This is a genomic window from Ruminococcus sp. HUN007, assembly GCF_000712055.1.
Lineage (GTDB): Bacteria > Bacillota > Clostridia > Oscillospirales > Ruminococcaceae > HUN007.
On the sequence record NZ_JOOA01000001.1, the window covers coordinates 692,057 to 749,727 of the forward strand.

Consider the following 57,671-nt stretch of genomic DNA (forward strand, 5'->3'; position numbering starts at 1 on the left):
GGTCATGCAGAAGGCGACAGACATATTATCGCGGCCGCAAACTGCATCAAAGAAGGATTTTCAGGTAAAGGCATATGCTTCCGTACCGGCGGCGACGAATTTGTTGTTATTGCAGACTACGCAGAAGATAAAGCCATAGATGAAATGATCGAAACAATGACTTCATCTGCTGAAGATTACAACGAAAAGGAAAAACCACCGATTCCGCTTGCAATTGCCTACGGATATGCTCCATACGATCCGGAAAAAGATGACTTTGATGATGTCGAAAAAATCGCCGACCAGCGTATGTACGAAAACAAAAAGACAATGAAAGCTGAAAGGGAAATATAAAAAAATACTGATACAGTAAATATTTACGGCTTATTTATGATATAGGGGGAAATATATGCAGTGACACCTCATCCGGGGTGTCACTATTTTTTTCATTGTTTTTTATTTGTCCTGTTCAGGGTATTGACAAGCATCCTGTATAGATGTATAATTGTATACAATAACACAATCATACAGAAATACATCAGGAGGAAAAGGTTATGAACCACACTATGCCGAACATCAGTCTCAGCAAACGCACGAATCTGCTTGACTTTGACACTTACGAATATGAAATGCAGGAAGTTGACCGTCCTGAACTCTTCCGTGAAATGTTCCCTTATTCGGAAGTTCCGAAAGTTGCTTTCAACTACCGTCATGTACCTATGAACATGCCGGAGGAAATATATATCACTGATACTTCATTCCGTGACGGTCAGCAGTCCCGTGCGCCTTATACCTCTGCGCAGATCGTAGATCTTTATAAAATGCTGCATCGTCTCGGCGGTAAAAAACGGTATCATAAGACAGACTGAGTTTTTCGTTTATTCAAAGAGCGACCGTGATGCACTCGAACAGTGCATGGCTCTCGGATATGAATTCCCTGAGATCACGACATGGATAAGAGCAAGCAAAAAGGATTTTGAGCTTGTTAAAAACATCGGCATAAAGGAAACAGGCGTCCTTGTCTCCTGCTCTGACTATCATATCTTCAATAAGATGGGACTCGACAGAAGAAAGGCCCTCGACAAATATCTCGGCGTCGTAAAGGAATGCATCGAAGCCGGACTGAAGCCAAGATGCCATTTTGAAGATATCACACGTGCAGATTTCTACGGATTTGTAGTTCCGTTTGCGATCGAACTCCGCAAGCTTTCCGAAGAAAGCGGAGTGCCGGTAAAAATACGTGCCTGTGACACAATGGGATACGGTATTCCGTATCCGGGTGCGGCACTTCCGCGAAGTGTATCCGGCATCATCTACGGATTACAGCACTACGCAGGTTTTTCAAGCGATATGCTCGAATGGCACGGACACAACGATTTCTACAAGGGTGTAGCCAATGCATCTGCTGCATGGCTCTACGGTGCCGGTGCCGTAAACTGCTCTCTGCTCGGCATTGGTGAACGAACAGGAAATGTTCCGCTCGAAGCAATGGTGTTTGAATATGCTTCACTCAAAGGAACACTGAACGGAATGGACACTTCAGTTATCACCGAGATCGCTGACTACATCGTAAACGAAACACATTACGATCTGCCGTCCATGACTCCTTTTGTGGGAAGAAACTTCAACATCACCCGTGCCGGCATACACGCTGACGGACTTATGAAGGACGAGGAGATCTACAACATCTTCGACACAACTGCACTTCTTAACAGACCGCCGCTCGTATCAGTAAGCGCATCTTCAGGACTTGCAGGTATCGCCTGCTGGATCAACAACTATTACAGGCTCTCAGGAGAAAAACGCATCGACAAGAAAAATCCTGCTGTAGCAAAAATGAAGGAATGGATCGACAGAGAATATGAAGGCGGACGTGTAACTGTGATCAGCGACGATGAGCTTGTATCACTCGTAAATCAGTATCTGCCTGAACTGAAGGAGAGATAATTATGCTGCTGGAAACAGATGACCGTTCACTGCGTATAAGGGTTTTCAACGCAATAGAAAACGCCATCCTTGACGGCGAGTACAAAGACGGCGACAGTCTCAACGAACTGAAACTTTCAAAGGAACTCGGAGTCAGCAGAACTCCGGTACGTGAAGCGCTTATGCAGCTTGAACTTGAAGGACTTGTAAGAAATGTTCCGAACAAGGGTGCTGTTGTTATCGGCGTGACAGAACAGGACATTCACGACATCTATGAGATACGCATTCGTATTGAGGGACTTGCCGCCCGCCTCTGCGCTGAAAATATCACAGATGATGAGCTGCGCGCCCTTGAACAGATAGTTGATCTTCAGGAGTTTTATCTTCTTAAGAATGACACTGAACAGATATGGAAGCTCGACGGTGACTTTCACAAGATAATCTACGATGCATCACGCAGCCGTCCGCTGCGATTCACGCTCTCAAACTTCCACAACTACATAAAAAAAGCCCGCGACATTTCCGTGCAGACGGAAGGCAGGGCTGAAAAAACAGTTGCGGAACACCGCGCAATACTTGACGCCATAAAAGATCATAACGGCGGTCTGGCAGAAAAACTGACTGCAGAACATATCTCAAATGCCGAGGATAATCTGTTTGAAAACGCAATGAAAGAATCAGAAAACAGCAGCTTAACAGAAGAATAATCAAAAACAGGTACATCGACCCGTAATGAGAAGATGTACCTGTTTTTTGAGTTATATTAAGAATACACTGATTAAATCAGAAATACGGCTTCGCCGTATTTCCGGGAAGAAGATTACGGGGCCCGCCCTGTGCACCGCACTGATTTATGAACACATCAGTTTTTAAATATAAGCATTTTCATAATATGCAGATGATCAAGAATGTTTATACAGCCGTCGCGGTTGACATCAGCAGTTTCCGGTTCCGGAAAGCTTATGCTTTTGCGCATTAAAAGATATTTACCAAGCAGAACAAGATCTTCGGAACTCACATTTCCGTCTGCGTTTATATCACCATATACCGGAAGTGTCGCCTTATATTCCTTCACAATGTTTTCTGCTAATCCTGCAGCTTTGCTTACAAAATCCGCATCGATAAAGTCTTCATCTGTATAGGTTCCGTGAGATGCCTTCGTAAAGACTGTAAAAATATACGGAACATCACCGGAAACGTAAGAACATTCATGATACACATACTGAAACTGTCCGTATTTGGCTGCGACATCATTTTTACCATCTGAAAGAACTGATCTGGAAACAATATCTGTCGAACCGCACAGGGCATCCCAGGCGGTTTTCCATGCCTCACCGTCCTTTGCGTGAAGCGCCATTTCTTTCATGGAATCATACATATAAAGAGCAGTAATATCCGGCCATCTCGGTGAAGGAGTTCCGAGTCTGACATCGTATCCCCAATCTTCCATCATGCTGTTGAATCCTTCTGTTCCGAAATAGTAAACAAGAACATCATACGCAACATTATCTGAATATCTGAGCATGTAGTCGAGAAGATCGCGAATGGTGTATTCCGTACCATCCTCGCCGTGCCTGATAATACCTGTCCCCTTGTGCCACCAGTCCGAAGTGTAGACAAAAGTATCGTCAAGCGATCTCTTTCCGGCCGACAGTTCCTGACAGACAAACACTGCATACGGAAGTTTTATCAGACTTGCACTGAACAGAGGTTTGTCTGCATTATATGAATACAGCTCCTCCCCGTCCAGTGTACGAATGTGCACTTCGCAGAAATTCTCATAATTTCTCACAAATTCATCCATATCAGAAACGGCATCCGCCGAAACCCTGTCCGGCACTGAAAAGATACCTGAAACAAAGAGAATTAACGCCAATAAAAACGAAACACCTGAATTAAAACGCCTTTTTATTTTCATATCAGCACACCGTTACAGTGATCAATTTCATGCTGGATTATCTGTGCGGCAAGTCCTGAAAAATTCTTCACACGAGGCTCGAATTTCTCATTCTGCCAGCGTACCTTTATAGTTTTGTAACGCTCCACCGGCCGCGGACCGCCGAGAAGTGAAAGACATCCTTCCTCGGTTTTGTACGGCTTTTCTCCCCTGATTATTTCCGGATTGAACATTACAGTATATTTTCCACCGTCATCAAAAACGATTATACGCTTTAAAACGCCGATCATATTCGCCGCCATTCCTATGCATGCTTCCCTGTTTGCCGTGATCGTATCAACAAGATCCACTGCAGTCTGAAGATCGTCCGCTGTCGCCGGTTCAGATTTTGCCGCAAGAAATACCGGATCGTGTACTATGTCTTTTATCATCTTAAATAACAACTCCTGATTCTGTTTTCATTCTTCCTTTATATCATAAATATGGGCAGATGTCAATAGAAACGATAATTCCCCGGATCACTTCAGATTCGGGGAATTATATTTTTCTTTCTTTTGTTCTTTTTCATTTATTCTCTTCTTTAATGCATCTTCATGCTTCGAAATTACCTGTTTAAGATGTAACCTCCCCTTGGTGCCGCCTTTATGAAACGTGATTTATTCATCCAGATCCTGTTCAGTCTGAATACTGTTACAGCGATGGATACAGCAAATACAAGTACGGAGATCACTGCAGCGTAAGCAACCGGAAAAACAGCAGCGAGCAGATCAACTAAACTATCTGTCAGTAATCCGCTGAAAACAACAGCCAGAATAACAGGTATCAGAAAATCTCTGACTCTTGAAGCACTAAACGATGCTGCAGCTCCGATCATTGAAAATCCTGCGGAACCGATAAGCAATATCGCTGCAAGTGATTCCCTTCCAAAGTTTTGGCCTGCTAAAGAAACAAACAATATGAATACTGCGATACTGACTGTATAAGATAATATCGCAGGGACCACTGTATGAAGTTCCTTTGCAAAACTCAAAGAGTAATTGTATTTGCAGCTGCTTAAATGAATCTTTATTATAAATGCCATTGGAATTATTATTGCGGTGAACGCATTCATCATAGGAATTTTAATCGACAGTACGTCAAACTTTCTGTACGATACTGAATGCAGAATCATAAAAACAGGTACAAGAAATAAAGCCATATATCCAAACACTACTAAACAAGTAAACGGTTTATTGATCTGCATAAAAGTATATTTCAGCGCTTTGAGAGTATTTTTCATTCTGCCCCTCCCTTAGTTATACCAGTGTTTTTTTCTGTAGTTTTTTAAATCAGTAAAATGTGCGAAAGGTATCATTATTACAGCGAGTATCAGTAGAACTATATGCACTGACGTAAGTTTTCCGTCTGTTATACCGACAATACAGGTACATATCAATGCATACACTCCCATAAAACCACAGAAAAGCATACTTTTCGCTATCTGGTTTTTTATCATACAGATCAGCCTGCCGACGGCCACCCCTGAAAGTGATACAAGAAAAACAGTAACGCATACTCCAAAGCAGCTGCTGACCAGATGAAAGACTGCATTTATCAGAAATACTAAAACTGAAAACAATGCATTACCGAATATACAATGAAACATCTGACCACTCTTCATCCTGCTGTAAGTGTCAAATCCACCGCATACCGAACGGAAGTATTTACCGCCGGCAGATTCTTTATAAAATTCCTGAAACAGAACCATAAAGCTCCCCAGTATACTTGTAAACCCCATAAACATAGTAAAAGTCGTTCTGCTTATGCCACTGATAACCTCACCGTCATCCGGACCAATCATTTCTCCGGATGCAGCAGCAGTTATTCTAATAAATGTATAAACCATCAGAAAAACAGAAGTTAATATGCTCCACATAATAAGTGTCTGTTTTACAGGATCAGTGCCATTGTATATCTTCATAGCATCAGAAATGCTTATTTTTGAATTATTCTTTGTCATACGCTTCCGCCTTTCTCAGTATTCCAACGCTTAACTGCTGTAAAGTCGGAATTTCGATCGCTGCGTCAAGTTCACGAAGTGCATCTGCGTCTTCTGCGAAAGCAATACCTTCGAAAATTGTTTTGTTTCCTGAGAATGAGATCATAAGATGTTTGGCCTTTTCTGCATTCTCCGCATCGCCGTGTACAAGAACGTACTTCTGCTTAAGGTCTTCAACGAATCCTTCCTCAACTACTTTTCCTTTGGACATGAACACCGCATAGTCTGTGGCGAATTCCATATCTGCAATGTTGTGTGTCGAGAAAATTATCGAACGCTCGCCGTCGCGTTCACTGAGATATTCCCTGAACAGTTCACAGAGAAGATCGCGTGCAAGCGGATCCAGTGAAGATGCAGGTTCGTCGAGTACAAGAAGATCAGTATCCCTTGCAAGTACTCCGGCCAGATAGGTTCTCATCTTGTTACCGTCTGAAAGCTTAACGATCTTCTGCTGTTTCTTCGCATCAGGATCATCGAGATTAAATCTTTTGCAAAGGTCTTTGAATTTCTTCCTGTCAAAATTATCGAATGCAGTTTCCATTGAGGCAGCGACATTTCTCAGGCTCCAGTAAACCGGTAAAAAGTCTGTTGAAGAACAGTAACCTATCCTGTTTCTGAGCTTTTCGTCATCAATATCTGTCATATTTTCAAAGTAAACTGCCTCGCCGCTGTCTTTGAAATTCACTCCGCAGAGAATATCGATAAGTGTAGTCTTTCCGGCACCGTTTGCGCCGATAAGCGCTGTTGCAAATCCGCACGGAATGCTTGCATTCACCTCACCCAGCGTGAAGTTTTTGTAATGTCTTGTTATTCCCTTTATCTCTACTGCGTTTTTCATAAGTAAATCTATTCCTTTCTTTTAGTAACAATCGAAATAGACTCCTCTAAGAACTGTACGTGCGGTTTTAGCCGGTAGACCGAGGGAATTTCACCCTCAGCCCCCTTCAGAACCGTACGTGAAACTCTCGCTTCATACGGCTCCCCACTTCTGAAAACTTACTCATGTGTTTCTTTGCCGAATTTCGCTCCAGTCGTTATTGTGTCTCCAGTACACAACGGCAAATATCATTTCAGTAATCAGAAGCCTTCCACCCTTTGCTCCAATTGTTTTCACAAGCTTCTTCGCTACTACGGCTTCTTCTGCCCCTGTTTATATCATCTCTACTTTCAGCCTCGCAACCTTTCGGTACTTGTGCTTTTCGATTAACATACATAAACAGGTTCCCCAGTTTTGCGATGAGAGCCCATGCCAGATTCCTGCCGTCTATACACCGACCACTCCGTAGCCAATAAACAGGTTTCCGCTACGGTTATCAGAACCCATGCAGGAAAGATTCCTTTTAGCGATAAAGCAGCCTAACGATGCTTAATAAAGACGGTTCAGTTGTTCAGCTCTCTGGCAAATGTCTCGCCGTATTTATTACGACTTTTCTGTGACGCTCAGTACCATGCCTTTTGGACACAGCACCTCACAGATGACTTGGTACCTTCTCCTGTAAGACGATACCGATGGTACTAATCCCATCATCTCTCACCCAACTTGTCTGGGCACACCCCGCATACAGCTCCCCTCGTCCACTTCGAACTTTGTCATTTAAATGTATATTACTTTTCCAGCTGCCCATATGTTCACATGTACTCTTGGTCTCGTAATATTTGTATTCCAGTATTCGATGAATTTTTCTAATTTAAAGCTTTTCCGTTGACTCCTTCGGTTTAACCACTTATACGTTACCCACATTGCGTGACAGTATAGTGCTTTTACCTCTTTGTACGCTCCGCTTATGCAGTAGTAATTATTTGTACCTCTGAGTTTACTATTAAGGACGTCCGTGAATACCATAATATTTGTATTTCGGTTTTCCTTTATCCATTTCTTAAGCTTTGCTTTGAAAACTTTCTTCTTTTTCTTACTGATTTTGTGTCCAACTGTATATTTGCCGTTTCGCGTTTTACCATTTACATGGGTGAATCCAAGAAAGTCAAATGTATCAGTCGTATTACTGTTTCTTCCGAACGGAAGAATTCTTGACTTGTCTTCCGCTAATTCAAGTCCGAATTTGGCGAGCCTGTCTTTTAGGAGTTCATATACTATTCTTGCTTCCTCTTCATATTCAAACATGCATACGAAGTCATCTGCAAATCTTACTATATATGCCTCTCCTTTGAGCCTTTTCCTGACCCCTTCTTCAAACCATATATCAAGTACATAGTGTAGGTACACATTTGCCAAAACTGGTGAAATCAGGCTGCCCTGTGGAGTGCCGACACTTGATTCTTCAAATATGTTTCCTTTCATGATGCCTGATTTAAGAAATCTTACAATGTACCGCAGAAAATTTTTATCTGCAATATCATGTTCAAGGAACTTCATTAACCAGTCATGATTTACATTGTCAAAGAAGCCTTTTATGTCACAGTCAAGTATGTAATTTACTTTGTTGAACATTATCAGGTCATTGACTTTCTTTATCGCATCATGCATATTTCTGTTTGGTCTGAATCCGTAAGAGATGTCAAGAAATCTTGGTTCGTATACTTCATTCAGTATATCCGCCATTACTCCCTGTACAAGTTTGTCTTCGTAGCTTGGTATCCCAAGTGGTCGTGTTTTCCCATTGGATTTCGGAATTTCCACTCTCCTGACAGGCTGTGGTCTGTATGAAAACTTCTTCATTCTGTCAAGCAGATTTCTTATATTTTCATCAAGATTCACCTCATACTGTTCCTTGGTAACCCTGTCTACTCCGACTGCCTTCTTCGCTTTCTGCTTCCTATGTTCCGCTTTCAGCGTTTCATAGTTCACATGATTGATTAACGTTTCAAGTCTGGAATGTTTAACTGACAATGTTCTTATATCTTGTTGTTTCGTTACCATGCTTTGTTTTACCTCCAGTGTATTTGCATGTTTCCCTTCAAGAAACGTGTCCGAGTTTCAGCCCTTTGCTCCATATGTTTTGCATACTTTTCAGCTACTACGACCTCATCGGACTTCTTACAGCTCTTTTTGCATCCTCATGTTGCTGGCACTTGTTTGCAATACCTTGTTATCAGGAAACTGTAAGATCTCCCGGGTACAGTTATTAACACCTTGATTCCTCGCCCATCTTTAAAACGCCGACGGTGCCTCCACATTCTCGCTTATCGAATGTTTTGTACTGGTTGCTGCCACTATGAGAGCATCACCCACCGCTTTATCGAGACTAACGACGCTAAATCGACTCAGCTTTCGCTATAGGGCTCTGAATCTTTCCTGCCTACGCTTAGCAATCCACCTCACGATGAACCACCCAAGGCTGGATACCGACTCCTTGCTAGGGTTTATCGGGATAGGAGTTTCACCTATCTAAGTCAACACTGCCGAACCGGCGCACCATAGTCATTCTCCTTTTTTAATCATCCATGTTCCATAACGTCCCCAGAATATCCAAGACCTCGGGAAGTCCCATGCCTGCTATTTTTGCCGAGTGTATCGCATCCATAAGGTTTTCCTCGACCTGCCGCATATGCTGTTCCTTCAGCATGTTCTCATCCTGTGCGTTCACATAATATCCCTTCCCCTTCGAAGCAGTGACCAGCCCTTCCACCGACAGTTCCTCATATGCCTTCATCGTGGTTATCACACTGATCTTAAGATCCTGTGCAAGTCCCCTGATTGATGGCAGCGGATCGCCGGACTTCAGCTTGCCGGTAAGTATCTGTTCCTTCAGCTGTGCGGCTATCTGCTTGTAGATAGGCTCGTTTGAATTCTGATATATCTTCAATATGTCATCCCCCTTTCAGCTTCGAACTGTTTATATGTTATATATACAGTATAGAACAGTTATATCTGTTTGTCAAGGGGGGATTTTAAATTTTTCGTTTAAAACATTTCCGGTTTTCTAAAATATTGCTCACAAGGCAAAAAGAACCGGCGTTAACAGTATAAAACCATTAACGCCGGCTGTTAATATTCTTGTTCCAGTTTCAAAACCTCTGACTTGACACACTCTCATAAGAAAACTCACTATCCTGCTATACAGAAGAAGCTGATAATCGTTTATTACTAAAAATCGAAAGAAATCTGTGTACCTCTTTTAATTGCCTCTTGTATCAGAGAGTGTAGTTTCTCTATCTCTTTATTGTTAGTTTTGCTTTTCAGATTAATCACTGTTGTTTCTGCTAAATTTAATTTATCTGATCCTATTGTTTCAGATTCAAAGTCATCAATTAGCAATTCACAGTAATTATTGAGCAGATCAAATACGCCACTCTCAAACAAGGATTTGAACTCGCTTTCAGAAAGCTTCCATTCAATCATGTCTTCCTTTGTTTCTTCTCCATAATAATATTTTTCCATTGAGTTTATGTTTTTAGATACTGATATAATTCTTTGGCTATCCATTTTAACTTCCTCGTTTTCCTGACACATCTGCCGCACTCAATACTATATTGACAGAAATCAATATATTTCTCTGGATTATCTTTAATAAGCTAATTCCCCTTAAAAATCCAGCAAGACAAAGGTACCAGGCATTCTTCGAATGCCCGGTACTATTGTAAGCTGCTGCAGGCAGCAGCAAGAGAAAAAATCAACGGGACAGATAAATCATCATTTGTCCCGTTGGTTATTTTAACATTATATAAGCACGCCGTTGCAGTGATCTGTTTCGTATAAATACAGTAATAAAAATTATAAAGCTATCGAATTTAATCCTATTTTTTTGGCAATCGCAATTATTTTGTCAGAAGAAGCACCGGTCCATTTTGCTATAGCAGATACTTTAACATTATCTTTAAGCATATTTTCAATCGTTTTTTCTTCTTTCTTGTCAGCTATTTCCTGAATCTCTTCCTTAAAAACAAATTCTACTGCTTCGCTCATTTTACCTTCCTCCTTCATTTTTTTAAATACTGTTCTGTTGCTTTCAAAAGCAGTTCTGAGCACATCTGCTAAATGCTGTTTGAGTACATTGCTGTCTGCATGAGCATACTCTGTCTGAATTTTTTCAATCTGTTTTTCAGTAGCTCCTGGAACCAGTACCTTCAGGATATCCCAATCTTCTCCCAAAACTACTGCATCAACTATCTGAAAAGGGAAAATAACAGGACCGCCTGAAACTTCATAAATTCCTTCGCTTCTTTGATTTACAGTACATCCGTTAGCTTCAAGTGCTTTCAAAACATCTCTTGGAAATCTATACTGTAAAACAGTTATAGTTACTGCTCCAAATGGAATCTCATTTACTTTTCTGTCAATGGTCATATAAAAAAGAGCGTATCCTTCAATTTTATAAATGTCATTGATATTAATTCCATCACCATATCCTTTAAACTCAAACACATTGTGTTCATGAAAGAAGCAACCAATTTCATCATTTAAATGATGATTCGTTTCTTTCTTTAATACAACTGCATCCAGTCTTGGTGGCTGTTCTCCTAAAATTAATTCTTTAATGGTTTCCATAAAAACAAATTGATCGTCATATTTTGTTTTTAGTGCGGCAACTAAACCGGCATGATAATCTATTCTGTGTTCTTCTGACAAACTATAAAACACCACCTTTTTCGTTTAGAAGTTCTTAAATCAAAATACTTTTCTATCAACTATACAATACCACAAAATCCCGATTTTGTCAAGCTGCACATAAGTGAATGCTTGTTTACGATTTTAAAGATTTCTGCATCTGCAGAAATCTCTGTAGATGCAGAATTATCACTCGTTTTGCAGTTTCCAAATACATATTTGCTTTGTTATATTTATTTATCTATCTTATCTTTTTGTCTGTCATAGATACGTCCACCTTTCTTTTGTACTTTGATGCATCTAATCTCTTTGTATCTCACCTCGATACATATGTCAAGGTGCGATATATCAGTTTGGAAGAATACACAAAAGCCTGATCGGTATTTATGCATTTCTTACATTAAGACTCTTGCTTAGATTGATTAGCACCAAATTATAATAGTACCAGGCATTCAAAGAATGCCTGGTACCTTTTTATTCGTCCTGCAACAAAAGGCTTTCTTACCGAAAAAAAGAGAATATCCAGCCATAAACCTTAAGAACCGGCGTTAACAGTATAAAACCTTTACGCCGGCTCTTCTATCTATGAACTGAAATTTATCTGTTCAATACATTCGATTATTTATTTTTCATAAATCCGATAAAACTGATGATAAACCGGTGTCAGGCCGCCGTATTTTCCGGTGCTTCGTATTCCGTATATCTCATCAGCACTGAACGGCAGTGTTTCAAGATTTTCTCTGGTAACAATGATATAATAATTATTACTGAACTTTACAGCCTCAGCAAATTCTTTGCTTTTAACGAATTTATTTCCTTCATCTATGAACACAAGTGCATTATCACAGCCGGCAAGCTGTTCTTTCCACAGATTACCCGACAGTACACGGCAGCTTACATCACAGTACAGTTCAACACCGCTGTCTTCGCCCTGCTCGTTGTATTCCCGTATCATTTCAACAAGAGTGGTTTTTCCTGTTGCGCTGTCGCCCTTAAGTACTGTAATATTCCTTTTTATTTCAAATTCATAACGCAAAGATCCGTTCTGGAGCTTAACATGATATTTTCCTTTCATCAGACAAACCTTCCTGCTTTAACGGCCAGATCGTACATATTATGAACCGTTTCACCTGTATTCATTATTTCAACATCAAACTGTCCGTCGCCAAAATCCATCAGATGTCTGAGATTAATGACAACATCTTTTTTCCCTGCCCATTTCCAGAAGCCATCGGGCACAGTTATCACCGCAGTTTGATGCATTAAAAACTTTATCATTTATCTGATCAATAAGAATAAGTGTCTTTACTCCTCCTGAAAGGGAAACAGGCGCTATTATCCCCATTACCGGACTTGAAACCGCACCGTTTCCAAGAACTTCAGACTTATCAACATCTTTTATCATCTTCACTGTACGATCATCTTCCATCCAGCGAGGATTAAAGCGATTTTTAAAGTAAAGAGAAGTATTATACACGGCATTTTCCATTTCGCCGAAAAATATTTTTAACATTTCCTTTTCCTCACATCAATTCGAAATGACTATTTAATAATATTATACTATTTTTCAGTTTATAAGTCTATATTCGAAAAATGTTTTTCGGGTACATTTTCGGGATATATATGTCCCAGTTTTTATTGACTTTTAATTTTCCCTATGATATCATAATATCAGCATACGAACTGCGATCCGAAAGGAGTGAATATATTGAACAGAAACACCGGTACTATCATACTTAACCGTGAAAAGTTTATCGACGAAAACACGCCGGTCACAAAGAATTCGCTTTCATGCTTCTTCAGTCTTAAGCTTAAGGAATTATCGAATAGGCTGGGTAAAAAGATCACCAAAAAAGATATCGCCGACATGGTCGGAATTAGCCATGAACTGTTCCGCAAAATGATAAACCGTGAAAAGGCCACAAAGAAACGCGACTGCATTATAGCTGTATGCGCCGCACTCAGACTCGATACATTCGATACCGATCTCGCGCTGAAGCACAACGACTGGATGGAACCGCTCGACGACTACAACGTCCGTGATGAACTCATCATGAACATTCTCGATAATCTTAGCGAAAATCCTAAAACGGCTGATGACAACATGAAGATCATTCCGGAAATAAACGCAGCGCTGGTCGCAAACGGTTTCCCGGAACTTGATATCATAACCCACCGGAACACTGACAGGGAGAAGAATTATCCGTTCAGTCCGGTAAGAAAGCATTTCCAGTGTATCATCGGCGGCGTCACACGTTACACTGATCCTTACTTTTTCATGGATCTTCTTTACGACGTGGATAATTTCCACACCATGAGAACAAGCATGGAACTTGAAGGCGAAGGACGTCGTACCGAGCTTACAGTAAGCTTCCGCGAGCCTCATGATTCATTCGGTGAAAACTGCTTTGTAAGCTGTCTCAGAAAAAAGGTCGCTCCTCCCGAAAAGATATATTCGGTATACACTTATCCTGACGATGAACACGATGCCGAAACACGGGAGTACACCGATATTTCCGAAACCGGTATATTCAGAAAAAGCTTTGCCGAACTCGAAAAAACCGAAGCAGCAGAAAGAAGGAAATTCTACAGTACGATAAACGACAGCCGCAACTATGAAAAACGTATGGCGGCAAAAGTTATCGGAAACAGGCTGCACATCTTCTACGAGGAATACAACTACTATCTGCCGGAACTCGGTGAGTACTGCCTCATGGATCTGTGCGGCGGCGAATTCACTCTTTCTGTTTCAAACGAAAGCCGTTTCATGTTCATGTATCTTCCGGAGGAAAAGTACAGAAAAATATACGGCGAACCGAACTTTACGGTTACCGAGGAATACACATCTGTCGGGGACATTGAAGATTCAGCCTACGTAGTTACCGAAGTCGGACCGTACGAATCATACCGCGAGGCCGAGATACTTGAGTTAAGAAAAATGACCTACAGAAAAATGAAATCCGGCATAAAATCTCTTGTAAAAAAGATGAAATCCGGTACCGCACACATCTGCAGTCCTGATGTTCTGTCAGAACTGGATGAGAATTTTATCTTTGACTATCTCGGACTGAACGCATCAGAGACCGCACGCATATGCGCCGCTGAAAACGCCGGAAAAAAAGCAGATATAACACTTTCAAACGGAATGAAAGCTGAACTTGATGTATCTGATCTTCTTAAGGGATTTGAACTCGGCCTTAAGAGCATCGACGGGATCGGTCATTTTCTTCTGAAAAACGGAACACTCGATATTAAAGAAATACTGGAAAAGGAGTAATCATTATGCAGTCAAATGTTGAAGCTCTTCGTGAAGCAGTTCTAAGTTCAGAAAACATTGTATTTTTCGGAGGCGCCGGTGTATCGACCGAAAGCGGGATTCCTGACTACCGCGGTCCGAAAGGGCTCTACACCCAGAAAAACGGAAGATGCGCTCCCCCTCCGAGTCTGAACATGAGACTGTTCAAGGATAATCCTGATGATTTTTATGACTATTACCGGAAAAACATGCTGAGCTGGAATGCCGAACCCAATGCTGCTCACTTAAAGCTTGCCGAACTTGAAAAAACAGGGTAAACTGAAAGCCGTTATCACCCAGAATATCGACGGTTTACACCAGGCTGCCGGAAGCAGAAACGTCATTGAACTCCACGGAAGCATGAAAAGCAATCAATGTATCCGCTGCCGCAAATCATACGACATATCTGAGATACGTGCGACAACCGGAGTACCTCACTGCAAAATCTGCGGTGGGCTTATCAAGCCGGACGTGATCTTCTTCGGTGAAAAGCTGGACAAATCGGTTATAAACAAGGCAAAGAAATACATACGCGCAGCCGACATGCTCATCGTAGGCGGCACTTCCCTCGTAGTGAATCCGGCTGTCAGCCTTATCTACGAATTCAAAGGCAGAACTCTCGCTATAATAAATCTTGCCCAGACCGGTCTTGACGGAAGAGCGGATATCGTGATACACGACAAGATCGGTAAGGTTTTATCCTCGATTTGATCTTTAAATCGTCAATACAGCTTCGCCGTATTTCCAGATGGGAAGACTGCGGGGCTGTGCCCAGTGTCCCAGGCTGATTTATGAATAAATCAGCATTTCCATAAAAACACAGAACCCGCTGCAGCAAGTGCACAGCGGGTTTTGCATTATATCAGGACATGAACTTTTTTCTGTACTGGTTAGGTGTATATCCCGTCATCTTTTTAAACTGCTGCATGAAATATTTTTCATCATCAAATCCGCATTTTTCCGATACTGCAGATATATTGATGCCGGCAGATACCAGACAGTATTTTGCATAGCGGGTTTTAAGCGAAATGATATCCTGATGGAAACTAACACCGAAATTCTTTTTGTAAACCGCACGGAAATATCCGGTACTGATGCATAATTTTCTGCAGGCATCCTCCGCTGTGATGTTTTTTTCCGGAGCAAGATAGATCTCACTCCTTAATTTCTGAAGTTTCATGTGATCAGATGAAGCGGGTCTCTTATTTTCCGTTTTAAAACCGGCAGCCTGTTCGGCTTCGCTCAGACATGAATCAAGCGTGTTACCCTCCGTATTTCCGTAATACAGTTTTGTAAAGCAGATACCGTCACCGTATATCCCGTTTTTTCTGAAAAATCCGTAAAGAGATGTATTCAGCTTTTCAAGGACATCCTCCGGAAAGCTTTTGTCACTGGTCATTACTCCTGAAACGGCAAACAGACTGTCACTTATCCGTCCGCACGTACAGCCGAAAAAGGATGCTGTTCCGGATATGACTTCACTCACTCCGTCTGTGACAAGATTTTCAGACTCAAAGTCATTTGTATCTGAAACGGGTACTCCCTGCGAGATCTTAAGTGAAACCGCAATAATAAAAAACGAATCTGCATCTTCGTTTCTTACGGCAATATTCATTTCATTTATAAATCCTTCGCGGTTATTCATACCTGTACGCGAATCACGGTATTCACTCAGGTTCTGGCAGCGCATAAGATAATTTATATCATTTTTCATGCGCAGAAATTCAAGAGCATTGGCAGCAATGACATTCCACTTACGGAACGATTCACCGAAACATCCGACTTTATCGTAACGGATTATCATATATCCGAAATCCTCATCCATGAAATAGACCGGGCAGCAGTAAAATGCATTCGGTTTATCCGGGTCGACTATGATATCAGGAAACATTTCATCGCGCGAAAAATGAACAGGTTCAGTAACCCGGCCGTATATGTCGACAATACTGTAAAGAACAGTATCGGCTGAGCCGGAATTATTTTTCCCGGAAGATCTGCCGGCAGAAACGCACCATTCGTCATAAAGACACAGAAAAAGACCTGAAACGTCCGGTATGAAATACGAATGTCTGCGCAGTGCGTCGATAAGATCCTGTATATTACGCGACTCCGTCAGAAACTGCTCAAGCATTCCCGTATCGTTGAGTGAAGCATAGTACGACTGTTTCTTCTTTTCATTTATCTCTGCCGCAACATCCCTGTGATCCGCTCCGCATGTACAGGTATCTCCGGGGATGAACCTGCTTTGCAGCTGTGAATTCAGCGGTACTTTAACTCCGCATACCTTTTCGTAAAGCAGAGCAGCCGCCTTTCTGCCAAGATAAGTACGGTCGCGGTTCCAGGTGGAAAGCACGGGATAATGCTCCATTCTGTCTCCGGTGTATTCATATCCGGTCACGGTAATATCTCCGGGTATCTTCACCCCGTGGGCAGTCATCACATCACAGAATGCGTATGCCATATAGTCATTCGCACATACAAGAGCTTCCGGCATTTTCCGCCTTCCTTCAATATAATCAAGAGCAGTCCTCTCACCCGAAGAAGTCCAGAAATCACCGTATATCACACGGCTGCTGTCGAATTCAATACCGTGTTCTTCAAGTGATCTGCGGAAACCGGTGATCCTGCTCTGTGCGTCTTCCGAATCTTCGGGACCGGTAAGAAAATCGATTTCCTTAAAGCCGTGGACTTCTGTCAGATGATCGGTTATACGCTTTATATCTTCCGCACTGTCACTGTTTACAGTATCGTACCCTGTTTCACGTGCTCCCACACTTACACACGGTCTTCCGGAAGAGCTTATTTTGTCAAGTACGCTCTTTCTCAGATCACCGTTCATAAAAGCATCATCAGTAAAGATCATGCCGTCCGGTCTTTCCGAAACTATTCTTTCGTAAATGCTGTTTTCATGAGTAATAAAATCATTGTATTCCGATGCATTGTAGATATTCGAAATAACTGCCACATCAGTATCCATATCAAACGCCTGTGATATGATGCCTTCAAGCAGACTGCGCTGCTCCGATGCAGATGCACGTGCCGTCACTACAGTAAAGAGTTTTTTTCTGTTCATATTTCACACCTTTAAGTCATGGTATTATCCCCTGTTGTCTCTTTCTCTTAGTATATCACGGATACTGAGTATTTTCAATCGTATATGTAAAATATTCATTTTTCACACCTTACATACACAATTATGGTTGTGAATAATCTTCATATATTATATAATCATAACTGCAGGAAACAAACGGTTTCCGTCCGGACATACATTATTATTGTAAGGAGTGTAAAGTTAAATGACAGGAAAAAGACTCACAGCATTTTTCACTTCACTTGTAATGTTCGTAATGATCATCATTCCTTCCGTGCCGCAGGCAAATGCAGCAGAAGCAATGAGAGACATTACGACAATGGAGCTGGTACGCGATATGGGGATAGGTATCAACCTTGGCAACACACTTGAAGCATGCGGCGACTGGGTAAACGGAAAAACTCCGGCTGACTATGAAACGGCCTGGGGCAGCCCTGTTGTCACTGAAGAAATGATCAGAGGCTACAAAAATGCAGGATTCGGGGTTCTGCGAATTCCGGTAGCATGGTCAAACCTGATGAAGGACGACGGCAGTTACAAAATCAGTCCTGACTATATGGCCAGAGTTACTGACGTAGTTGACTGGGCCATCGGTTCAGGATTGTATGTAATTATAAATATCCACTGGGACAACGGCTGGGTAAACACTTTTCCGGAAAACAAGACCGAATGCATGAAGCGTTTTGAAACAATGTGGACACAGATCGCTGATAACTACAAAGACTACGGTGATCACCTCATGTTCGAATCGCAGAACGAAGAACTCGGCTGGGAAAAGCTCTGGAACAGATGGGCCGGAAATGACGGCAAGACTGAGTCATATGCACTTGTAAATGAGATCAATCAGAAATTTGTTGACGTAATCAGAAAATCAGGCGGCAACAACGCAGAACGTCACCTGCTTATCTCCGGCTACAACACAGGCATCGACGTAACATGCGATCCGCTCTTTAAAATGCCTTCCGACCCGGCAAACAGAATGGCCGTATCAGTTCATTACTACTCACCTTCCACATTCGCTATTCTCGAAGAAGATGCTGACTGGGGAAAAGCGCAGTCAACATGGGGAACTGCAAAGGAAGTCGAAGATCTTAACAATGAAATGGACATGATGAAATCATCATTCGTTGACAAGGGCATACCGGTAATCATCGGTGAATACGGCTGTCCGACAAAGAACAAGGAACCGGAATCAGTAATGAAATTCCTCACTTCAGTATGCGAAGCAGCTTATTCAAGAAATATGTGTCCTGTTCTCTGGGATACTCCTGGCGGAAGATACGACAGACTTGAATGCAGAATGGCTGACAAGGAACTCGGCGAAAAGCTCTGTGCCATTGCCGGTACAAAAGCAAACTACACCGAAGACACACTTGAATCAGTTACATACAAAACCGAAGAACTGAAAAAGAATTCAAACGGTGAATACATCGTTCCTCTTGGCTCCAATGCCAAAAATCTTAAAAAAGCAATAATCACTCTGAGCTGCACATCATCTGAAAATTCCGGCTGGTTCTGCGGAGGCGGCGGTCTTACATTTGACAGTGTAAAGACAGCAGACGGAAAGAAGTTCTGGAGCAGCAAGGGATTTAACTACGACGGCGGAAAGGAAAAAGTCCTCATCACATTTGACGGCAAATTCAAAGATGACAAGGACAACGAATTTGACGCTGAAATAAACTGCACCGAAGCCGGCCTCGTCGACTGGTGGCATTCATCAGAAAAGTACCCTGAAGGCGGCGACGATGTAAGCTGCGAATTCAAGGCGATCACACTTTACTACGACGGCGATCCGGGCACGATTACTGAACCGGAAGCCCCTGAAGTCATCAAAGGCGACACCGACTGCAACGGTACTGTAAACACAAAAGACCTTGTAAAGTCCATCGACATGATCATCGGCAGAACTGAAGCCAGTGAAGAATCATTAAAAAATGCCGATATGAACGATGACGGAAAAATAACTGTCATCGACATTATAATGTTAAAAAATGTACTGATCAGATGATCCGTACAAAACACAGATCCTGAACCGGTCTGAAAATCATCCTTTATCCGATATTATCTATACTTTACATACACGGGTATTCAATCCATCCTAAAACGACGTTTTCTGATAACCCAAATCTCTTCAAAAAACGTCACCAGCCACTGACCAGAGCATTCACGGTCAGTGGCTGGTTTTCTTTTAATGAACGCCTGCGGCGTACTATCTTAACAGGGGCTGTTAAGAAACTACCGTTTTAAAAGGTAATAATCATCACTTCGTGCTGATTATTGCTATTAAAAAATGGAAAATGAATTTCGATGATAATCGAGATTCATTTTCCATTTATTTTTTCGTTTTTAACATGAAATCGTCTCTGTTTGTTGAAAAAACAGGCGCAAAAATCCTGTACCAAAAATATAATAATTTTTTTGGCACAAATATGGTATATATTTTTTCTGTCTCAAGCCGCTTTCATCATCTTCATTCTGCTGAGATGATACTTGTGAAGGTTAAAACCAATACAAATAAGGCCGAATTCCAGCATAACATCATCAAATCCACGTCTTCTGAGTCTTTTGTAATTACGGTTCCATTTGATTGTTCCGAATGCGCCTTCAGACTGGATACTACGGTTCATACGTAAAAGTGCTCCCTGGATACTGTTAAGATTACCAAGCACTTCTTCATGAAATGATGTCAGTTCTTCATTGATGCTGATGATTCTGTTTCCGGAACCTTTATGACATTCAGTTCTGTGTTCGCAGCCCTCACAATTTTCGCACTGATAGTATTCCTGTGTCCTGCCGTACTGATTTCCTTTTACAGGAGCACTTTTAAGATAATTAAACTTTCTGCCTTCAGGACAAATGAGTTTTCCATTTTCGTCTGTTTTAAAGTTTACTGCCCGATAAGGATCGTTATGATATTTTTTGTCCTTCATTTCCTTATTGAACATAGTAAATTTCATATATTTTTTCATTTCGTGCTGCTCACAGAAAAGATAGTTGTTGTAACTGCCGTAACCCGCATCCGCTACAGGATATTCAGGCCAGAATCCATATGTATCATGAAATCTGGTCATCAGTGGCTGAAAGCAATCCATATCTGAAGCATACTGAAATACGTCGTATATTGCTACATAGCCGTCGCAAATTCCAGCCTGAAAATTATACGCTGGAAGAAGCTGATCATTTCCCATATAGTCACGCTTAACTCTCATGAATGTAGCTGCTTTGTCAGTTTTCGAATAACTGTTTCTGTGTTCACCGCATGTCGAAATATGTTCGGCGTATGTTTTTAATTTTTCAGTGTATTCAACCAGCAAATCATAGTATCTTTGCTCAGGTGTTTTTCTTTTTCCTCTGCCGTAAACAAAATCTTTTGTATCAAGTTGGGTCACTTCAAGGAACCTTTCACTGATAACTTCAAGGTAATCTATCGCATATTCTTCGCGCGTTTCAAATTTCACCTGATAATATGACAGTACGCATTCGTTTATGGTATCAATCAAATCTGTAAGTTTAACGAACAGTTTTGCTCTGCTTCTTGTGCATGCTTTTTTCCATACCCAGGTATATTTATTCGCATTAGCTTCAACCTTGGTTCCATCGATGTATACATGATTCAGGTCCACATTTTCTTTTTTGAAAATATAACTGTTCATGTCATCCATGATTTCAGGTACACTCTTTTTGAGATCATATTTTATGAAATTTCCGATGGTAGCGTAACTTGGTACTCTCATATCATCAAGTATCCACATGAATCTGATATCAGTTTTACACAATTTTTCTATGTCTCTTAATGATACATATCCTGATTCCATAAATGCAAACAGTACTACCTTCAGAAGTTTTTCTGAGTCATATTTCGGGCGACCTGTAATGTAGTCCTTCTCTACAAAATATTGTTTTAGGTCAACATGATTCAAAACTTCAATGAAAGTATACACTGGATCGTTAATATCTATAATTTTCGTGTAATCCACTGGTAATCTCAGCTGGATTGGTGTATAATAGTTCTCAGTGATATTCATGATGTTGTAATATGATTATATCACTAAATGCAGCTGTGCGTAAAGCATAGTTGCATTTTTTTATTGTGCCGAAGGCACCACCATTTTTTATGAATGCCTTCGGCGTACTATTACCAGAAAAGGCACCCCTTGGGTGCCTTTTGAGTAAGCTGTTTTTTAACAGCCCCATTTTTTATTTATACACGTTATCAAATTGAAATATAATATTTGCACGCAGTCGATAAAGAATAATATTTGTTTCGGTTCGATTAGCTCATTTATCAGTTAACACAGTGATTTATTGAATTTAATCATTGACAAACGCAAATATTTGGATTATAATAATCATATAATTTTGGAAAGGCCTTAATCATCACCCACCAACAGGAGGAGTACACATGAATAATAAGTCTGTAATAGAAAATCCGGAACGTTTAAAAGCACTGTAAATAAAACAGTTGAAGAAATGCCTGATGATTTCATCATTAAACCATTCATCATTGCAAACCGTGCGGAGGTGAAGAATATGTTATTTGAAGAATATGACGAAGAAAAATACAAGAACCTCTTTATTGAGGAAGGAAGAGAAGAAGGGCGTGTAGAAGGACGCGAAGAAGGACGCGAAGAAGGACGTGAAGAAGGACGTGAAGAAGGAATTGCTGAAAACCGGATTTCTACCGCACGCAACCTGCTTGCCAGTGGTGTTTCAGATGATATCATTATCAACTGCACCGGCATCGATCCTGATGAATTTGAAAAGATCAAAGCAGAAACTGAAAAGAATTAAATTGATTATCAGTCTGCTTATCGTATATTCGTAAAATCAACCCTGCTCAAGTGAGCAGGGTTTTCTATTGCGCCAAAGGCGCAACCATCTTAAATGAACGCCTTCGGCGTACTATCGTAACACAGCCAGTAATTTTTTACAAATAAAACATCCCCCCTGAAGAAGCCATAGGCTATTGACAATAATTCGGTAAACCGTTATAATTTTAATTGAAAGGGGCGATAACTATGATCATTAATGAACAACTTGAGAAAATAAAAATGACCAAATATCGACTTAGTAAAGAAAGCGGCGTTCCACAGGCTACGATCAATGATATCTGCAGTGGAAAAGCCAATCTTGAAAAATGTTCTGCAGGAACGCTTTACAAAATTGCAAAAGTACTGAACTTGTCAATCGAATCAATATTAGAATCGGAAAAAGAAAGTGAACGCAGCTCCTTTGAAGTATTCAAGAGTAATACATGTCATTATGTAAAAGACATGGGAGATTTAGATTTTATTATAAAAGTTCTGGAATCTGATGAAATAAGAAAACTTTATGAAAAACACTGGTTTCCGGAAGCTTTATACCTGCTTGCAATGATAGATTATCTTTCAAGAATCAATGAAATTCCTCTTTGCACGAGATATAACGATCTTCGGGCAAGCAAACTTGAACGGCCATTATATCCAGTTGGCGTACTGATCAGCAGCGAAGTAATGCACACTGATGAACCTCTGCATACAGCAGAAAAAAATTCAATTCCTGAATTCAGAAGATTTAATATCATTGAAAGTGAAGTGAGAAACGTTGTTTGAGAAGCCGTTCACAAAAGAAAACCTTGATCAGTATCTTAAAGAACTCGCCAAGGAATTCAGGAAACTAAACGGTAAGACAATACCAGCAGATATTGTACTGATAGGCGGCGCTTCCGTCGTTATAAACTATGGATTTCGAAACATGACATACGATATGGACGCAGTTATCAATGCTTCTGCATCCATGAAAGATGCTATAAATCATGTTGGTGACAAATACAATTTACCTAATGGCTGGCTGAATACTGACTTTATGAAAACTACTTCCTATTCAACAAAGATAGTTCAGTATGCAAAATATTATCGAACTTTCTCAAATATAGTCACATTCCGCACAATTGCCGGAGAATACCTGCTGGCAATGAAACTTATGGCTGGAAGGCAGTACAAATACGACTTGTCTGATGTTATCGGAATTCTTTGGGAACATGAGAAATCATCCACCTCAATATCACTGGATCAGATCAAAAAAGCTGCCGCTGATCTCTACGGCTCTTATGATAAACTGCCGGAATATTCAAGACTTTTTATTGAAAAAATAATTGCAGAAAAAGAATATGAAAAAATATATGAAAAAGTACGCAATATGGAATCAGAAAACAAAGATATTTTACTGGATTTTCAGGATGAATATCCCGGTGTTACTAATACCGATAATATAAATGATATTATAGCTGCTGTTAGAAAAAAGAAAGAATCAGAAAATCTGATAAAATAGTAAACTTACTTCTCGAATTTTCATGTTTCACCCCTGCTCAAACGAGCAGGGGTTTCTATTGCGCCGCAGGCGCATCCTTTTAAACGGAACGCCTTCGGCGTACTATCGTAACACAGCCAGGTCACTGACCTGGCTGATTTTTTATTTATACACGTTATCAAATTTAAATATAATATTTGCACGCAGTCGATAAATAAAAATATTTGTTTTAGTTCGATTAACTCATTTATCAGTTATCGCAGCGATTTATTGAATTTAATCATTGACAAACGCAAATATTTGGATTATAATAATCATATAATTTTGGAAAGGACTTAATCATCACCCACCAACAGGAGGAGTACAAATGAACAATAAATCAGTAATAAAGAATCCTGCACGTTTAAGAGCATTACTTATAGAAAAGATTGCATATTATAAAACTTTGTCTCCTGGTCGTTTCTTTCGGTCACTTTCCATGGAGGAAGCAGCTAAAGAACGTCGATTTCAATTATTAAACACCCAGAAAACAAACAAAGAAAAACAAATGTTTTCTTTTCTTACAGAACTTGTAGTAGATAAAAAACTTTCAATATACCAAGCTGCTAAATTTGCAGGAACAGATACGGTAACATTCAAATATGAATTTCAGGCAATTATAGAGAGAAAAATGCGCGAAGGAACCAATAACACTAATTTAGAATCCACAGATAAAGAAATAATTAACGATTCTGAACTCAAACCTATTATAATGGATCATATTGAGGATGGATATTCCATTCCTGTCATTGCTGCTTATACATCAAAAACTGTTGAAGAAGTTGAAGAAATAACAGGTTTAAAATCTGAAGTTTCACAGTTGGAATACGATATTATAAACGATCTTATATATTTAAGAGAAGATGATAGAAAAGAAGTTATTTTAGCAACTTTAATTGATCTGATTTATGAAGGAGTACTGGATGCTTCAGAAGCTGCTGAGCTGATACGAATGCCCTTTGAGGATTTCTTAAATGAAAGTGGATTAAATGATAAATGTTCATCTGACGGAACCCTAATGATAAGAACAAACACAGATAAGATTATCGACAATTGTATGAACTGTCTTGTTTCAAATGTGAATACTACCGATTTAGAAATTTTCTACTATCTTATAAAGAAAAATTTTTATGATCTTACCGAATGGTTAGATAACTACTTTGATGAAACAGATAGCAAAGAAAACAACACCGACTATGATAATAGTTATGATGATGAACCTATTGAAGGATTTGACATCTATAAAGTACTCAGAGATAGCGAAACTAAAGGCTTTAAAGAAGGTCGTGAAGAAGGCATAGCCGAAAACCAAATTACTACCGCACGTAACCTGCTCGCCAGTGGTGTTTCAGATTATATCATTATCAACTGCACCGGCATCGATCCTGATGAATTTGAAAAGATCAAAGCAGAAACTGAAAAGAATTAAATTCCAACGCAAATGGAACGCCTTCGGCGTACTATCGTAACACAGCCAGGTCGGTGGACCTGGCTGTAACTTTTTTATATCTCAATTCCAATATTCAGTTCAGAATATACAAGAACAATTAACGCAAATCACTGTAAACAGTTGAAAAAGCACTGATTAAATGGTATAATTAAGACAGAAAAAGCAATTTGAAAAATTTACATATTTTTCTTTTACTTATATTGACATCTAGACTTGAATATGTTATACTAGATTTGTAATTAAATTCTATAATTATCATTTTCAAGGAGATGTGCTAAATGAAAATTATCAATATGGTTTATGACAGATCATTCAAACGAATGCTCACACTGTCAGAAAAAATGCTTGTCAAATTAGTTAACAAAGTCTTTGATAAGCAGTTTCCGCTTAATTCCAAAGTCACTTATCTTGATAGAAACAGTAAAAAAGCAGATGGTTCAAAGCTCGAAAAAGATCTTTACTTCTCAATCTGCGGTGAACGATTTCACATCGAAGCGCAGGCTTATCAGGATGATATGATCATCAGACTTTTCGCTTACGCAGTGTCAAGTACGCATGACGGATATGAAATCGTGGATGATACCCATTCAGTATTCAGAATGCCTATGCAGGCTGTTGTTTTCCTGAAAGACACAGATCGCTCAAAGGATAAGCTGTATATAAAACTTATTCTTCCGGACGAACAGGAAATTGAATACTCCGTTCATGCAGTCAGAGCACTCGGCTATTCACCGGCTGAACTTGTTGAGAACGACCTGGAAATCCTTCTTCCGTTTCAGATCATCCGACTCTATCGCAGAGCCAGGAACTATGATAAATATTCATCTGAAACCAAAGAAAAATTCCTCGCTGACTTTTCAGAAATGTGTAATGAAGTAGTTACTACAATCGACCGTTTACACGATGCTGGTAAAATAACTAATGATGAATACCATGAGATGCTGGATATAACCAGAACACTTGAAAAGCATGTATATAAACACGTCAATGATATTTTCACTAAAGGGGCTGATAAAATGTTACAGGATAAATTTATGTTTGCCAGTGATGAGCTGATTGCTGAAGCAATCGCTGTGAAGGAACAGGAACTTGCAAAAGCAATGATTCTGAATGATGAGCCGCTTGAAAAAATAGAACAGTACACTGGTCTGAATGTCGCTGCGCTTAAACCTATAGCTCAGACACTTGGGAAAAAGCTTGTTGTTTAATTGAATATTTCTTAGTATGGCGACTGTAAGGAATTAACACTCCTTACGTCGCTTTTTTACTAAGGATTTATATCTCCACCCCATTAAACTTCAGCAGCTCCCTCGCCGTATCGACTGAATCCACCCCCGTTTTATTCTTCACCGGCGCAAACTCCTTCTTTCTGTCCACTTCATACGCCAGACAGTCATCCTGCAGTTTTATCATATCAAGCACAAGCGTCTCGAACTTGTAGGCATTCGGTTCCTCTGGTGTTACGATCTCGCCGTTCTCATTCATGTACTTTATCTTCTTGAAAGCACGGTGAAGAGGAAGTTTTACTGTCAGGGTCTTGTTAAGTTCATCGACACGGAAAAGATAATTCAGAATAACACCGTAGTTGTACGAAAGCGTACCGTCAGCTTCACGACTGTTACGCATTTCATCGGTCATTTCATAGTATTCGACTATAGACGGCCTGCCGTCTTCAAGGCAGAGCACACCGACCTTTTCGTCAGGATCTGCCTTGGCTACTACCTTCGCACCGGATACCTTTCCGGACTTTATGACTGCACCTATAAAGCACGGATCTGCTATCCTCTGAAGTACGTTATCAACGGCGAATACATTCAGCCATTCGATACCGGTTTCTTCAACGACCTTAAGCATTCCGGTCTTCGCCATAGATGCATACCATCCGCCGTTCCCGTTCGGAGCTGTGGAGATCTTTCCGGGAGCTGAAAGCATGAGCTTACCGTTTGTATCCACCGTAGGAAGCTGTTCCTGAACGAAGAACCATACGTTGTCGCTGTTATAGCCGAAATAATCATGCGCTTCGAAAAATTCGCGTGTCTCCCTGTTGTTATCCACACTCGTCATGACAAAAAGCGGCACCCACGCTCCTGCTTTCTTCGTCACTTCGAGAAGATTACCTATAAGGCACTCGAATATATACAGTTCCCGGTCCACACCGATATTGAACATCCCCTTCGGATGGTCAAAACCAAGCCTGCTTCCCTGCCCGCCCGCAAGGAGAACTGCACCTACTTTACCAGCTTTGATAGCCTTAAGACCGGCTTCAGTATACTTTTCCCTGTTCTCTTCGATCTGCTTAAGTGTCTTTGCAAACAACGGATCAAAATCACCGCGCTCCTCACCTGCCTCACCGGCACTCAGAACTGAAAGATCCAAATCGTTGATACTGTTTACCATTTCAAGCTGGTGTTCTTCAGGAAGCGATGCCAGATGTTCAGCTATGTGCTCCTGATGAAGGATGTTTAGGATTTTTGTTGTTTTATATTTCATATTTTCTACCTCGCATTTCATAATTTTTCCATACGTTTTATACACACGTTTATTCAGCCGTATTTTTTCGTACTTTGGGTAAAATTAATTTTGCGCTACAATATAGACATTGTTATTTTTATGTGATATTATAATGATAGACTACACAGCTAAAGAGATAATACAGAAAAAACTATATATTCTTATTCCGTTTTATCTTTTCAATTACGAGAAACAGTTTAAAGAATGCAATGATGATGATCCTGAAAAACTTGAAGTTATTCTTAATGACCTAAGATATCTCGAAAAAGAGCTAAACGCTCTTGTGAACAAAGGAAAACTTGATTCACTGCACCAGAAAGCCATAGAGAATTGCACAAAAGCCGTTTCAGATCAGCTTGCGCACAACTATGATAATGTAAGAAAAGGAGTTGATGACATTATGGTAGGTCCAATTTTAAATCTTGATATCTTCAGAATTCATGACGAGGCTTTTGAAGAAGGCATTGAAATAGGCAAAACAGAAGAAAAAAGAAATACTGCACTTAATTTGCTTAATACCAACGTTTCAGTTGATATTATTTCCCAATGCACCGGACTCTCTTTGGATGAAATCAATAAACTTAAGGAAAGCGTAAACAGCGAAGCATAAGCTTAGAAAATAAGTATATAATCAGTTGCGACTGTAAGGAACCAAACCCTCCTTACGGTCGCTGTTTTCTATCCCCTGCGAAGAACATCTCATCTCTCTCCAAAAAAGTAGTTGCGGCAGATATCCAGACTATCATAGGGAAAATTGAGAATTTCAGATTCTGCCGCGGTTTTATGAGTATAATTGCAAATAGCGTTAATTAGTTCTTCTGTTGAAAAGAACGTTATAAATCACTGTAATGCGCCTTTTAAATATAAGCGCAGGAGGTTCGTGCTTGGCAGCAACAGCATGTGAAACGGCGAATAAGCCGACTATAAATTCAACTATGATTATGATAGCAATAATTAACACCAATTTCATATGACTTACCTCCCAAAATTATATACATAAAAACTATTAAAGTTCTTTTTTACACAGTTCAAGAGCCGAAGCTATAACTGCGTCCATGTCGTAGTATTTATATTCACCAAGGCGACCGCCAAAAATAACATTCTTCTCAGCTTCTGCAAGCTTTTTATATTCAGCATAGAGCCCACCGTTTTTCTCGTCATTTACCGGATAGTACGGTTCATCTCCTGGTTTCCATTCAGATGAATACTCACGGCTGATAACTGTCTTCGGAAGGTCGTTGCCTTCTGTATCCTTACCAAATTCAAACCACTTGTGTTCGATGATACGTGTCCAAGGTGTTTCACGGTCAGTGTAGTTTACTGCTGCGTTTCCCTGAAAATTAGGCTTGTCAAGAAGTTCATTCTCAAAACGGACGCTGCGGTATTCAAGTGTACCAAGCTTGAAATCAAAATATGCATCGATTGGGCCGGTGTAAACCACCTTTTCAGCAAGTGAATCAAGTTCTGCCTTGTGTTCGAAATAATCTGTGTTAAGACGAACTTCTATGCCATCAAGCATATTTTCTACCATCTTGGTATAACCACCTATAGGAATACCCTGATAAAGTGCATTGAAGTAGTTGTTGTCAAAAGTTAAGCGTACCGGAAGACGCTTGATGATAAATGAAGGAAGTTCCTTGCAATCACGTTCCCACTGTTTTTCAGTATAACCCTTGATGAGTTTCTCGTAAATATCACGACCAACAAGTGAAATTGCCTGTTCTTCGAGGTTCTTAGGCTCTCCTGTAATCTCTTTACGCTGTTCAGCAATCTTAGCTGCAGCTTCCTCCGGTGTAACTACTCCCCATATTTTATTGAATGTATACATATTGAACGGCAGAGAGAAGAGTTCACCTTTGAAATTAGCTACAGGGCTATTAGTGAAACGATTAAAAGTTGCGAACTGATTAATGTAATTCCATACTTCAGTATTATTGGTATGAAAAATATGTGCGCCATACTTATGAACATTAATACCTTCAACATTTTCGGTATATACATTTCCGGCAATGTTCGGACGCTTGTCAATAACAAGAACACTTTTGCCTGCTTTTTTGGCTTCGTGAGCGAATACAGCACCGTAAAGACCAGAGCCAACTATAAGATAATTATACTTCATTATTTTTCCTTCTTTCTGATATAAAATATACAGGTCTAAATATCGCCTTATGTATTCCTATTTTTTTTACATATTAATGATATCACTACTGGTATTCCTATACTTAATAATGTATTAATAGAAATGTTCAAATAAAAATTATCTATATGTAATTTAGATAATACAACTCGATTTCCAGCTGTAAAAATACAATGAATAACATATATTTCAAGAGAATATCTTCCCAAGAAGCTTAATACTTTAACACGATAATAATCTCCATTAGAAAAAGCCAATCTAAAAATATAGATTAAAAACATACTAATTCCCAATGCAATTATCAAATTATATTTTCTTTTCCAATATGTAAAACCATTGTTATAGCCATCAATTGAAAATCCATCTCTATCCATTACCATTATAATAATAGATATGCTAAACAATATACTGGATAAAACCCGTTCTTTAGAATGATATTTTTCTTCACTTTTGCTAATAGCAATACCAAATCCAAAAAAAGCTGCATAATAAAAGATATGTTTTATTTCAAAATACCCACCTATTGTATGAGGAATATAGTTACTTAGAAAAGTAATAATAAATAATATAACTATAGTAGTTACTTTGGTAATATGTTTTATAATTCCTTTAGAAAATAATAAATATAAAATCGCCAATACATATAAATACCAATATGGGTTTATTGTTTTTAACCACAGTAACAGTAAATCTATCGGTTCTACATCTACATTTGTATGCGAAGAGCAAATAATCTTAAAAACGCCAAACAATAAACTGAATATAAAATAAATCACAACTATATTGAATAACTGTGTTTTTAAAGTTGCTTTTGATGTTCCATCTTCTTGAATATAAGCTTTAGAATAAACAAATCCACTTATTATGAAAAAAAGTGCCATGTGAAATGAATAAATAATATTGAATCCACCGCACATAAAATCTTGCTTTTCCAAAAAATATCCAGATTTTATATATCCATCAAAAATATGTCCTAATACTACTAGAATTATTGCATATCCTTTTAAACAATCTATATAATAAATCCTGTTTTTTCCCATTAATAAACCTCATAAAGATGTAACATGTTAATATTATTCCACAAAACACAATATTTTAATCTAATATAAAAACAATAAAGCAATATATTGATGTTATAAACGCAGATATCGTTTTATATTTACTATACAACTTTAAATTTGCCGTACATCTTTTCGTAGTAGTCCTGATATTCTCCTGAAATGATAGTCTCCCACCATTCCTTGTTATCAAGATACCACTTGATAGTTTTCTTGATGCCGTCTTCAAACTTTGTTTCCGGAAGCCAGCCGAGTTCATTGTGAATCTTAGTAGGATCGATAGCATAACGCATATCGTGACCCTTTCTGTCTTCAACATGAGTGATAAGAGTTTCAGGTTTACCAAGTTCCTTACAAATAAGCTTAACAATATCTATGTTCTTCATTTCGTTGTGTCCGCCTACATTGTAAACTTCTCCTACCTTACCCTTGTGGATGATAAGGTCGATAGCTCTGCAGTGATCTTCAACATAGAGCCAGTCACGAACATTAAGACCTTCACCGTAAACCGGAAGTGGCTTGTCTGCAAGTGCATTAGCGATCATAAGCGGAATGAGCTTTTCCGGGAAATGATATGGTCCGTAGTTGTTTGAACAACGTGAAATTGTTACCGGAAGACCATATGTTCTGTTATAAGCCATTACAAGAAGGTCTGCACCAGCCTTTGATGAGCTGTATGGTGAAGATGTGTGGATCGGTGTGGTTTCTGTAAAGAAAAGATCAGGTCTGTCAAGCGGAAGATCTCCGTAAACTTCATCAGTACTTACCTGATGGTAACGCTTGATACCATACTTACGGCATGCATCCATGAGAACCTGTGTACCGAGAATATTGGTCTGAAGGAATATCTCCGGATTCTCGATTGATCGGTCAACGTGTGACTCTGCTGCAGAATTTACGATTATATCAGGCTTTTCTTCTTCAAAGAGTTTGTATACTCCTTCACGGTCACAAATATCGAGCTTTACAAAACGGAAATTCGGATTATCCATTACCGGAGCAAGTGTTGAAAGGTTACCTGCATATGTAAGTTTATCCAGACAGATGATTCTGTAATCTGGATAAGTATTCAGCATGTGAAATACGAAATTTGATCCGATAAAGCCGGCACCGCCTGTTACGATAATTGTCATCATTAATTACTCCTATTACTATATAATTGACGGAAAAGCCTTGCAAGTCAGTAAGGATTTACCCGTGCTTGTTGCTTAAGCTATATTAAAAGCAGTAATCGGATTGACAAATCGCTTTCTAGGGCAAGCGCCCATTTTTAAGACAGTCATCCATGCTTTCGTTATAGCGGTTCGGTTTATGCAGGTTGTGCCACAATATGTGCGTTCGTGTCACCAAACATCGGGAAATCATGTATTGCTTACGTTATTAATACTCTTTTTCCATACATCGTAATCAAAAAATGGAACTATTAAATTCTTATGTTCTATAGAACAACCTTTATACTCAACTTTCAATTACCCATCAGATATACACATTTTCTTTCTAAGTTCAGCTTCAATTGAAATCTTGGCTTCACATCTTTGATTTTTTTCGAATTGTTTCAATGCTTCCACGCTAACTCTTTTATTGAAATTTTGATTATAGAGAATATCGGTAGCCAAAGCAATTTCATAACATTTTTCTTTCAACAGAATTATACTGATTGCAAAATACCGATTTGTTAATATCAAGATTTAGTTCTTTAATCGACTCATCATCTAAATTCACTATTTTTACAGAATAGCCGGCATTGTATAGAATCACTTTATAAGTAAATTTTAAGATAAATCAGGACATTCTATTTGTTTTCCCATAGCAGCATATATGTTTATTGCACGTATTCTTAATCTTTCATCCTTAGTGATAAACATTGAACTAACTGAACCATATAAGAGATGCTCAATATCTATTCTACTGCTTCTAATCTTTTTTTCCTTATTGTCCTTCTTAAAGCAACATATATCCATAACCTTACACAGATTATGAATAAATCCATTAATCAAATAGTAGTTATTGCAGTTACCGTTTTCTTGAATAAATCTCAAATCATATCCAGCATGTAGACTTGCTAGAATTTCATCAACCATTTCTCTATGGTCAAATAGAAAAGTATTTACATTTTCACTGTTATATAAAGAACGCAAATTTTTATTTCGGTATTTAGAATATTTTATTTCTTCAATTTCATCATCAATAACACGATTATCCTTAGCCAACTTGATATCATCTGTTCCATCAAATACTCTTCGATAACAATAAATAGGTGATTCTTGATAAATCACAAAATCTGATTCTGTAAATCTTATTTCATAATTGTTAGTAGCTTCCGAAATCAATTTAATATATCGATCCACTATTTTTTTATCAGTAAACTGACCGGTCTCCAATATATGTGCTGGGCTATACGGAATCACATAATTATGCGGAATATCATAACCAAAATCACCATTTTCAATAAACGGTATAAATACGTTTTGATCCAAATAACATATAGGAGATTTAATATTTGTAACAGTGCCTCCATTTTCTGTTTTTTGTAAGCCAAGAACATTTATCATCTTGTCTATATTATCTGTTTTTTGCATTATTAAATACTCCAATTTCATTTTATCTTTAGAGTAATGCTCATGCAAAGCTAACTCTATTAGTTGGATATATAGAATATCCTCTATATCACAAAATTCATTTTTTAATTTTATTATTTTATGATAGCTTTCCTTTAATAATCTAAAATCTCCATTTTCAATAAACTGATGAACTATGTCCTTGCATTTTTCACCTATAGAAGTCATAACAACACCTTCTCTTTATTGTATGTTATAATGCCATTCCAATCTCCGTCAGGAAACTGTCACTAGCCAACAAATTCCATCTATTATTTTCTTGCTATAACAAACTTAACAAAACAGCTGGATTTTCCCACTTCTGTCCGCACCTGTTTTCATAATCAATACCACAATTGATTAAAAACTTCAATCCGTAAGAGTAATATAATTTTTCGAAATCATTAGAATTCTTTGCTGTTTTCAAACTCGATCACTTCATCCATACTGATTCTTACGTTTATTAATAAGATTGTTGCCGGAAACAACAATAAAGAATTCTCACTCGCTGTTTATGTAAGTGTATTTTCTTTGTTATACTAAATTAGGATCCGGACAATTAAACATTTTTGATCTTTTATCCATAATTGATGATACCAGTACAGCCGTTGAAACATGTAATGATTACCTGCTATCTTTTCAAAATATCATATGCAAGCTTAGATAAAGGTCGTGTCGAATCCTGTCCCTCTCTCCAACTGTAGCCATACAAGAATAATTCAAGCTGTTTTTGTGTTATGCTTAAATCTGTATCTATAATCTTGTATACCGCATCATCCGACGCTTGGATAAAAGTTTCAGACTCAAAATCTTCAAATATATTTTTCAGTCCCTTTAAATATTCGCCGTCATCAAAAATGCGTCTCTTAAGCATAAATTCACTTACAACGCCCTTATGTATTTGATAAACATCCTCGATATGGAACAATTCATTACTTCTTTTTATACGTTCTTCCTTTTGATAATCAGAACATGGACTATGTATTTCTAAGGTTAATTTTAAATCTTTTTCATTTTCTCCAAGCCAGACTTCCAGCAATTTTTGGTGATCATTTTGAGGCGTTATTGTACTAGCCTTAAAAACAGCTGAATCATCAAAGGATTCGGTATATGGGTAAATAGGTCTGATTCCATTATCGTCCAGAAAGCTCGATAATTTCATTCGAGAATTGCACACCTGGCAACTGGGAACAAAATTAAATAAGCTAAGTGAAAAAAGTGGATACTCACTTTTAGGATAAAAATGATCTAAGTCCGCAGTTGTCTTTTTTCGTTTCTTTGTACCTTTAGTTTTTTTCATATCTTCCCACGAAGTAATATATTGCCTGTTGCAATACGGACACACTGTAATATTCAGTGATGTCATAAGATCATCACGAAAAGACTTTTCATATTTAGTGTAATTGAATACTTTACTATACGGATTTTGCAGAATTCTCTCCCTTAAAAGTGATGTAAATCTGTTATTCGGATTTATGATGGTAGGATATTTTAAAGGATAATTCGGAAATGTATTCTCATATAAAGCAAATTCGCCTTTCAGAAAATCATACAAATTCTTTCCTGAGTTTTTATACTTTGAAGGTGTTATGTTATCGAGTATTTTCAATATCATATTACATCGAGTAATATAGCCACTCAAAGCAGGTGATTTTTCAATATCCGAATACTCAAGCTTCAAGAAAGCTCTTATTTTTTCTTCTGATACCACACCATTTTCTTTAAACAATGCAGCAATATCTGCTGAAAAATTACTAATCTCATTTTCAAGATCAGATTTTATTTTTGATGCTATTTTTTCGGCATATTCATTTTGTGTTTCAGTATCAAACCATTGTATTTTTATCATTTAGGCTCACCTTCTGATAAATACGCTTTTCTAGCCTCTCTTTTTTTTGATCACATTCATTAACCATATCCCTTATTTTCTTTAATTGATTTATTTTTTCTTCTAATCTAACTATTTCATCATCAACAGACTGGGTGTTATTATAAATAGCATCAAACTTTGATTGAAATCTTTCTCTAAGAAAATCATCACCAATTAAATTTATTCTTTTTTGTAAATCTTCTTTCTCTCCATTCCCCTTCAATATTTCTTCTAGCAGATCTTCGAGTTTTGATTTTGCAAACGCTCCAATTGCACCTTTATCAAGGAAGAATGCATTATTATACAGCTTAAATATGTTTGACCCAAATGTTTCTGGTTGGTTCTCATATATAGTCTTTTTATCATCAAAATCATCATAGCTGAGATATAGAACATTCTGCTTAGGAATATCAGATAGCATGATTGGAGAGTGAGTTGTCATTATTACATGAATATTACTGCCTGTAAAAGCAAGTTTGATAAACTTTAGTAATTCATTTATCATATTTCTTTGCCATTCCGGGTGAAGAGATACTTCTACTTCATCAAGTAATAAAACTACATTCTCTTCCTCTTTCGTATATTCTTGCCCATTGGCATCTAAAGAAACACTAACATCATTATCGGGCAAATAGTATTCTTTTTTTTCATCCTGCGAATATCTGATTTTCAGTAAACTATTCAGACGTGAAAAAATATTTAGCAAACAAGTCTCTCCTGATGACAAATCCCATGAAAAGCTAATAAAGCTATAAAAATCAGCTGCCTGTTTATAATGCTGAAAAAATTCTTTTATATTTGTTTTTAAATCAGTTTCTATATCTATGTTATTTTCTGTTGGAATATAAAAGTCTTGCCCAAATTTAAGCGAAGCAAAAACATTTTTGCTTTCTGAAAATATACATTTATAATCTATATAATCCGCAAAATCCATATATCTGTCTAAAAGCGGAATTTTTAACATTGAATTTTGTCCTACTTTAAACACAAGTTGTCGAAAATTGTTCCAAGCACTGCCCGTTGAACATTCTTTCATCAGTTTAATGAACAGATGAAAATCATAAGTTATCGAATCAAAAACCGTATGTAAAATCATATTTATCATACTTAAAAACATTGATTCAGCTAATTTGTCTTTAAAATAAGATACACCTCTCGAGGTATTATGCTGCGGAAGAAATTTAGAATAATATTGATCAAATTTCTTTACATCCACTTCATATTCCTGAACATACTTATGCCATATTTTTATATCATTCAATAATACAGCTTTAACAACCGGTGTATATCGTATATTAAAGTTTTCAACCAGTTGTCCATATTCTATAATTAAATTAATTTGGTTTTCAAATTCTTTTAAAAAATATCTATTTACATTATCTCCTGACTTTCCTAGAAATTCATAATACAACAGAAATGAAGTCGCCAACTCATCTTTCTCCATAGGTTGAGTATACTGTGATTGAACAAGCTGTTCTGATAAATATATATATCTTGCTTTGGCATTATCGAAATGCTCGCAATTTTTTACTATATTTGATTTATAATTATCTATAAGTTTTTTGCCGTTATACTGTATTTTATTTTCTTGATTGAATAACTCAAGTTTTTCGTAATCAGTTGTTATACAATGATTTTCATTATTCCCATTCGCTAAAATGTACCATCCCTTATAGCTTTTATCCTCTTTATCAAAGAAAATAGCGATGCAATTAAGATCCACTCCACCATATTCTTTAGCAAATATTCGTTTTATAGCGCGTAAGAGAGTTGTTTTACCAATACCATTTTGACCAACTATACATGTTAATTCAATATCAGTACCAAAAAAATCACCATAATAATCATTCTCTACAGCTATAATCTTTTGTTTTTCCTGATCATAATGAAATCTGATACGATTAGTAAAATTGAATTCCTGATTTTTAATACACTTATATTTTTCAATCCACAAATACTGTAATGTTTGTCTCATTTTTCTCAACATCCCTCAACCTATAAATCACGACAATATTCACTTTATCATCTTAAATATAATAGATTATTGTATTTAGCTATTCTAAACTTAACTGATGCTAACCAAATCATAAAAAGGCAAATTGCAATACAGCCCGAGCAGATACAAACAATGCTGTTTTTTTCACTTATATGCCATGATTTTTATTACAACCTTTTTCACTACAGTCTCTTTATTAACACTAACCCTGGCATATGAGCATGTTTCGGATATAAAACAACATAACTACCGCTTCCAAGAACCATTTTCATCACATTTGATGTATTATCTGAAGCCACCCATAAAGCAGCATCCAAATCCTCATCATAAGCTGAATCAAGCGAAAGATTATCACATTAACTGACTTCGATTTTTTCCATGCCTTAAATCATTAAATGCGCATCAACATAATTCCTACAATATTCAGTTTAGGATTTTTGATTATACACTTCTGAACAGTACAATATGAGTTTCCTTATATATCACTTTACAACTAAGTCAATAAAAATTCTCTTTAATATGAAACGACTAAAACAGAAAAACTATGCCTCATGTATTTCTCTTATTTCAGTAATTTCTCAATTATTCTTTCAACGCCATTTCCATCAACTAGAGAATGCATTCTATTAGACATTGTCTTTCTTAACTCCATATCTTCAACGAGATTGCATAAAGCCTTTTCTACCCTACTAATAAACGAATCATCATTCCGACAATCTCCAACACTAAGCATTATTTCTTTATTAGAAAACTGTTCTGCCGCCATAAGCTGGTTATCAGCCAATGTATATGTTATAGTAGGTATACCGCAAGCGCATAATTCATAAAGAGTTGTACCTGCAGCAGAAATAGCAATATCACATTTATTCATCAGCGCTGACATATTCTTCTCGTTTATATGTAAAACTATATTTGCCTTATTTTGAGAAATATTTTTTATAGTGTCAAGTCGCGGATTCAATGCACCAACAATAAAATGAAAATCAATATCAGGATAATTATCACATACATTATTCATTAATCTCTCAGTAATCTTCTGAGGATCTGAGCCTCCAGCTGAAACCATAACATCTGTTACTTTTTTTATATTATGCGGTGGATAGCTTTTAAACTCATCACGAAGAGGCGCATATTTTGGACTTAAAATTAACTCTGTTCTTGTATCATTGTATATGGAATAATCCAATGACTGAGAATAAATATTGTAATTAATCAGTGTGTCAACATTCCACATTTCTTTATTAAAGTCATCTATATAGACCACCTTAACAACGTTAGAAATTTCAGAAAAATACTTCTGTGTCACAAAATAACTATCAACTACTAAAATAGACGGATGCATTTGAGATAAATGATATTTGATAATGTCAATCTCATCATCCATCGCTTTCCAGTTGCTTTCGAGGCACAAACTTTGGAACCCGTTTTGTTTGATTAATTCATCACCATTATGGTCGGCTGTTATAAACAATACTTTCTCGCCTTTAGCGTTGAATCCTTTTGCGATAGACAGACATCGCATTACATGACCAGTTCCTATTTCTTTATTAGCATCAGCACGAAATAAAATCATCTTTTTAATTCCCATATCACAAAATCACCATTGCTTGATGATTTTGAAAAATTAAGTCTTTCTATTAGTTTTAATGAAGCATCATTATTTTTATGAATCTCCGCTATAACTTTATCACATTTCCATTCATCAAAACAAAAATGTATTAAACGCTTAACAGCCTCGCTGGCATATCCCTTTTTATAAAAACTACTTGAAAGTATATAGCTTATCTCAGCACTTTTTTCTTCCAAACTAACACGTTTGACTCCAAAAATGCCTACTCTTTCGCCTTCAGGATTTCTAGCAATCCAGTCAAATCTATCCGAATTATAAATATAGCTATTTTTAAACCAGTTCAGGTGCTCCTCAATAGTTATCTCATGAACGCTAATAAAAAATTTATATACTTCGGGATCATTTCTTACAGAAACGACAAAATCAGCATCATCTTCTGTCATATCCGTAAATCTAAGCCGCTCAGAAAACAATTCAGGAGCATGTATTATTTCACTCATCAAACATCTCCATTGACAATGCTGTACCGAACGGAATATCAGTTTTAGCCTTTTTACCTAATATATTATTCATATATTTAGGCGGAAGTCCGCATGATGGTCTAATACTACGTACATTATTTTCCGATATTACATCACCTATACAAATATCCTTTACAGCATAAAGGCTTCTGCGGAACTTCAGATTATCCTTCTCACCTGATGACGGACCATAATTAACATCACCGATAATTGATTTAGTATCACGAACTGCTTTGACCATTGCTTCAAATTCAGACATTGACATACTGAATTTACTGTCAGCACTTTCAACGCCTTCGAGCTTAACGTGCTTTTCAACAACACATGCGCCCTGTGCAACAGCTACTACAGCAGCAATATGACCAGCACTATGATCAGAAAGTCCGACATTTACACCAAACCTTTTTATCATATCAGGAATATTCGCTATATGCATATCATTCCAGTTAGCCGGATATTCACTGCAGCATTTCAACAGTACGATCTGATCATTACCCTGACGCTTACAAGCGTCTACCGCATCCTGAATTTCTTCAGCAGATGCCATACCACATGACATAATCATTGGTTTACCTTTTGAAGCTGCATATTCAATAAGCGGAATATCTACAAGTTCGAAACTAGCAATTTTATATGCTTCACACCCGATTTCATCAAGGAAATCAACGGCATGATTATCAAACGGTGTAGATAAAAAATCCATTCCGTAATTTTCGCACTCATCTTTTATTGGTTTATGCCATTCATAAGGGGTTCCAGCTTCAGTATACAGATCGTAAAGCTTATAGCCATCCCAGAGGCCTCCATGAATCAGAAAATCTTCTTTATCACAGTCAATTGTTATACTATCTGCAGTATAAGTCTGAATTTTCAGGCAATCTGCTCCTGTTTTGGCAGCCTGACGTACTATTTCAAGAGCAGTATCAAGACTTCCGCCATGATTTGCACTCATTTCCGCAATTACATAAACTTCATTATTCTTAATTTTATCGAACAAACGGAACACCGTCTTCACCTCTTTAAAAGTACCTTGTATTTAGCTTCTGCAATTTCCCAGTCTGACATTGTATCAATATCCTGAACCTCTTCTTCAGGCATAATATACGGTTTTGTATTAGGTAAAATCATCGAATGGTATTTGTTAAAAGCCTCTACTGAACACATGTAAAACTGCCCACAATCATGATAAATTGGTTCAAGATCCTGACTACGACTTTTTTCATACTCAGGATACTGATATGCAACTTTCTCATTACGAATAACAAAAGCTCTCTGTGGAGGAAAACTATATCTTACGACAGAAACTACTCCATCAGCGTTTTTTAATAACTTTTCAGCTTCAGCCAGTCTCACACCAGTAACAAACGGAGCAGTAGGATAAATACATGCAAAATTATCAAATGCTTTACCTGTATTTTTATACTGTTCTAAAACTTCAGCAATTACATCAGCTGTAGTAGCATAATCGTTACTGGTTTCTTCAGAACGAAGGAAAGGCACACTTGCTCCGTATTGTTTAGCAATAGATGCTATCTCTTCGCTATCAGTTGAAACCATTACTTCATCAAATACTTTGCTGTTTAAAGCAGCTTCAATACTGTAAGCTATAATAGGTTTTCCGCAGAATTCTTTAATGTTCTTCTTAGGAATTCTTTTACTGCCACCACGAGCTGTAATAATTGCTACTGTACTCATTTGTTACGCTTCTTTCTTATAATAATTTATAACTTTCTTTACTGCCGTAATTACACTTTCCTGCTGTTCATCTGTTAAACTATAATACAGAGGAATAGAAATCATGCGTTCATATAATTTTTCAGCATTCGGACATATTCCCATCTTGTATCCAATTGACTTATAATAAGGGAACGAATATACCGGTATATAATGAACATTAACACCTACGCCCTCGGCCTGTAATGCTTCAAATACTTCCTTACGAGTACACTTCAGTTTATCAAGATCAAACTGAATAACATACAAGTGACGAACTGTATCAGATTCAGGTATTTCCTTCTGTACTATAATCTCTGGAACTTCAGCAAAAGCAGCATCATAACGCTTTACAAGTTCTTTTCTTCTCTTTCCGAACATATCAAGTTTGTCAAGCTGGCTTGATAACAATGCTGCCTGCATATCTGTCATACGATAATTATAACCAAGATCAATCTGCTGATAATACCAGCCACCTTCAGAAGGCTTATCCATCCATTCTTGAACACGAGTTATTCCATGTGTACGGAAAAGAACAAGTTTTTTATAGAGTTCGTAATCATTAGTTGTAACCGCACCGCCTTCTCCGGCTGTACATGTTTTAACAGGATGAAAACTGAATTCTGTCATATCAGCGATACTTCCTACTGCTTTTCCATTATACTTTGTTCCTAATGAATGAGCTGCATCTTCAATCAGAATTAAGTTATGACGATCACATATTTCTCTAATGCGGTCAAGCTGTACAGCCTGGCCTGTATAATCAACAGCAACTACAGCTTTTGTTCTTTCAGTGATACACTTTTCTATACTATCAGGATCAATATTATATGTATCCGGATCGATATCCGCAAAAACAGGTTTAGCTCCTAAATATAATGCACAGTTCGCAGAAGCTGCAAATGTAATAGGTGTAGTTATAACTTCATCACCTTTACCTATTCCTGCTGCAAATATACAAGCATGAAGCGCAGCTGTACCATTAGCAATGAGCACAGCATATTTTGCGCCTGTGATCTCACAAAGTTTTTTCTCTGCTTCTTCTATCTTTGGACCGCAAGTAAGGTAATCGCTTTTTAATACATCAACAACAGCCTGAATATCATTATCATCAATATACTGATGACCGTAACCAATTTTCTTTGACAAAACTGGTTTACCACCAAAAACAGCTAATTCTTCCACAAAAATACTTCCTTTCATCAATAATGCTATTCGATTATTTATTTGGAGTAATTATTAACTCCGGACTCTTTCCGGATACAATTGAATTATCAGGAACATCCTGATCCTTAATAATAGTTCCTGCAGTAATCAAGCAATTATTACCGATATGTGAATTGCCAAGTATCTTACTGCCTGAAAGCATGGTTACATTAGTACCGATTACAGGATAGATCTCATTAATATTACCTACTGAGCAGCCCTGAGTAAATGAGAAATAGTCACCATATTTAGCTCTACCCATAAAGCTTCCTGTAGGATGATCAAAGCAGAATATTTCAGGCATATCTACTTCATAATATAAATCACAACCTGAAACAGTTTTAGACTGGCCATATATTTTATCGCAAACAACTCTGGCTGCTTCAGGCTTTTCTTTTTCATACTTATAAATTGTATTAGCGGTTAAATACAGAAAAAGAAGCCACTGACAAGTATGTAACGGATCGAAATAAGCTTCCTTGACACCCGCTTCATTAATCCTGTAGTAATACTTATTATCTATCTGAGAAATTGTTTTTTCAAATCTCTCAAGTACCATCGGTAAATGACGAGAAACTAGCATTTCATCATCAATAGATTTAAAAAAGTTATTGCTGATCTGATTAAGTAACATGTCTTTTACGTTACGTAATGGAAATCTGAATATCATAAACTTCCCCTCCCTTAATTATGCCTAATACCGTTAAGTTCTTCTTTAACGTAATCTGTTGTAAGAATCTTGTTAATAGTGCCTTCAACATCCAAACGAACTGTATTATGACTTGTATATGATTCATCAGCCATAGTCTGAACATTGCCATTAACTATGTCTTTATCATAGTTTAAATCTCGGCTGTCAGCTGCAACTCTGAAATAGCCGCCCATATCTTCAGCACGAAGTCTCTCTTCACATGTCATAAGAGTTTCATAAAGCTTTTCACCGTGACGAGTTCCTATAATGTTTGTTCCAGTATCCCCGAATAATTTCTGTACAGCCTTAGCCAAATCTCCGATTGTACTCGCGTCAGCTTTCTGTATGAAAAGGTCTCCAGGATTAGCGTGTTCAAAAGCAAACTTAACAAGATCAACAGCCTCATCAAGATTCATTAAAAAGCGAGTCATGTTAGGATCAGTAATAGTAATCGGATTACCAGCATGAATCTGATCAATAAACAGCGGTATTACCGATCCTCTTGAACACATAACATTACCGTATCTTGTACAGCAGATAACAGTGCCGCCTCTTTCTCTTGCTACACGGGCATTTGCAAAAATTACATGTTCCATCATTGCTTTTGAAATACCCATTGAATTAATTGGATAAGCCGCCTTATCAGTAGAAAGACATACAACTCTTTTTACTCCAGCTTCTACTGCAGCATGCAAAACATTATCAGTACCGATAATGTTAGTTCTTACAGCCTCCATAGGGAAAAACTCACATGATGGAACCTGTTTTAATGCAGCAGCATGGAATATGTAATCAACGCCATGCATAGCATCTTTTACAGACTGAATATTTCTTACATCACCTACGTAAAACTTAACCTTTTTAGCAGTTTCAGCATTTCTTGCCTGTAACAGATGTCTCATATCATCCTGCTTTTTCTCGTCACGAGAGAAAATACGGATTTCTCCGATATCTGTTTCTAAAAAATGTTTAAGTACAGTGTTTCCGAATGATCCAGTTCCTCCTGTGATCATTAAAGTTGAACCATTAAAAGCTGACAAAACAATTTCCTCCAATTCTTTTTTACTTTTTAAATAGAATTAAAATCAAATAATTAAGCTTTCTTTTTCAGAAGTCTCATTATGATATCTTTATTCTTAACTATAAAAAACAGCAAAGTAATGCAATACAAAACAACGATTGAATATCGTAATATAGTATTTCTATACAATAAATTAACAAGTACTGTAATAACAGAAGCAACACCTACAATACCAATAATATATTTGTTAGCGTATACTTTACTGTACCCAATAGTACGAACTAAAATCATATGAATAATAAATAACCATAAAAAGCTAATCAATGTTGTATATGCCGCTGCGATATAACCATATTTAGGAATCAAAAGATAATTCAATACATAATTCAGCATCGCTGCTGAAACACTTGCAATTGCCATACCAACTGTTTTCTTTTGATACTGCTCAACATTCACATACATAGTATAGATAAACTGGCAGACACAACCTAACATAACCGGTGGCATTACGTACTGTGCTTCCATATACGACTTACCACCCATAATCATCATAATATCAGGTGATATAAGCATTATTCCAACTGCAAGAGATAAGAAAATAAGAACATATTTTTTAGAAAAAGTTCGTATATCCGTATATGCTTTTTCGTGAAGCTTCTCACCTAACCATGGCGAATAAGCTGTATTCAGAGATGTAACAAGAATGGTTACTACTGAACTACACTGATATGCTATTGAATATAACGCATTCTCCTCTTCTCCCCTGATATCTGTTATCATCATCTTATCAAGTGAATTCAGAAAAGTCATAGATAAAAGATGAGGTATAAAAGGCAAGCATATTGGCAATGCATACCTGATATATTCAACTTTTATTTTATTCCCAGCTTTAAAAAGTAAGATAACTAAGAAGCATCCTATTATTATCGTCGGAATTGCACTTCCCCATACTCTACCAGCTAACTTATTGCTCATGAAAACAACAAGTAAAACTGAAATAAGAGCTGTTCCTATAGCTATCAGGCTACTGATAAGAACAGATTTCTTATACCCGAATCTATATCGTTCTTTTGTTTGATATAAATTGACTGCAGGTAGGAAGAACAAATACATGCACATACAATTGATATACACTATATCTAAATGCATTTTAGTAACAAATAAAGATGAGAATAAATTGAAAATAATCAACCAAGCAATCGATGAACAACCACTGAATAAAAACATAGTGCTTACATAAGAATCAAACTCTTTTTCAAAATCGAATTTTGCACTTATAAAAGTACTTTCCAGATTAAATGTTATTAAAATAATAAAAACGGCAAGCCAGGAAGTATAATTTCCAAATGCACCTACATCTGATTTACTTAATAACCTCGTAAAAATTGGAGTTGTTATTATCCCAATACTTTTGGTTAAGAAATTTGCAGTAGTATACCAAATCCCAGATTTCAGCGCTTCACTACTATTGTTATCCATTTATGATCCTCATACATTCATTAATAGCCGAATCAAAATCACTAACTTCTTCTATTTCAATTATTTTAGAAGGATTTGTATAACTTTCTCGTAATTTTTTCACAAAGCAATCCATATTTACGAGTTGTGTGTCGCTAAAAATATCTCTATACAATTTATGCATAAAGACAACACATGGTTCTTTGTTAAATAGAAGTTTTGATACTACTTGAGCAGTAGAAAAAATACCGATTAATATATGATTATCCGATATTTTATTCATTGATGTTAATTCCCAAAGATTCACACCTTTATCTATACTTGCAAAATTAAAAATCTGCGGATTAACTTCTCTAGGATGTAATCGTACAATACAATCTTCAGAATAATTCTCAAGAACTTTAGTTATTCTTTCTTCCTGAAGTTTATTACCAAAGTCCTGACTTGGAGTAGCAAAATATATAATTTTCTTCTCGTATAGTTTGTCATCAAAATAGTTAAACACTTGTTCTACTGTAGCAATTATTTCTTTATCATTTGAAATTTTAATTTTATTTATTTTTATATTATAATCAAGCTTAGTAATTAATTTTGGAGAATACAAGTATATATCTTTATATTCAAATCGATTTACATTTCTAAAACATAATTTATAACATAATTTTCTTTTTAGAGATATATTTTGAATACCTATATTTCCAGTATAACTTCCAATACCATCATCAAAATATATCACATCAGCGCTCCTGTTATCAGCAACTATCGCCATAGCGAAATATGTTGTGGATGAAATGAAAATCTTATCATAAGTATTCGGAGTTATACTTTTACCAACTAAATACTGAATATACTTATTAGGAAAAAAAAGCTCATTAATTTTATTTTCAAAATTCATCTTATCGATTTTATAAGAAAATACATTATTAAACAATCTTGTTTTTTTAACATTTTCAACTATAATCGAGGCATTCACGAATACCTCACCAATAAATACATCTACAATATGATTATCTGAAATCATACTTTTTAATTGAATAGCACTAAATACTTGAAAAGGGGTTTCACATATTATACATACTCGTTTTTGTTTATTCATTTTTTTTTATGTCCTAACATCTATTAATAGTCTTGTTGAAATATCATTATCTGTTCTTTGTGCAAAGAATACTGTTAGCGGAATTAAAAAATAAAACATTGAAAAATCTAAAGTGTCTACCAATGCTGCAAAAAAGATTGTAATGACTCCAGCAAACATTATTGAATTAATAACCTTATCTTTAATCTTATCAATGCTAACACAAACGGTAAACATTATAATCATAAAAAAAAACTAAAGCAAAATAACCACCATGAAAAGCTATATTTAGCAAATGATTATGTGGATGATTAACTGCTGTTCCAGGAATACATCCAGAGTGTTGATAGAAGTATAATAAATCGTAGCTCGTTGAATGCACACCTTCACCAAGTAACGGCTTCTCTGAAAGACATTTCAACACAACTTCCCATAAATAAACTCTTCCGGATAATGTAATGCTTTTGTGAAGATATCCAACAATAAAGTTCTCAAAAAATTTAAGTAATTTACCTGTCACCAAAACATAGTTAAATACACCAAACGCAACAAAAGAAACAAACGTTTTAATATTTATTCTACTAAGCACCTTTCTTGATAGGTACATAATTACCGGGAATATAATAAACGAAAGAAATGCACCAACAGACCAAGTTATAAGCAAACAAAACAAACAACATAAATATGTCATAACAGCTTTGAAAGATATTTTTCCTATTTTTACATAAGAATTTATAAAAGAAATTATAACCCAAGGCAGGAACACGTAAATCCATCTGTTTTCTATTCCTAAAAAAGAAGCTCTATTAGTATAAAAAGGATTTACACCTAAAAATCTCAATATCAATGTAATACAATGAACCAAAAACAATATATCCAGATATTTCTCAAGTATAATTAAATAATTTTTCCAATAAGTTGAAAATACTAATTCTCCCAACATAATCATCACAATAGAAATAATAGCTGGACCTAAACATCTTTTCATTGACCCATTATTCAGAATAGTAGATAAAACCACAGCCGATTGACTAATAAACATTAATATTGTAATTCTAGAAATTTTAAATTTTTTTACAATTATATATTCAATTGAAATCAACATAGCACATATCAGTTTCAATACTAAGAATATTGTATCAATACCATCAAATCCAGCGGTCTTAAATAACTGAGGTTCTATATAAGGTATAATCAGTAAGAAATAATAATCTATCCTTTTTATATCATTAATCATTTTAATATTTCCTTTTGTTATTTATCACTCGAACAATCATCTTAAATGGATTGAAAAAATACGCAATAAATATCAACATTATTTTCCTATTCATTTTCATTGGACTTTTGAATAGAATCCATATATTATTTTTTAATCTCTTAAGAATTATTTCCTTTTCATCATTATATTTGATATCCGTTTGCTCATCGCCATATAATATATAATCCATAAGAATAGTAAAATCAGATCTTATATAATTATATTTTACATAGTCATAATACTGAGGTGCTCTACTCTCCGCTAAAGAAAGAATTCTATTCCACACTTCATGTAATGAAAGGAAGTTGATACCAAATTTGGTTCTGCTTATACTCTCAGTATTATTAAAGTAATAATACCCTATCTTATTTGTTTCCACTATCTTTTGTGATTGGATTACTGCTTTAAACATACCCTCTACATCTTCATTAAGCATACCGACAGGATAATGTTCATCAAAATCTATTACTTTTCTTTTGTATAATTTTCCCCAGGCATAATGAATGCAACGATTTCCATTTATTCGCATTATAAGTTTCATAAATTCTTCTTGCGAATAAACTAATTCCTTTGAATCTTCACTATCCTCTTTATTCATCTTTCTATCAGTTCTAATAAAATTACATATTGAAATATCTGCATCATGTTTATTAATTATTTCATATAAGTCACTTATCATAGTTGGACTAATCCAGTCGTCACTATCAACAAAAGTGAAATAATCGCCTTTAGCAATTCTAATTCCAGAATTTCTAGCGGCGCTTAAGCCCTGATTTTCCTGATGAATTACAACTATTCGACTATCTCGTTCACCCCATTCATCACACATTTTTGAACAATTATCAGGTGAACCATCATCAATCAATATTATTTCTATGTCCTTAAAGGTTTGATTTACAATAGAATCAATACAACGATCCAAATATTTTTCAACTTTATATACTGGAACAATTACACTGATTAATGACATTAATTAATTCATCCTTCTTACTTTTTTTCTTGCACGCCAATTTTTCTCTTAATGAAATTTGCGCCTTTAACAAACCAATTCTGCTTTTCCATAAAAATGTAAGGCTGATCAACATATTTTATTTTGTTAGTATTGATCCACACATCGAGTAATCTTTCACTTACAAAACCAAATACTCTTGAATCGTTTTTATTGTAATTTGAAATATCCAGTCTCTTTTCCAGTTCAAAGAGAATATCAAACATCCATTCACAATAAGCATCAAACTTATCCCGCTTCATAATAAACATATTGAAACGATGACCATATGTTTTCTCCATGCTGGCATCATAAGCTGCTAAATATTCAGGATACTTCTCTTTTATAATTGCACGAGTTGTATCGAGATCTTCCGCATGATGAGCATGTACATACTGAGAATAGTTCGTTTCTATATAGTAATTACGTGGTGTAGGTAAAATCACATCAGTTTTCTTAAGAATTTCGCTTAGCTGTGCTTTAGTAATAACACGCTCTTCCTTTGTTCCCTTTGCACCTTTTGCAGTAAAATGTCTTCTGTAGTGAACAAGCCCTAAATAATCAGCATCAAGGTTCTTCCATGCCCAATACAAACCTGTAAGTTCGCAGTAGTTGGCATTCTTAGTGCTGATATTGTCTCCTGTATTATCGCCAATATATCCAAGATCATTTTTGCCTTCTCTTCCAACGTGGAGAGGTACATACATTTCGTCCTTTGGCATCCAGTAATTCTTATGCGTAGCTACTATAAGCGCTATATCTTTTTTGTCCATCAGTTTAATCCCTCTCCATTACAGTCTTTATACCAGTCCTTAATTGACTCTTCAAGTGTATAATGAAACTGATAACCGCAATTTTTAAGCTTTTCACCACAAATATTTGTAGAAATCATAAGCTTTTTAACTCTGTCCGGATGAATACCAACTTTCTTTCCTCCAAGCGGACCAACGACCTTAGCAGTCCCCATAAGAAGCTTTCCGTTGATAAGAGGGATATGTCTTTCCATATTTGTACACTTCATCATTGCATTACAAATCTGTTCAATTGTAAACGCTGGTTCAAAAGTACAGTTGAATATGTCAACACCCTTGAAATCATTATCAATCATACGATACTTCATAAAGCGTACTAATTCCTTAACATATACGCATGCCTTGATAGTATCTTTTCTTCCGGTATAAACGAAGTATCTCTTTCTTATTCCCCAGTAAAGTCTTGTGAAATTACCGTGTTCACCCTTACCGTAAACAACCCCTGGACGTACAATCGTAAGTTCACGTTCAGAATCCTTTGCCTGCCAGATCATATGAATTTTTTCGGCAACAAGTTTACTGATACCATAAGGTGTATTCGGAGTTGGAACAGTTGTTTCCTTCTTTAACTGTTCTGCAGCACCATAAGGTGCAATTGAACTAGTAAACAGAATTTTATTGATTCCATGTTTCTCTGCAAAAGCAGTAACTGTTTCAGCACCAAGAATATTTGTCTGGAAATATTCCTTATCAGGGTGTCCAGGTGTTCTGTGTACCGCAGCAAGATTAAAAATAATATCATCTTTGGTAGGAGTGAAATCAAATTCAATTTTCTTTCTTACGTCAAGACGAATGTAGTTTACACCTTCAATATTCTCAACTACTCCAGGTACTACACCCTCTTCGCCCGGCATAACAATATCAAGATCATATATATTATCTCCGCCTTTAACTACTTCATCTTTCAATAACTTTATAAGATGGGTTCCAATAAAACCGGAACCACCAAAAATGATAAAATTCATTCTACTGTTTCCTTTAACCTTTCATATCATAGTAATAGACAATGCTTGCGCATTGTCTATCTAGAACAATCAATAAAATAATTACTTTGCGCCTTTTCTCATAAGTACAGCACTTACCGTCTTGAACATCAGCTTAACATCCATAAATGCACTTCTGCTCTTAATATACTTCACATCCCCCTCAACCCACTTGTCAAACTCCATATCACTTCTTCCTTCAGTCTGACAAATGCATGAAAGACCGCCCTTGACAAGCAATCTGTCCATCTGTTCAGGAGTATAAAGCACAACTTCTCTCGGTAGCGGCGGACGCGGTCCGATGATGCTCATGTCACCTTTCAGAGTATTATAAAACTGTGGTAACTCATCAATGGAGAGCTTCCTTAAAATACTGCCGAGCTTGGTAACTCGCGGATCGTTATCGCTCTTGAAAGCGAGACCGTCAGTCTGGTTCTCCTTCTGCACCTCGGCAAAGCGCTTTTCAGCATCCATACACATGGTACGGAGCTTGTACATCTTGAAAGGCTTGCCGTCCTTGGTGAGTCTTACCTGAGAAAAGAACGGATTACCCTTGTCATCTGCATAGATCATAAGCGCAACGATTCCTATCGGCACTGCAAGTACCGTCAGAGCACATGCAGATGCTACTATGTCAAATGCACGCTTGAATATTTCATATCCTTTGCCGCCGGCAGGCTTTACCTTGCTGTGAGTAAGAGTCTCCGATACGCCCTCGTGTAAAAGGCGAAGAGCACGTTCATCAAATTCAAGGATTGGATAATCAGTAACGCCGATCTTTTCTCCCTTACCCGGAAGTGTTGGCTTCTGATCACCGTAAACTTCTATTGATTTTATAAAACTATTTGTAACTTCGTCTTCAGACAGCAGACGCTCTTCATTCTTTCTAACAGTTGCCTGCATAGTGACCTCCTGAATCAATTCAGCTGCTTGCATAATGACCCCTCCTAAATCACAATCTTCCAACGCCGTTTTCTTATACTTATCTGATCAAAAAAATTGATCAGATATGATTTGCTGTGCAAATCGATTTCGCTGAAAGCGAAATCCCGTATAAGTACAAAATCTACGCGCCTGTGGCGCTATTAAAATGATTTTCAATCATTTTAATCAGATTTTAGCACCATATCTGTAACGGCTCTTTTCATCCCTTAGCTGTTTACCACATCTTCACTGCTCTTCTGCAGTGATCTCCTTTTAAGTACGGAATACCATACCTATCGATTCAAGCCTGCGTCTCTGGTCTTCGGTAAGTTTCTTCTTCCTCTTGCCCTCGCCTGCGAGACGCTGCTCGTTTATCCATTTGTTGAGCCATACACCGTCTATTATCAGATCGGCCGGAACTTTAAGACTTCCACCGTGGCTCTCGCTGTATTCTTTTGTAAGCCTGAACTTTGTTTCCCAGGCATCTTCGGTCTTAAGATCGAGACCGAGAGCGAGTAAACGCTCTGTTCTGTCGTCACGGAGTTCACCGCGACTGTAGAGTTCTTTCTGAAGGCGGAACCAGCGGCCAAGTGAGACGTTTCCTTCTTTGAGTGCTGACGGTACATTTTTGTTACCCGTCTTTTTCAGATAGGAAGCGAGACATTCATAATTGCTGTCCCACTGAATATCGAACTTGCTTCCCCAGTACATACCGATAGAATCGAGCATTTCAAACTGCTCTTCGGTCAGCATGTTCCTGCCGCGTTTCTGATACTGTGTTCTCAGATTGCAAAGCCATGCTCCAAGTCGTATGCCGTTTTCATCAACGTAATCCGACTTGCATTTAAGATCACCGTGTCTGCGGTAATACTCAACTGCTGCATGATAGTTGCGTTCGAACACAAAATCATATACGTCCCAGACCATACCGAGCTTATCAAGTTCGGCGATGTGTTCCGATGTGAGATAACTGCTGTTTATTCCGGCCTTGCGTGCAGTGCGAAGCTGTGCAAGCCATGCACCTAATCGTACGCCGTTTTCGTCAACATAAGTGGCTGACGGTCGCAGGTCGTTATGAGCTTCAAAATACTCCTTGGCAGCGGTAAAGTATCTGTTCCATGAAGCATCTTTTGCACTCTCCCACCTCATGCCGAGACGGTCGAGTTTCGTTATCTGCTCGTCGGTAAGTATACCGTTTGCCCTGCCTGCGCGTACTCTCCGCTGTGTCTGAAGCCATGCCCAGAGTGAATATCCTTCTTCGGTACGATAACCCTTCGGCATTTCAAGTGAGCCGTTTTCGTTAAAGTACTTTTCTGCGACAGCGTACATGCAGTTCCATGAAGCTGACAGACATCCTTCAAGGCTTTCGAACAGTTCGCGGCATTCTGCCAGACGGTCGATGACCTCGAAAGTGTCGTTTATAATAAGGCTTTCACCGTCGTGTGAACGGTAATAGCAAAGTGCATTGCGCATTTCTTCCTTTACAGTGTCAATGCTGTACAGGTTTTCAATATTGTTTACAATATCGAAAATGACCGGGTCGCATGAACGCGATGCCGAAAGTGCACGGCCTATCTGCTGCTTGTAGATTATCGGCGAGACAGTCGGCCTTAAAAGTATCACACCTGAAATATCTTCAACATGAACACCCTCGTTAAGGGCATCTATACAGTACAGAAGTCTGAGATGATCAGAATCATCTGCCTTGAAGTCCTTAAACGCTCTGCTGGCGGAAGGATCGTCGGAATAAACTGAATAGATGTGCATGTCACCGTCTATCTTTCCGAGCCAGTCTTCCGCAAGGTTCATATAATCCTGCATGGATTCGTAATTCGGAGTAAAGACTATGTATTTTCCATGACGGTCTGTCATGTGTCTGTCAAAGATCTTATCAAGTCCGTCTGCATTTTCAAGTGTCCGGCGAAGCGCATCCAGATAAACTGTTGCCTCATCGCGGACGGCTTTGCTTTTTGCCTTCTTTACTTTTTCCTCATATTTCACTAGATCATTTTCATATGAGAAAACTGAGAGAACGTATTTAGGCGGATTAAGAATACCGCGGACGATCGATTCACCGAGCGTCATTTCAGAAGCGATGTTTCCTTCGAAAAGTTCAGCTGCCATATCGCGCTGATTATCAAGGTAGCGGATGTTCGTAGCTGAAAGTCCGAGAAGAGGAACTTCACTGTACTGCTCACGGAGACGTTTAATTCCCTGCCCCCAGCACTCAGCTCCTGCTCTGTGGTATTCGTCGTATATTATGTACGACGGATGAATTTCAGAGATCTCTGTTTCATCCATCTGCATGAGTTTGGCATAAGTCAGAAAAACTATATTTTTAAGTTCTCCACCGCCTGCATCTTTCCAGTTTTCAAGCTGTGTACGGAAAATGTATTCCGAAGGCGACAGCCATAGAACAGTTTCATCAGGGTGGTCTTCACAGAGCTTAAAGCCTATAAAAGACTTTCCCGTTCCGGTAGGATGAATAACAGCAGCCTTTCCGGTCGAAGCAAGCATGGCGACAGCTTTTTCATATGCGATCCTGTTGTGACTGTATAGTTCCATTGCCATAGCGCTTAACCCCCTCTTCGTAAAATGTCGTATTTTGCGAAAATAAACTTGCTGTGTTATTATTAATATCAGTTGTCTTTCATTGATAGTACCTATTCTATCACATACTGCTCACAAAGTCAAGTTCAGAAATACTATAATTTTGATAATATTCACACGGTTTGGTGATTGTTTATTAAAATACAGCTACGGAGGCCAAATATTATGACACAGTTTAACATATATCGTCGCAAAGACGGAAGGTGGGAAGGGCGCATTTATGTCAACTCTGATAAAAAAACTCAGAGAACGTATAAATCTTTTTACGGAAGAAGCCGTGAAGAAGTTGCAATGATGATGCTCGAATACGAATCAGAAAAATCTTTTAATGAAGAAATTTCATTAACTTTCAGTGAACTCTGCTCAGAATGGATAGAAAACCGCAGACGACGAATTAAGGAATCAACTGCTGCGAATTATCAGATGAAGGCTGACAAGCACATACTACCTGTGTTTGGCAGCCTTTATCTTTATGAGATCACTTCCGAAATGATCTATGAATTTATCTCAGACAGGCAGAAATCCGGGTTTTCCAACCGCTATATATCAGATATCATAGTCCTTATGAAATCTGTGATGCGGTACGGTGAGACGCATTATCAGTGCCGGAATCCCATGAAAGATATTGTAATGCCGAAAAAATATAAAACCGAGATCATGAGATTGTCCTCTTCAGAAGAATCCGCACTGAAAAAATATATTTCAGAAAATCATTCGCTTGTTACGCTTGCTGTTACTCTTGCAATGTTTACAGGTTTAAGGATCGGTGAGATCTGTGCGCTGAAGTGGAAAGACATTGACTTTGACAAACGGATAATTACCGTCAGCAAAACAATACAGCGTATAAAATGCATAAACGGTAACAGAAAAACAAAACTTATAATCACAGACCCCAAGAGTCGTTCTTCATTTCGCACTATTCCATTTCCGGATTCAATTTTTTCATTCCTCCGCGAATTTCAGTCTGACGCGGAGGATTTTGTTTTGTCCGGAAACAGAAAACCTGTCGAACCGCGTACAATGCAGTACCGTTTCGCACGCATTCTTAAAAACGCAGATCTGCCGTCAGTACACTTTCATTCCCTTCGTCACAGCTTTGCCAGCAAGTGTATAGCTCTCGGCTTTGACATGAAATCACTAAGCGAGATCCTCGGTCACAGCAGTATTGAGATCACCATGAATCTATATGTTCATACATCTTTTGACCAGAAGGCGGAATACATGAACAGGCTGAAAATGGCAGTCTGAGCTATGCGCTTCTTTTCGCAAAATACGACATTTTACGAAAACTAAGGAAACACTGATTAAATCGGAAATCCGGCTTTGCCGGATTTCCAAAGGTGTGATTTTACGGGGCTTCGTCCCGAACCCCCACGCTTATTTATGAATAAATCAGCGTTTTCCTAAATAAGCGATAATAATCCAACGGCTATAAAAAATACTCCCACGTAACAAAAATCACGTGGGAGTATTTTTACTTTAAATAAATATTAAATTTCAATTTTTAAATCTTCTATGAGTTTATGCACAGTGGTACATGAATTCCAGTCGCAATACGGGTAGCTCTTTTCATTCGGCCGAACTTCATTGAATTCTGCGATTCTTTTTTGTAAAGAAATATTTGCATTATGCATTGCATCTTCCAGTTTTGGAAACAGTACTTTTTTGAATACTTCAGAATCGTTTTTTTCATACCCTTTCCGATAACCGTTTTCTTTAAGAATAGAATCCAGTTCTGAAAGCAGTTCTTTTGCCTTCTTTTCGGCATTGAATTTCTTGAAATGAGAAATAAGCCAGACTTCAAAAGCGATATTTGAAAAAGCTATTCCGATATCATATTGTCTTGCCATTTTAATAGTCTCATATATTGTATCATCCGGAAATTCATCTTTATCAAAAACTATCCATACTTTATTCGCATTAGCAGTTTTCAGTTCTTTTATCGCTCTTAACAGCAATCCTTTCGGATCCGCACTTTCAAACTTGATTTTTATGTCATATATGGAATGCCTGTAATCTCTGAGCTCTGTAAAATAATTCTTCTCAGTTTCCTTGCCATTTGTAAATATTACAAATGTGTCTCTTTGCTTTAGTCCCTTTGTTTTTCTAGCCATTACTCCTCACCTTTCTCCCTGCTGAAATTCGGCAGAGATGCGTAAAAACCAGCAAGATACTTCTTGCTGAATAAGTCATTTTTACTTACTCCGGTATAATCCGCTAAAGAAACAAGAGAACTTCTTCCTCTATGATCCTTACTTGTAAAATAGATCTGGTCACGTCGGAAGTTTTCGTCCATTAACAAAACATTGTGCGCAGTACAAATTATTTGAGCATTTTTCGGGTTATGTTCTATAGAATTAAATAATTTAAGCAGATAATCAACGACCAGAAAATGTAGTTTTGAATCTATTTCATCAATAAAAACTACTCTTCCCTGATCCAACGCCGCTAATATCCATCCTAAATAACAAATTAAGCGAACTGTTCCTTCTGAATTAAATCCATTATCCTTAAAAAGCATTACCTCTTTTTTATCTACAATATTGTCTTCATTATCGAAAACATTGAAATATGTTTTCATATCAATTTTATACAAGCTTTCTAATTCAGCTTTTAACTGTCCAGCGATAACAGAAGGATCAGACTGAAGTTTAATATTGAGCTTTGTTAAACTGTCCCGATCAGAAGATGTTGCAATTTTATCTTTTATTATTTCGAAATCTGTTATTCCAATATCCGCCTTATTCAGGATCTCCAGAGCCTGAATTTTATATTTATAATTTTCCATATTATAAATATCAAGCGAGTTGTATGAATTTTCAAATACAATTAATACATTTAAAAACCAGTTCATAACCTCTGAAAGATATTTATTTACAGATAAATTAAAATTATTACCGATTGAAAGAAATAATGTATTGTCAGGAACTTTAATCAGATTAATGGATTCTTCGGAAACTCCGTCTATTTCAAGTTTTTCGTTTTTCCTCTCAAAAACCTTAGCAAGTGTTTCTTCACGCTTATAAAGCCATTCATGTTTTACAATGCCGTTATTAAGTTTAAAACCATACTTATAATAAATACCATTCTGAATAATCTCAACCTCATAGAAACTATTTTCTTTGTCCGCGTCAGTTTTAAAAGCAAAGCTTTCATTTGGCAT

Annotated in this window: 50 protein-coding genes and 2 pseudogenes (2 of these 52 running past the window's edge); 13 read left to right on the forward strand and 39 right to left on the reverse strand. The window is 37.4% G+C overall.

Features of this window, described 5'->3' with window-relative positions:
- From CC97_RS02985 to CC97_RS02995, 3 genes and pseudogenes are all read left to right on the forward strand, one after another.
- Positions 1-333 carry the 3' end of a GGDEF domain-containing protein gene (locus CC97_RS02985; RefSeq protein WP_044973653.1) on the forward strand. 1,326 nt of this gene lie to the left of the window's left edge, so 333 of the gene's 1,659 nt are visible here — the last part of the coding sequence; its start codon lies off the left edge, out of view; it ends in the stop codon at positions 331-333.
- 212 nt (positions 334-545) lie between these two features.
- Positions 546-1,926 (forward strand): annotated as a pseudogene (locus CC97_RS02990) (2-isopropylmalate synthase).
- 2 nt (positions 1,927-1,928) lie between these two features.
- Positions 1,929-2,612: a GntR family transcriptional regulator gene (locus CC97_RS02995; RefSeq protein ID WP_044973654.1), complete on the forward strand. Its 684-nt coding sequence runs from the start codon at positions 1,929-1,931 to the stop codon at positions 2,610-2,612.
- Between the two features lie 155 nt (positions 2,613-2,767).
- Here the strand turns inward: CC97_RS02995 and CC97_RS03000 are convergent, their stop codons facing one another.
- The 12 genes from CC97_RS03000 to CC97_RS03050 form a co-directional block, all read right to left on the reverse strand.
- On the reverse strand, positions 2,768-3,709 hold the full coding sequence (locus CC97_RS03000; RefSeq protein ID WP_197021807.1) for a serine hydrolase: 942 nt from the start codon (positions 3,707-3,709) through the stop codon (positions 2,768-2,770).
- A gap of 110 nt (positions 3,710-3,819) precedes the next feature.
- The gene (locus CC97_RS03005) at positions 3,820-4,233 is read right to left on the reverse strand and encodes a peptide deformylase (protein WP_044973656.1); all 414 of its coding nucleotides are present in this window, start codon (positions 4,231-4,233) and stop codon (positions 3,820-3,822) included.
- A 173-nt stretch (positions 4,234-4,406) separates the two neighbouring features.
- The gene (locus CC97_RS03010) at positions 4,407-5,081 is read right to left on the reverse strand and encodes a hypothetical protein (protein WP_044973657.1); all 675 of its coding nucleotides are present in this window, start codon (positions 5,079-5,081) and stop codon (positions 4,407-4,409) included.
- 12 nt (positions 5,082-5,093) lie between these two features.
- Positions 5,094-5,801, reverse strand: a complete 708-nt coding sequence (locus CC97_RS03015; protein WP_044973658.1) for a hypothetical protein — start codon at positions 5,799-5,801, stop codon at positions 5,094-5,096.
- Positions 5,788-6,678 carry an ABC transporter ATP-binding protein gene (locus CC97_RS03020; protein ID WP_044973659.1) on the reverse strand — a complete coding sequence of 297 codons (891 nt, stop codon included), beginning with the start codon at positions 6,676-6,678 and terminating at the stop codon, positions 5,788-5,790. Before CC97_RS03020 ends, CC97_RS03015 begins: the two co-directional genes overlap by 14 nt.
- 756 nt (positions 6,679-7,434) lie before the next feature.
- Complete coding sequence (gene ltrA, locus CC97_RS03025) at positions 7,435-8,688, reverse strand: group II intron reverse transcriptase/maturase (protein ID WP_197021808.1); 1,254 nt, start codon at positions 8,686-8,688, stop codon at positions 7,435-7,437.
- A 544-nt stretch (positions 8,689-9,232) separates the two neighbouring features.
- The gene (locus CC97_RS03030) at positions 9,233-9,604 is read right to left on the reverse strand and encodes a GntR family transcriptional regulator (RefSeq protein ID WP_044973661.1); all 372 of its coding nucleotides are present in this window, start codon (positions 9,602-9,604) and stop codon (positions 9,233-9,235) included.
- A 281-nt stretch (positions 9,605-9,885) separates the two neighbouring features.
- The gene (locus tag CC97_RS03035; RefSeq protein WP_044973662.1) at positions 9,886-10,224 is read right to left on the reverse strand and encodes a hypothetical protein; all 339 of its coding nucleotides are present in this window, start codon (positions 10,222-10,224) and stop codon (positions 9,886-9,888) included.
- A gap of 288 nt (positions 10,225-10,512) precedes the next feature.
- Positions 10,513-11,367: a hypothetical protein gene (locus tag CC97_RS03040; protein ID WP_044973663.1), complete on the reverse strand. Its 855-nt coding sequence runs from the start codon at positions 11,365-11,367 to the stop codon at positions 10,513-10,515.
- 601 nt (positions 11,368-11,968) lie between these two features.
- Positions 11,969-12,421 (reverse strand): hypothetical protein, encoded by a 453-nt coding sequence (locus CC97_RS03045; protein ID WP_044973664.1) that lies wholly within the window; start codon positions 12,419-12,421, stop codon positions 11,969-11,971.
- Positions 12,421-12,624 carry a DUF4869 domain-containing protein gene (locus CC97_RS21500; RefSeq protein WP_347493448.1) on the reverse strand — a complete coding sequence of 68 codons (204 nt, stop codon included), beginning with the start codon at positions 12,622-12,624 and terminating at the stop codon, positions 12,421-12,423. The genes CC97_RS03045 and CC97_RS21500 overlap by 1 nt, the downstream gene beginning before the upstream one ends.
- Complete coding sequence (locus CC97_RS03050; RefSeq protein ID WP_347493449.1) at positions 12,536-12,859, reverse strand: DUF4869 domain-containing protein; 324 nt, start codon at positions 12,857-12,859, stop codon at positions 12,536-12,538. The genes CC97_RS21500 and CC97_RS03050 overlap by 89 nt, the downstream gene beginning before the upstream one ends.
- Before the next feature lie 195 nt (positions 12,860-13,054).
- Here CC97_RS03050 and CC97_RS03055 point away from each other — a divergent pair, with 195 nt between their 5' ends.
- Both CC97_RS03055 and CC97_RS03060 read left to right on the forward strand, forming a co-directional pair.
- The gene (locus tag CC97_RS03055) at positions 13,055-14,623 is read left to right on the forward strand and encodes a hypothetical protein (protein ID WP_044973665.1); all 1,569 of its coding nucleotides are present in this window, start codon (positions 13,055-13,057) and stop codon (positions 14,621-14,623) included.
- Positions 14,624-14,628: 5 nt separating this feature from the next.
- A pseudogene (locus CC97_RS03060) lies at positions 14,629-15,352 on the forward strand (NAD-dependent protein deacylase).
- A gap of 151 nt (positions 15,353-15,503) precedes the next feature.
- Here CC97_RS03060 and CC97_RS03065 read toward each other — a convergent pair.
- Complete coding sequence (locus CC97_RS03065) at positions 15,504-17,714, reverse strand: substrate-binding domain-containing protein (RefSeq protein WP_044973666.1); 2,211 nt, start codon at positions 17,712-17,714, stop codon at positions 15,504-15,506.
- A gap of 223 nt (positions 17,715-17,937) precedes the next feature.
- Between CC97_RS03065 and CC97_RS19450 the strand changes: the two genes are divergently transcribed.
- Entirely contained in the window at positions 17,938-19,740 is a 1,803-nt protein-coding gene (locus CC97_RS19450) for a cellulase family glycosylhydrolase (RefSeq protein WP_081849955.1), read from the forward strand.
- A gap of 442 nt (positions 19,741-20,182) precedes the next feature.
- Here CC97_RS19450 and CC97_RS03075 read toward each other — a convergent pair whose 3' ends face one another.
- Positions 20,183-21,709 carry a transposase gene (locus CC97_RS03075; protein WP_347493450.1) on the reverse strand — a complete coding sequence of 509 codons (1,527 nt, stop codon included), beginning with the start codon at positions 21,707-21,709 and terminating at the stop codon, positions 20,183-20,185.
- 553 nt (positions 21,710-22,262) lie between these two features.
- On the opposite strand from CC97_RS03075, the gene CC97_RS03080 reads away from it, so the two are divergent.
- From CC97_RS03080 to CC97_RS03105, 5 genes are all read left to right on the forward strand, one after another.
- Positions 22,263-22,523: a hypothetical protein gene (locus CC97_RS03080; RefSeq protein ID WP_044973668.1), complete on the forward strand. Its 261-nt coding sequence runs from the start codon at positions 22,263-22,265 to the stop codon at positions 22,521-22,523.
- 227 nt (positions 22,524-22,750) lie between these two features.
- Positions 22,751-23,323, forward strand: coding sequence for a helix-turn-helix transcriptional regulator (locus CC97_RS19455; protein WP_081849956.1), 573 nt, complete (start codon positions 22,751-22,753; stop codon positions 23,321-23,323).
- A complete protein-coding gene (locus CC97_RS03095) occupies positions 23,316-24,041 on the forward strand; it encodes a DUF6036 family nucleotidyltransferase (RefSeq protein ID WP_044973669.1) in 726 nt (241 codons plus the stop codon). The genes CC97_RS19455 and CC97_RS03095 overlap by 8 nt, the downstream gene beginning before the upstream one ends.
- 346 nt (positions 24,042-24,387) lie before the next feature.
- The gene (locus CC97_RS03100; protein ID WP_044973670.1) at positions 24,388-25,488 is read left to right on the forward strand and encodes a hypothetical protein; all 1,101 of its coding nucleotides are present in this window, start codon (positions 24,388-24,390) and stop codon (positions 25,486-25,488) included.
- A gap of 299 nt (positions 25,489-25,787) precedes the next feature.
- Positions 25,788-26,717: a hypothetical protein gene (locus CC97_RS03105; protein ID WP_044973671.1), complete on the forward strand. Its 930-nt coding sequence runs from the start codon at positions 25,788-25,790 to the stop codon at positions 26,715-26,717.
- Between the two features lie 67 nt (positions 26,718-26,784).
- On the opposite strand, the gene CC97_RS03110 is transcribed toward CC97_RS03105, so the two are convergent.
- Positions 26,785-27,999, reverse strand: coding sequence for a UDPGP type 1 family protein (locus CC97_RS03110; RefSeq protein WP_044973896.1), 1,215 nt, complete (start codon positions 27,997-27,999; stop codon positions 26,785-26,787).
- 133 nt (positions 28,000-28,132) lie between these two features.
- On the opposite strand from CC97_RS03110, the gene CC97_RS03115 reads away from it, so the two are divergent.
- Positions 28,133-28,630 (forward strand): hypothetical protein, encoded by a 498-nt coding sequence (locus CC97_RS03115; protein WP_044973672.1) that lies wholly within the window; start codon positions 28,133-28,135, stop codon positions 28,628-28,630.
- A gap of 195 nt (positions 28,631-28,825) precedes the next feature.
- Here CC97_RS03115 and CC97_RS19935 read toward each other — a convergent pair whose 3' ends face one another.
- The 22 genes from CC97_RS19935 to CC97_RS03225 all read right to left on the reverse strand — a co-directional run bounded on the left by CC97_RS19935 (position 28,826) and on the right by CC97_RS03225 (position 54,469).
- Positions 28,826-28,990, reverse strand: a complete 165-nt coding sequence (locus CC97_RS19935) for a hypothetical protein (RefSeq protein WP_156036747.1) — start codon at positions 28,988-28,990, stop codon at positions 28,826-28,828.
- Between the two features lie 36 nt (positions 28,991-29,026).
- Entirely contained in the window at positions 29,027-30,139 is a 1,113-nt protein-coding gene (gene glf, locus CC97_RS03120; RefSeq protein WP_044973673.1) for a UDP-galactopyranose mutase, read from the reverse strand.
- 47 nt (positions 30,140-30,186) lie between these two features.
- Positions 30,187-31,197: an acyltransferase gene (locus tag CC97_RS03125; RefSeq protein WP_044973674.1), complete on the reverse strand. Its 1,011-nt coding sequence runs from the start codon at positions 31,195-31,197 to the stop codon at positions 30,187-30,189.
- Positions 31,198-31,319: 122 nt separating this feature from the next.
- On the reverse strand, positions 31,320-32,348 hold the full coding sequence (gene rfbB / locus CC97_RS03130) for a dTDP-glucose 4,6-dehydratase (protein WP_044973675.1): 1,029 nt from the start codon (positions 32,346-32,348) through the stop codon (positions 31,320-31,322).
- Positions 32,349-32,987: 639 nt separating this feature from the next.
- A complete protein-coding gene (locus CC97_RS03140; protein WP_044973677.1) occupies positions 32,988-34,001 on the reverse strand; it encodes a hypothetical protein in 1,014 nt (337 codons plus the stop codon).
- A gap of 442 nt (positions 34,002-34,443) precedes the next feature.
- Positions 34,444-35,661, reverse strand: coding sequence for a hypothetical protein (locus CC97_RS18520; protein ID WP_049962655.1), 1,218 nt, complete (start codon positions 35,659-35,661; stop codon positions 34,444-34,446).
- A complete protein-coding gene (locus CC97_RS03150; protein WP_044973678.1) occupies positions 35,639-37,657 on the reverse strand; it encodes an AAA family ATPase in 2,019 nt (672 codons plus the stop codon). The genes CC97_RS18520 and CC97_RS03150 overlap by 23 nt, the downstream gene beginning before the upstream one ends.
- Positions 37,658-38,240: 583 nt before the next feature.
- A complete protein-coding gene (gene pseG, locus CC97_RS03155) occupies positions 38,241-39,266 on the reverse strand; it encodes a UDP-2,4-diacetamido-2,4,6-trideoxy-beta-L-altropyranose hydrolase (protein WP_044973679.1) in 1,026 nt (341 codons plus the stop codon).
- Positions 39,248-39,748, reverse strand: a complete 501-nt coding sequence (locus CC97_RS18525; protein WP_049962656.1) for a GNAT family N-acetyltransferase — start codon at positions 39,746-39,748, stop codon at positions 39,248-39,250. The genes pseG and CC97_RS18525 overlap by 19 nt, the downstream gene beginning before the upstream one ends.
- Entirely contained in the window at positions 39,741-40,775 is a 1,035-nt protein-coding gene (gene pseI, locus CC97_RS03165) for a pseudaminic acid synthase (RefSeq protein WP_081849958.1), read from the reverse strand. The genes CC97_RS18525 and pseI overlap by 8 nt, the downstream gene beginning before the upstream one ends.
- A gap of 5 nt (positions 40,776-40,780) precedes the next feature.
- On the reverse strand, positions 40,781-41,464 hold the full coding sequence (pseF, locus tag CC97_RS03170) for a pseudaminic acid cytidylyltransferase (RefSeq protein WP_044973680.1): 684 nt from the start codon (positions 41,462-41,464) through the stop codon (positions 40,781-40,783).
- Positions 41,465-41,467: 3 nt separating this feature from the next.
- Positions 41,468-42,667 (reverse strand): UDP-4-amino-4,6-dideoxy-N-acetyl-beta-L-altrosamine transaminase, encoded by a 1,200-nt coding sequence (gene pseC / locus CC97_RS03175; protein WP_044973681.1) that lies wholly within the window; start codon positions 42,665-42,667, stop codon positions 41,468-41,470.
- Between the two features lie 34 nt (positions 42,668-42,701).
- A complete protein-coding gene (locus CC97_RS03180; protein WP_044973682.1) occupies positions 42,702-43,358 on the reverse strand; it encodes a hypothetical protein in 657 nt (218 codons plus the stop codon).
- A 14-nt stretch (positions 43,359-43,372) separates the two neighbouring features.
- Entirely contained in the window at positions 43,373-44,419 is a 1,047-nt protein-coding gene (locus CC97_RS03185) for a polysaccharide biosynthesis protein (RefSeq protein WP_044973683.1), read from the reverse strand.
- A gap of 53 nt (positions 44,420-44,472) precedes the next feature.
- The gene (locus CC97_RS03190; protein WP_044973684.1) at positions 44,473-45,879 is read right to left on the reverse strand and encodes an oligosaccharide flippase family protein; all 1,407 of its coding nucleotides are present in this window, start codon (positions 45,877-45,879) and stop codon (positions 44,473-44,475) included.
- Positions 45,872-46,954: a hypothetical protein gene (locus tag CC97_RS03195; RefSeq protein ID WP_044973685.1), complete on the reverse strand. Its 1,083-nt coding sequence runs from the start codon at positions 46,952-46,954 to the stop codon at positions 45,872-45,874. The genes CC97_RS03190 and CC97_RS03195 overlap by 8 nt, the downstream gene beginning before the upstream one ends.
- Before the next feature lie 196 nt (positions 46,955-47,150).
- Complete coding sequence (locus tag CC97_RS03200; protein WP_044973686.1) at positions 47,151-48,170, reverse strand: O-antigen ligase family protein; 1,020 nt, start codon at positions 48,168-48,170, stop codon at positions 47,151-47,153.
- 1 nt (position 48,171) lies between these two features.
- Positions 48,172-49,161 (reverse strand): glycosyltransferase, encoded by a 990-nt coding sequence (locus CC97_RS18530; RefSeq protein ID WP_049962657.1) that lies wholly within the window; start codon positions 49,159-49,161, stop codon positions 48,172-48,174.
- Positions 49,162-49,178: 17 nt separating this feature from the next.
- On the reverse strand, positions 49,179-49,952 hold the full coding sequence (locus tag CC97_RS03210) for a DUF4422 domain-containing protein (protein WP_044973687.1): 774 nt from the start codon (positions 49,950-49,952) through the stop codon (positions 49,179-49,181).
- A complete protein-coding gene (locus CC97_RS03215) occupies positions 49,952-50,956 on the reverse strand; it encodes an NAD(P)-dependent oxidoreductase (protein ID WP_044973688.1) in 1,005 nt (334 codons plus the stop codon). Before CC97_RS03215 ends, CC97_RS03210 begins: the two co-directional genes overlap by 1 nt.
- An 81-nt stretch (positions 50,957-51,037) precedes the next feature.
- Positions 51,038-51,877: a sugar transferase gene (locus CC97_RS03220; RefSeq protein ID WP_081849977.1), complete on the reverse strand. Its 840-nt coding sequence runs from the start codon at positions 51,875-51,877 to the stop codon at positions 51,038-51,040.
- 294 nt (positions 51,878-52,171) lie between these two features.
- On the reverse strand, positions 52,172-54,469 hold the full coding sequence (locus CC97_RS03225) for a Helicase associated domain protein (RefSeq protein ID WP_044973689.1): 2,298 nt from the start codon (positions 54,467-54,469) through the stop codon (positions 52,172-52,174).
- 204 nt (positions 54,470-54,673) lie between these two features.
- Here CC97_RS03225 and CC97_RS03230 point away from each other — a divergent pair, with 204 nt between their 5' ends.
- Positions 54,674-55,756, forward strand: coding sequence for a site-specific integrase (locus CC97_RS03230; protein WP_044973690.1), 1,083 nt, complete (start codon positions 54,674-54,676; stop codon positions 55,754-55,756).
- Positions 55,757-55,998: 242 nt separating this feature from the next.
- Here the strand turns inward: CC97_RS03230 and CC97_RS03235 are convergent, their stop codons facing one another.
- Entirely contained in the window at positions 55,999-56,622 is a 624-nt protein-coding gene (locus CC97_RS03235; RefSeq protein ID WP_044973691.1) for an RloB family protein, read from the reverse strand.
- Positions 56,622-57,671, reverse strand: partial view of an ATP-binding protein gene (locus tag CC97_RS03240; protein ID WP_044973692.1) — the 3' portion only. Its footprint extends 255 nt past the window's final position; only the last 1,050 of its 1,305 coding nucleotides appear in the window; its start codon lies beyond the right edge, outside the window — the gene reads right to left on this strand; its stop codon occupies positions 56,622-56,624. The genes CC97_RS03235 and CC97_RS03240 overlap by 1 nt, the downstream gene beginning before the upstream one ends.

What these genes read in the sequence shown, in the direction of transcription:
- CC97_RS02995 (WP_044973654.1), top strand. Translation starts at nt 1,929, where the DNA reads ATGCTGCTGGAAACAGATGACCGTTCACTGCGTATAAGGGTTTTCAAC.
- CC97_RS03000 (WP_197021807.1), bottom strand. Translation starts at nt 3,709, where the DNA reads ATGGATGAATTTGTGAGAAATTATGAGAATTTCTGCGAAGTGCACATT.
- CC97_RS03005 (WP_044973656.1), bottom strand. Translation starts at nt 4,233, where the DNA reads ATGATAAAAGACATAGTACACGATCCGGTATTTCTTGCGGCAAAATCT.
- CC97_RS03010 (WP_044973657.1), bottom strand. Translation starts at nt 5,081, where the DNA reads ATGAAAAATACTCTCAAAGCGCTGAAATATACTTTTATGCAGATCAAT.
- CC97_RS03015 (WP_044973658.1), bottom strand. Translation starts at nt 5,801, where the DNA reads ATGACAAAGAATAATTCAAAAATAAGCATTTCTGATGCTATGAAGATA.
- CC97_RS03020 (WP_044973659.1), bottom strand. Translation starts at nt 6,678, where the DNA reads ATGAAAAACGCAGTAGAGATAAAGGGAATAACAAGACATTACAAAAAC.
- CC97_RS03035 (WP_044973662.1), bottom strand. Translation starts at nt 10,224, where the DNA reads ATGGATAGCCAAAGAATTATATCAGTATCTAAAAACATAAACTCAATG.
- CC97_RS03045 (WP_044973664.1), bottom strand. Translation starts at nt 12,421, where the DNA reads ATGAAAGGAAAATATCATGTTAAGCTCCAGAACGGATCTTTGCGTTAT.
- CC97_RS21500 (WP_347493448.1), bottom strand. Translation starts at nt 12,624, where the DNA reads ATGATAAAGTTTTTAATGCATCAAACTGCGGTGATAACTGTGCCCGAT.
- CC97_RS03050 (WP_347493449.1), bottom strand. Translation starts at nt 12,859, where the DNA reads ATGTTAAAAATATTTTTCGGCGAAATGGAAAATGCCGTGTATAATACT.
- CC97_RS03065 (WP_044973666.1), bottom strand. Translation starts at nt 17,714, where the DNA reads ATGAACAGAAAAAAACTCTTTACTGTAGTGACGGCACGTGCATCTGCA.
- CC97_RS19450 (WP_081849955.1), top strand. Translation starts at nt 17,938, where the DNA reads ATGACAGGAAAAAGACTCACAGCATTTTTCACTTCACTTGTAATGTTC.
- CC97_RS03080 (WP_044973668.1), top strand. Translation starts at nt 22,263, where the DNA reads ATGTTATTTGAAGAATATGACGAAGAAAAATACAAGAACCTCTTTATT.
- CC97_RS19455 (WP_081849956.1), top strand. Translation starts at nt 22,751, where the DNA reads ATGATCATTAATGAACAACTTGAGAAAATAAAAATGACCAAATATCGA.
- CC97_RS03100 (WP_044973670.1), top strand. Translation starts at nt 24,388, where the DNA reads ATGAACAATAAATCAGTAATAAAGAATCCTGCACGTTTAAGAGCATTA.
- CC97_RS03105 (WP_044973671.1), top strand. Translation starts at nt 25,788, where the DNA reads ATGAAAATTATCAATATGGTTTATGACAGATCATTCAAACGAATGCTC.
- CC97_RS03110 (WP_044973896.1), bottom strand. Translation starts at nt 27,999, where the DNA reads ATGAAATATAAAACAACAAAAATCCTAAACATCCTTCATCAGGAGCAC.
- CC97_RS03115 (WP_044973672.1), top strand. Translation starts at nt 28,133, where the DNA reads ATGATAGACTACACAGCTAAAGAGATAATACAGAAAAAACTATATATT.
- CC97_RS19935 (WP_156036747.1), bottom strand. Translation starts at nt 28,990, where the DNA reads ATGAAATTGGTGTTAATTATTGCTATCATAATCATAGTTGAATTTATA.
- glf (WP_044973673.1), bottom strand. Translation starts at nt 30,139, where the DNA reads ATGAAGTATAATTATCTTATAGTTGGCTCTGGTCTTTACGGTGCTGTA.
- CC97_RS03125 (WP_044973674.1), bottom strand. Translation starts at nt 31,197, where the DNA reads ATGGGAAAAAACAGGATTTATTATATAGATTGTTTAAAAGGATATGCA.
- rfbB (WP_044973675.1), bottom strand. Translation starts at nt 32,348, where the DNA reads ATGACAATTATCGTAACAGGCGGTGCCGGCTTTATCGGATCAAATTTC.
- CC97_RS03140 (WP_044973677.1), bottom strand. Translation starts at nt 34,001, where the DNA reads ATGACTTCTATAGGTGAAAAATGCAAGGACATAGTTCATCAGTTTATT.
- CC97_RS18520 (WP_049962655.1), bottom strand. Translation starts at nt 35,661, where the DNA reads ATGATAAAAATACAATGGTTTGATACTGAAACACAAAATGAATATGCC.
- CC97_RS03150 (WP_044973678.1), bottom strand. Translation starts at nt 37,657, where the DNA reads ATGAGACAAACATTACAGTATTTGTGGATTGAAAAATATAAGTGTATT.
- pseG (WP_044973679.1), bottom strand. Translation starts at nt 39,266, where the DNA reads ATGGGAATTAAAAAGATGATTTTATTTCGTGCTGATGCTAATAAAGAA.
- CC97_RS18525 (WP_049962656.1), bottom strand. Translation starts at nt 39,748, where the DNA reads ATGAGTGAAATAATACATGCTCCTGAATTGTTTTCTGAGCGGCTTAGA.
- pseF (WP_044973680.1), bottom strand. Translation starts at nt 41,464, where the DNA reads ATGAGTACAGTAGCAATTATTACAGCTCGTGGTGGCAGTAAAAGAATT.
- CC97_RS03180 (WP_044973682.1), bottom strand. Translation starts at nt 43,358, where the DNA reads ATGATATTCAGATTTCCATTACGTAACGTAAAAGACATGTTACTTAAT.
- CC97_RS03190 (WP_044973684.1), bottom strand. Translation starts at nt 45,879, where the DNA reads ATGGATAACAATAGTAGTGAAGCGCTGAAATCTGGGATTTGGTATACT.
- CC97_RS03195 (WP_044973685.1), bottom strand. Translation starts at nt 46,954, where the DNA reads ATGAATAAACAAAAACGAGTATGTATAATATGTGAAACCCCTTTTCAA.
- CC97_RS03200 (WP_044973686.1), bottom strand. Translation starts at nt 48,170, where the DNA reads ATGATTAATGATATAAAAAGGATAGATTATTATTTCTTACTGATTATA.
- CC97_RS18530 (WP_049962657.1), bottom strand. Translation starts at nt 49,161, where the DNA reads ATGTCATTAATCAGTGTAATTGTTCCAGTATATAAAGTTGAAAAATAT.
- CC97_RS03210 (WP_044973687.1), bottom strand. Translation starts at nt 49,952, where the DNA reads ATGGACAAAAAAGATATAGCGCTTATAGTAGCTACGCATAAGAATTAC.
- CC97_RS03215 (WP_044973688.1), bottom strand. Translation starts at nt 50,956, where the DNA reads ATGAATTTTATCATTTTTGGTGGTTCCGGTTTTATTGGAACCCATCTT.
- CC97_RS03220 (WP_081849977.1), bottom strand. Translation starts at nt 51,877, where the DNA reads ATGCAGGCAACTGTTAGAAAGAATGAAGAGCGTCTGCTGTCTGAAGAC.
- CC97_RS03225 (WP_044973689.1), bottom strand. Translation starts at nt 54,469, where the DNA reads ATGGCAATGGAACTATACAGTCACAACAGGATCGCATATGAAAAAGCT.
- CC97_RS03230 (WP_044973690.1), top strand. Translation starts at nt 54,674, where the DNA reads ATGACACAGTTTAACATATATCGTCGCAAAGACGGAAGGTGGGAAGGG.
- CC97_RS03235 (WP_044973691.1), bottom strand. Translation starts at nt 56,622, where the DNA reads ATGGCTAGAAAAACAAAGGGACTAAAGCAAAGAGACACATTTGTAATA.